This is a genomic window from Sedimenticola hydrogenitrophicus (assembly GCF_029017505.1).
Taxonomy (GTDB): domain Bacteria; phylum Pseudomonadota; class Gammaproteobacteria; order Chromatiales; family Chromatiaceae; genus Sedimenticola; species Sedimenticola hydrogenitrophicus_A.
Genome location: NZ_JAQGEI010000039.1, coordinates 1 through 52,156, shown reverse-complemented (window position 1 = coordinate 52,156; position 52,156 = coordinate 1). Strand labels below are relative to the sequence as shown.

Below are 52,156 nucleotides of genomic sequence, written 5' to 3'. Positions count from 1 at the left end.
CCATCCTTTGGTCCGTAAACGGTGCATCCCTGCACCACTCCTCCGGCCTGCGCCGGAATGACGAAAATCCTGCAATTCGCCTTAAGTTAAGTGCCATTCAACCCTGATCCCGCCTGGCGTTTGGGGTGACACGGGTACGGAGGCTTCCGCTTCCGGTTGAATCCGCTATATTTGTAGCTGATACCGCCGCGCTCTATTCCGGTTGTCTGTATCGCATTAGGGGATGGATTGTTTTGGGAGAAGGCAATGGTTGAGATAGGAGATCTTATTTCTGGCGGACCGTCGGATCAGTGGTCCGATAGCGGCGGGAACCCGGAACAGCGGCCCGCGCCTCCCCCCATTCTGCGCGATCTGGCCGCGGAGGCGGACGTGCGCTTCAACGGCAACCGGCCGTGGGATATCCAGGTGTTCCACCCCTCGGTCTACCAGCGCATCCTGCTGCAGGGATCGCTGGGATTCGGGGAGGCCTTTGTCGATGGCCTGTGGACCGCGCAGCGGCTGGACGAGACCATCAGCCGGCTGTTGTCGCGGGATGTGGAGAAACGGGTCAACCGGCGCACCCGCTTGCGCTGGATCAGCGCGCTGCTGAAGAATCTCCTGTTCAACCGCCAGTCGCGACGGCGCGCCTTCCAGGTCGGCGAGCGGCACTATGACATCGGCAACGACGTCTACACCGCCATGCTTGATCCAACCATAAGTTACAGCTGCGGCTACTGGGCGCGGGCCGAGAATCTGCAACAGGCGCAAATCGCCAAGCTGGATCTGATCTGCCATAAACTCAATTTGCGACCCGGCCTGCGTCTGCTGGACATCGGCTGCGGCTGGGGCGGCCTGGCGCGGCATGCCGCCGAGCACTACGGGGTCATGGTGGACGGCATCACGGTCTCCCGTGAGCAGCTGATGCTGGCCCGGGAGCGCTGTCGCGGCCTGCCGGTACGTCTGGAGCTGATGGATTACCGGGACCTCAAGGGGAGTTACGACCGGGTGGTGTCGGTCGGCATGTTCGAGCATGTCGGGCCGAAAAACTATGCGGTCTTTTTCGACACCGTCGACCGTGTGCTCAAGGAGCAGGGCATCTTCCTGCTGCACACCATCGGCGAACATGCGGACACGGCCGCCACCGATCCCTGGATAGACAAATACATCTTCCCGAATGGAAAACTCCCCTCCACGGGACGTCTTGCAACGGCCATTCAGCCGCACTTTATCCTCGAGGACTGGCACAGTTTCGGCCACGACTACGACCTCACCCTGATGGCCTGGTGGAAGCGCTTCGACGCTGCCTGGCCATCGTTGCAGGCGCGCTATGACGAGTCGTTTTACCGCATGTGGAAATACTATCTGCACAGCTGCGCCGGCTTCTTCCGCTCCCGTCAGGGGCAGCTGTGGCAGCTGGTGCTGACCAAGCGCCCACGCACCGCGATCTATCGCTCGTTGCGCTGAGCCCTTAGGGCTCGCGCAAAAATAAGTTTCGGTATTCGGTCGCAACTGGACCCCGCTGGTGGCGTTACGCTTTTTGCCAAGGGAACGGCCATTGCCTGCAAAGCGTGCCTTGCCAGCGTGGCCCAGTTACGCCCTCGGTACTGCGAAATTATTCTTGCGCGAGCCCTTAGCCTAGCGACACCAGCTTGTGCTCGATGGCGTAGCGGGCCAGTCCGGCGGCGGTGTGAATATCCAGCTTGCCCTTGATGTTCTGGCGGTGGGTCTCGACGGTCCTTACCGAGATATTCAGGCTGCGGGCGATATCCTTGTTGCACTGACCTTCGGCGATCAGCCTGAGCACGGTCTCCTCACGGCGGGTCAATACCGGCTCATGCCCGCCCGGTCGGCCATGGAAATTGTTGAACAGGCTCTGGGAGGCGCCGGCACTCAAGTAGGTGCTGCCCTGGTGGACCGCCTCGATCGCCTTGATCAGTTCATCGGATGAGACATCCTTGAGCACATAGCCGTTGGCCCCGTCGTGCATCAGCTTGACAATGTACTCCTGATCGTCGTGCATGCTCAGGATCAGGACCCGGACCTCCGGCAGTTCCGCCTTGAAGCGGCGGGTGGCTTCCAGCCCGTCCATTACCGGCATGGTGATGTCCATCAGCACCACGTCGGGGCACAGTTCGTGGGCCCGTGCTATCGCCTCCCGGCCGTTGCCGGCCTGGCCCACCACCTCAATGTGCGGCTCCTCCTGCAGGCGCGAGCTGATGCCGTCCCGCACCAGGGGGTGGTCGTCCACCAGCAATACGCGTATCGGTGTGTGCTCGTTCATTGGCCAGGTACCATCACGGCTCAGGGTTCATCGGGCAGCCGGGCCTTGAGGCGGGTGCCTTCGCCGGTCCGGCTCATGAGGCTGAACTCGCCACCCAGCAGTTCAATGCGTTCACGCATATTACGCAGTCCGATGCCTTCGGCAAAGGGATTCGTCTGGGGGTCGAAACCACAGCCGTCGTCGCGGATGTCCAGGGTGACATTGCCGCCGCGCTGTTGCAGCCTCAACTGCACCTTGCACAGGCCGGCGTGGCGCTCGATATTGGTCAGCGCCTCCTGCACCACCCGGTAGAGGGTGATTTCGATATCCTCCGGCAACCGCTCATCCGCCAGTTCCAGCGCGAGATCGGTCATGATGCCGGTGCGCTCGCTGAAATGGCCGGTCAGGCTCTCCAGCGCCACCCCCAGGCCCATATCGTCCAGCAACCGGGGGCGCAGGTCATGGGAGATGCGCCGCACCTCCTGGATGGCGTCATTGAGCACGCCGGCACCGCTCTTCAGGTCCTCCAGGGCCGTAGCGTGTCCTTTCTGGAGCTTGGTGATGGCCGATTCGATGCGGAATTTCACCGACACCATCAACTGATTGATGCCGTCATGCAGTTCGCGGGCAAAGCGCCGCCGTTCATTCACCTGGAAGCGAACCGAGCGGTGGGCCAGTTCGCGCAGCCGGATATCGGCCAGCCGGCTCTCGTGCAGATTGATGGCGATGCCGATCAGGGTGATGATGATGACGGTGCCGACGATCACCATCAGCATGGTGAAAAAGGTGTTGCGGATGTTGATCGTCACCTGGGCCCGGATCTTCGCCACTTCGCTGGCGATGTCGTCGATATAGAGCCCGGTGCCGAGCATCCAGTTCCAGCCGGGGACCTGGACGGCATAGCTGAGCTTCTCCTCCTCCCGGCCGGAAGAGGGCTTGTTCCACAGGTAACGGTGGAAGCCGCCGCCATCGGCGGCGATGCGCAGCAGGTTGCGGATTACGTAGTCGCCGTTGCTGTCCCGCAGGTCGTAGAGATTGCGTCCGACGAGCTCGTTCAGGATCGGGTGTACCAGATTGACCCCGTTACGGTCATAGACGAAGAAATAGCCATCCTCGCCGTAGGTCAGTTCATTCAGGATCCGTTTTACCCCGTTGCGGGCGGTCTGCTCGTCCAGGCCCTGATCGCGGATGATATGGTCTATGGAGGTGAGGGCCAGGCTGACATAGTTCTTCAGCTCGCGCTTTTTCGACGCCAGCAGATTCTCCTCGAAGGTGTGGATCTCCTCCTCCGACAGGGTGTGGGCCTGATTCACATTGATCAGGGTGATCAGGCTGGCCACCAGCAGCAGGGGGAGTATGGCCAGCAGCAGTATTTTGGTTTTCAGGGACATAAAAGACTACATGATGTGATACGGCCCTATCCTGACAAAAAAAGCCGCCCATGTAACGCCCGCGGGGGAAAAATACGCAGTAATACGGAGTTGAATCTCCGGGGTAGACCACACGGGAGTGGAACAAGGCCGGAAGCGGAATCGCAAGCAATTCCGCTTCCGCGCATCAGCTCAGCCCGTACAGCCCGGGGAACAGCAGGATGGAGATCACAATGGCGATCTGCATCAGGATGAACGGCAGTACCCCGCGGTAGATGTCGACCGTGCGTACCGCGGGCGGCGCCACCCCCTTGAGGTAGAACAGGCTGAAACCGAACGGTGGTGTCAGGAAGGATGTCTGCAGATTCATCGCGATCAGGATGGCGAACCAGAGCGGGGCGATTCCCAGGCTGTCGGCCACCGGGGCCAGCATCGGCACGATGATGAATGAGATCTCGACGAAGTCGATGAAGAATCCCAGCACCAGAATCACCAGCATGGAGAGGATCAGAAACCCCATCTGCTCGCCCGGCAGTCCGCCGAGGATCTCCTCCACGATGAGGTCGCCGCCGGAGTAGGTGAAGGTCATGGAAAAGGCCGTGGCGCCGAGCAGGATGGCGAACACCATGGCGGTCACCTTGACCGTCTCCAGGGCCGACTCGAACAGCATGCTCCAGCTGAACTGGCGGTAGAACAGGGCCAGCAGCAGGGCGCCGAAGCCGCCCAGGGCGGAGGATTCGGTCGGCGTGGCGATACCGGCGAAGATCGAGCCCAGCACCACCAGTATCAGCACCAGGGGCGGCAACACCGCCTTCAGTGCCCGCAGATATTGTTCGTGCCGGTGGTTCAGATCCTCATCCATCGGCATGGCCGGGGCCACCTCCGGGTGCAGGAATGCCTTGATCAGGATATAGACTACATAGGCGCCGATCAGCACCAGGCCGGGGCCGACGGCGGCCTTGAACAGGTCGCCGACCGGGATGCCCATCACGTCGCCGAGGATGATCAGGATGATGGAGGGCGGGATGATCTGGCCGAGGGTGCCCGCCGCGCAGATGGTGCCGCAGGCGAGACGTTTGTCGTAGTTGAACTTGAGCATCACCGGCAGGGAGATCAGGCCCATGGCCACCACCGAGGCGCCCACCACGCCGGTGGAGGCGGCCAGCAGGGCGCCCACCAGGATGGTGGAGATGGCCAGCCCGCCGCGAACGCCACCGAACAGCTTGCCCATCGACTCCAGCAGCTGGGCCGCCAACTGGGTCTTCTGCAGGATGATACCCATGAAGATGAACAGCGGGATAGCCATCAGCACCGTGTTCTCCATGATGCTGTAGATACGGAACGGCATGAAGGCGAACATCTCCGGGCCGGCGGCGAACAGGCCGAACAGCAGCGCCACGCCGCCGAAGGTGAAGGCCACCGGGAAGCCCAGCAGCAGCAGCGCCAGGGCCGCAAAAAACATAACGATACCAATCATTGCACTCTACCTGCCGGATCAGAAAAAGGATTCTTCATGGGGGGCTTGTCGATGCCGCCCCAGCAACGTGTTGACCGAGTGCAGGATCACCCCGATACCGCTGACGGTCATGGCAAAGAAGCCGAACGGGATCATCGACTTGATCAGCCAGCGGTAGGGCAGGCCGCCGGGATCACCCGACTGCTCTCCCAGTGCGAAGGATTCACGTACGAAATCGACCCCGTAGTAGCAGACCAGCAGGGTGAACGGCAGCAGGAACAGCAGGCTGCCGAGCAGGTCGATCCACGCCCTGGCGTTGACCGACTGACGTTCATAGATCAGGTCGACCCGCACGTGGCCGTCGTGGCGCAGGGCGTAGGAGATGCCGAGCAGGAACACGCTGGCGTAGAGGTGCCACTCCAGCTCCTGCATGCCGATGGAGACATCGTTGAACATGTAGCGCATCACTACGTCGTAAAACACATTCAGCAGCAGCCCGATCAACAACACCCCGGCGATCCGGCCCAGCAGATCCGAGAAGCCGTTGATGACCTTTTCCAATTGCAGAAGAAACATAACCTGACCCCGAAGGCCGGACGGCCGCCTGGCGGCCGTCCGGCGGCTGTGGAATTATTTGGCGGATTGACTGTTGAGGTAGGCGACGTCGGAGATGTCGCTCCACACCCGCACCTGCTTCAGGTAGCCGGCCTGGGAGTCAATGATCTCCTTGGCCAGGGGGTCCCCGGCGGCCTGCTCGGCCAGCAGTTCGCTGTTGGCCTTCTCCATCGCCGCGATCACCGGTTTGGGGAAGGTCTTGACCTTGATCTCGGGGTATTCGCTCTTCATCTTCGCCCAGTTCTCGCCGCTGGCGTGGTAGGACTGCACGTACATGTCGTAGGCGGCGGTGCGCATGGCCACGCGCAGGATCTCCTGCAGATCGGCCGGCAGTCTGTCCCAGGATTTCTTGTTGATCATGAACTGCAGTTCGGTGGCGGGTTCATGCCAGCCGGTGTAGTAGTAGGGGGCGATCTTGTGGAAGCCCATGCGCAGGTCCAGCGACGGGCCGACCCACTCCAGGGCGTCGATGGTGTGGCGCTCCAGGGCGGTGTAGAGTTCGCCCGCCGGGATGTTGGTCGGCTTGGCGCCCAGCTTGGCCAGCACCTCGCCGGCGAAGCCGGGGATGCGCATCTTCAGGCCCTGCAGATCCTCCACCGAGTTGATCTCCTTCTGGAACCAGCCGCCCATCTGGTTGCCGGTGTTGCCGCCCGGGAAGGAGAGCACGCCGTGCTTGTCGTACACCTTCTGCATCAGCTCCATGCCGCCGCCGAAGTAGAACCAGCCGTACTGTTCCGGCGCGGTCATGCCGAACGGCATGGTGGTGAAGAACAGGGTGTTGGGGTCCTTGCCCTTCCAGTAGTAGGAGGCGGAGTGGCCCATGTCGTACTGGCCGGCGCGCACCATGTCGAACACCCCCAGGGGCGCCTTGTGCTTGTTCTTGGAATCGATGCTGATCTTCAGGCGTCCGTTGGACATCTTCTCCACCATCGCCGCCATGTTTTTGGTGGCGTCGCCAAAGATCGGAAAATTGGAAGGCCAGGTCTCCGCCAGCTTCAGCCGGTAGCTCTTCTCGGCGGCAAAGGCGGGGTTGATCAGGGCCACGGCGCAGACCGCGGCCGCCAGCAGTTTTCGGGTTAATCTGGATTTGAACATGGTAACGGATCCTCTCTCGGCCGATGCGCTGATCGGCGGTTTATTGTCAGGACTCAAAAGCGGCCCAGGGCCACGTAGACATGCTGACAATCGAGGGGGGAGACGCCTACTCGCAATAGTGCGCAGATCGGCACCGGACATTACCGAGTGACGGGGCGGTTCCTACCGAGTGCCGGTAGGTAATAACACTCAGGAGCATTCCGCTGGCAAGAGTTCAGGATATTTTCAGGTCAGCCCCGTTCCGGGGGGCCGCCCGCAGCAGGCGCACGATCTGGTAGAGCGCCAGGGCGGCCACCAGGTGCTTCAACGTGTGTCCGCTCACCAGCCCGCCCCAGGAGAAGATGAAGCGATCAAGCTGTCCGGCACCGAGGGCGACGCCATACAGCAGCACGGCGCCGATCAGGTAGGGGGTGTCGCGGGAGGGAAACAGCAGCGGCAGCCATATCAGCGTCAGCAGGGACCAGGCCTGGAAGGCGAGATAGGGCAGAAGGTTTTCCATACCGAGCCGGGCGCTGTAACGCCACCAGAGCAGGCTGGCCAGGCCGCTCCCAACCAGCGTCAGCAACAGCCAGGGGCCGTGCAACGGCCGGCGCTCCGCGATCACGGTCGTGACCAGGGCGGCGAAGCCGAGGCTCATGGGCAGTCGGTCCCAGAACAGACGGGCGTTGTCCGGTACCAGGTGGTAGTAGGCCGAGCCCAGGCCGGTGGCGGCGAGTGCCAGGAACAGTAGCGTGTAAGGCAGGTTGCCCGGCCTGTCGTCGCCGGGGCGGGGCGGGACCCGCCAACCGAGCCAGGCGACGAGCAGAAACGGCAGGTTGGAGATCACGTTGAACAGGTTGGGCACACCGAGCCCGCGGCGTTGGTCGGCGAAGTCGTGGTACGCCGGCGGCTGGGGAAACGCGGGCAGGATTGCCACCGCCAGGCCCAGCGCGCCGGCGCTCAGCAACAACCCGCCGGCGATGCGCTGCCGTCTATTCATTTCGTGCTTATCTCCCCGCCCCGGAAACGGGACGTCCGGACCGGTGGAACGCCAGGTCAGGACCGGTCGGCGATTCAATTTGAAAAACCCTAAAGTTTAGATTGGTTTTACCGATAGGTGTATTATATTGGACGCAGCGAGGCGGGGGGCCTCCGGTAGTTGCGGTGATCATGAAAAAAATACAGCGTGGTTTTTCCTTGCCGGCGCGAGCGATCACGGCCGTGCTTGTCCTGTTGGGACTGTTCTCGATGGCGGCGATGGTCCGCGCCGGGGAGTGGCCGGGAGAGCGCACTTTCCTGGTGGGGTTTGCCCAGGATCACATGGCCAATGACTGGCGGGCCGCCCAGGTGCGGGATATCGAGCGGGAGTTTGCCCGATACCCGTTCATCCGTTTCGTCTATACCGATGCCGGCGGCAAGACCGCCCAGCAGGTGGTGGATATCGAGAACCTGCGGGCGCGCGGGGTAGATCTGCTGATCACCAGCCCGCGCGATGCCGAAGCCATGGCGCCGGTAATCTCCAGCGTCTACAACGCCGGTATCCCGGTGATCCTGCTGAGCCGCCGTACCATAGGCGACGATTACAGCCTATTTATCGGCGCCAGCAACCGTCGGATTGCTCGCCAGGCGGCCGATTTCTTCGCTGAACGGCTGCACGGCAAGGGGCGCATCCTGGTGCTGCAGCACATCCCCACCTCGACCCCGGGGATCGACCGCACCGAGGGGTTCCGGGAGCAACTGGCCAACTATCCCGGTATCCAGATCGCCGCGATCAAGCGCGCCGACTCGTTGCGCCACTTGGCCATCAGGGCGGTAGAGGAGGCCCTGGCCGAGGGGATCGAATTCGATGCCATCTATGCCCAGAGTGACAGCATGGCCACCGGCGCGCGTATTGCGCTGAAGCAGGCGGGCCGGGATCCGGCCGCGATCCCCATCACCGGTATTGACTATATCGGCGAGGCGCGGGAGGCCATCCGTGCCGGGAAACAGGCCGCCAGTTTCACCTATCCCACGTTCGGCAGGGAAGGGGCGGAATACGCCATACGTATTCTGCGCGGCGAGACGGTACCCAGGGAGGTCACGGTGGATTCAGTGATGGTGACACGCGACAACGTCGACGCCATCGAACCGATCTTCTGATGAAAGTCGTCTCCCTGCTCAATCTGAAGATCAGGCAGAAGCTGCTGCTGTTCTGGTTTGGCGCCATCCTGCTCTCCCTGTTGCTGCTGGGAATTACCCTGTCGTTGTTGATCTCCCGGCAGTACGAGGCGAACGCCAGGGGGAAGATTGCCGCCGACTTCAACACCCTCTCCAGCGAACTGCATGGACTCCGGGTCAAACTGGAACGTGATGTCTCCCTGCTGGCCGCCCGGCCGGATGTGGTCTCCATTACCAGCCTGGTGGATACCTACCAGGATATCGGTGACTACCAGCCGCTGGTGTTTGATGGCGAGAAGAGACGCCTCGCCCGCTTGCTGTCGCAACAGGCGATGGCGAGCACTCTCCACCATGTTTCGGTGTATGACAGCAAACGGCAACTGATCGCCTGCAACTGTGCCTCGCGGCCCGGGAGCGAAGCGGGTGGCTATTCAAGCGTGCAGGAGGGGGAACTCACCTACCTGGGGGTCGAGCCGGGGGCACCGCTCCAGGAAAGCGATTCGAATCTGCTCTTGTCGCTGCCGCAGCGCCTGCCCAGCGGACGGACACTCCAGTACCGGATTCTCGATGACATGCTGGTGATCGATGCCTTCATGCCGGTCACCCGCACCTTACCTGACGGCGCCCAACGGGTACTCGGCGTGGTGCGGATAGTCGAGTACCTGGATGAGGAGTTTGTTGAGCGCATTCGTCGGCACACGGCGGGCGAATTCATGTTTTCGGTCGGGGAACGGCTGCGCTATGGCGGACTGGACGGGGTCAGCGTGGGCGCCACGGCCGGCTTGCCACTGCTGGGGGAGACCGATTTCTCCCGTTCGGGAAGCGTGTGGCGGCACGACGACAGGCATTTTCTCGGCTTCGGCAAACTGCCGCTGCAGGGGGGGGCGCCGGTCGTCTTCGTATTCGGCGTCGGCACGGATGATCTGGTGAAGAACTTCGAGGTATTCAAGACCTCGATCATTGCGGTGCTGATCGTGATGGCCATGCTGGTGCTACCGGCGGGCTTTATCCTGCTCAGCCGCAATATCTCCCAGCCCCTGGAGCGACTCGCTTCCGGGGTGCGGGCGTTGGGGCGGGGCGATTACATCGAGCTGGATACCCGGGGGAGCCGGGATGAGATCGGCGAGCTGGCGCACGCTTTCAACGAGATGAGCCAGGCGCTGCGCAGCCGTGAGGCGGGCCTGCGCAAGCTCAGCCTGGCCGTCGAGCAGAGTCCGGTGTCGGTAATGATCACCGATCCCGACGGATGCATCGAGTATGTCAATGACCGCTTTGTGGAGGTCTCAGGCTACAGCCGCGAGGAGGCGCTGGGCGCGAAACCCAGCCTGCTCAAGTCCGGCAACACCCCCCTGGAAAGGTACCGACAACTCTGGGATGCGGTACTCGGCGGCAGCGTCTGGCGCGGCCAGCTGAGCAACAGGCGCAAGAACGGGGAGCTCTACTGGGAAGAGGCGGTGATCGCGCCGGTCAAGGATGGCCACGACCAGGTCACCCACCTGATAGCGGTCAAGGAGGACATCACCCTGCGCAAATCCTATGAGGAGCAGCTGTTGCGCCAGGCGAATTACGACAGCCTGACCGACCTGCCCAATCGGTTACTGGTACTCGACCGCCTCTCCCAGGCGCTCGCTTATGCCGGGCGCCATGAGCTCAGCGTGGCGGTGATCTTTATCGACCTGGACAACTTCAAGAAGGTCAACGACACCCTCGGTCACGCGGTGGGGGATGCACTGCTGGTCAAGATCGCCCATCGCTTCGGCCAGGTGCTGCGCGGCGGCGATACCCTTGCCAGACTGGGCGGTGATGAGTTTCTGGTGGTTATCCCCGATGTGGCGGGGCAGAATGAGGCCGGCAATATCGCTGAAAAGATCATCCGAACCCTGGAACAGTCGATCAGGCTGGAGGGCCGGGAGATCTATATCACGGCGAGTCTGGGAATAAGCCTCTACCCCACGGATGGACAGGATTCACCGATCCTGATGCGCAACGCCGATGCCGCGATGTATCACGCCAAGGACAGTGGCCGCAACACTTACCGCTTCTTCACGCCGGCCATGAATGAGAATGCCCTGCGTCGCCTGGAGATGGAATCGCGCCTGCGCCATGCCCTGAAGAACGGCGAGCTGTCACTCCATTATCAGCCCCAGGTGGGCGCCGATGGGGGTGAGCTGCTGGGAGCCGAGGCGCTGTTGCGCTGGCACAACCCGGTGTTGGGGCAGGTGCCGCCGGACAAGTTCATACCCCTGGCCGAGGATCTCGGGGTGATCCACGAAATAGGCGAATGGATTCTCCTTACCGCCTGTTGCCAGGCGTATGCCTGGTTCGGTGAATGTCAGTCCCAGTTCCGCATGGCGGTGAATGTCTCGCCGCTGCAGCTTCGCGACGGCAGGATTGTCCCCGTGGTCCGCCGGGTTCTGGAGCAGAGCGGCTTGCCGCCGGCGATGCTGGAGCTGGAGCTGACCGAGGGTCTGCTGATGGAGAACCCGGAGGAGAAGGAGGCCCTGCTACGGGAACTCAAGCGGCTGGGTGTGACCCTGGCGCTGGATGATTTTGGTACCGGCTACTCGTCGCTCAGCTATCTGCGACGCTTTCCCTTCGATATCCTGAAGATCGACCGCAGCTTCATTCGCGACCTGACGACCGACCCGGATGATGCCGAACTGACCCTCTCCATCATCTCCATGGCCCACAGCCTGCGGCTGCAGGTGGTGGCCGAGGGTGTCGAGACCCTGGAGCAGCTGCAGTTCCTGCAGGCCCACCGCTGTGACCTGATCCAGGGCTTCTACTTCAGTAAGCCGCTCCCCGCCGCAGGATTCAGTGCCTGGCTCGACACCGATACCCGCGGCCGTCAGGTCCACGATCGCTGAACCCTCTCCTGCTACCTGCGGACATAGGCAGCGGAACTGTGGGAATAAACGCCGTTCCCGCCGTCCCGTTTTTTCCGGGACAGACGCCTAGCTTGCCTTGCCGGCTGCTGTTGCTTCAGGAATTTCCACCAGTTTTCCACTTTTGCAATCATAGATATAGCCGTAGATGGGAATATCCGACGGCACCATGGAACTGCCGCGGATACGTAGCACGTCCTCCACCACACTCTTCGCATTGTCGCTGATGGTCAGCCAGTTGATGTACTTGCCGTCGCTGGTGCCACCACCGGCGTTGCTGTCGTGCCACCCGCTGGCATCCACGCTCGCGGTCTGCAGGCTGCCCGCCAGCAGGTCGCCCATGATCTCGTTGGTGAACGTCTCCATGCCGCAGTCGGTATGGTGGATGACAAACCACTCCCGGGTGCCGAGCAGTTTGTAGGAGATCACCAGGGAACGAATGGCGTCATCACTCGCTCGACCCCCTGCGTTGCGGATGACATGGGCATCCCCCTCGGCGAGCCCCGCGTACTTGGCCGGATCCAGCCGGGCATCCATGCAGGTCAGTATGGCGAAGCGACGCCCCGGAGGCATGGGCAGAGCGCCCTTGTCACCAAAGTCGTCCGCATAAGCAGCATTGGCTGACAGCACCTCTTCAACAATCTTACTCATCGTCATCTCCTCCGCTTTACCGCATCCTGATCTGGCTGGATTCCCCATGCGGCAGTTCAGGAACCCAGCCACCAACCGGGGTGCGTAACCTGTCGATCTCCCATGAGTGGCACCTCGGCCCTTCCCGTTGGTCTGTGCGTCGTGGTATCAGTGTATTGTTTCCAGTCCATAGAAAAGGCGTGTGGAAAGACATCACCAACAAGCTTCAGTATAGAAACTATTTACGCCTTCAGTGTTGCATGGATCGGGAGTGGGTATGCCCCGCCGTTGTGATCAGCTCATCCAGCCATTTCAGGCCCGCCTCCCACTCCCCCAGACCCGATTCGTGGTTGATGTGGCCGTAGTCGCCGAGGAGTTCGACGCGGGCGCCCAGGCGTTCGGCGAACAGCCGGCCGCGTTGCAGGGCGGAGTAGGGGTCGTTGCGGCTCAGCACGGCGATGGCGGGGAAGGGCAGCGGGGCGAGTTGCGGGTTGGAGAAGCCCTGGATGGCGTCCGGCAGGTCGGGGCGCTGCACGTCGGGGATGGCCACCAGCAGGGCACCGATGACCCGGTCCGAGGCGTGTTCAGCGGCCCATTCGGCCACGGTGATGGTGCCCAGGCTGTGGGCGATCAGGATCACCGGGCCTGCGGCGGCGGTGATTTCCCGGTCCAGGGCGGCGACCCAGTCGTCGTGTTCCGGGAAGTCCCAGCTGGTGGGGCGGGTGCGGCGGCTGTTGGGCAGCCGCTGCTGCCAGTGGCTCTGCCAGTGTGCCGCGCCGGAGTTGCCGTAGCCGGGGACGATGATGTGGTGAATAGGGTTACTGGTGTGCATGGTTTGACCGGCTCCTAGGCGGTACGAATGTGGATCGAGTATAGGCTGCAAATACGCAGCGGAAAAAGAATGGCTGGCTATGACGCCAGGCTATTCCGTTATGTCAGCGCGGCGCTTGTTCTGCGAACAAGGGTGTAACATAATGCCTTCATAAGAATAATTATTATTTACTATTTTATTTTCCATTAACGCCAGCCAGTCCCGCTGTAACCGCCGCGGTATCCGGTTGATCCCCCGGGGGATGCAGGCGACGGAGCTTCCGCTCTACGGGGCAATGGATACCACATGGGATCAGCTGCGGCATTCCCATCGTTTTGAACAGCTTTCAGGAGATAGTATGGATATGGCGACCAGGGGCCTTGCGGCCGGAGTGGATCTCGGTCAGTACGGCATCACCGATGTGGCGGAGATTGTCTATAACCCCTCCTATGAGCAGCTGTTCGAGGAGGAGACGCGCCCCGACCTGGAGGGTTACGAGCGCGGCGTGGTCACGGAGCTCGGCGCCGTCGCCGTGGATACCGGTATCTTTACCGGGCGCTCCCCGAAGGACAAGTATATCGTGCGCGACGCCACCACCGAGGAGACCCTCTGGTGGTCGCACCACGGCAAGAACGACAACAAGGCGCTCTCCCAGGAGACCTGGGTCGAGCTGAAGGGGCTGGTGACCCGCCAGCTCTCCGGCAAACGCCTGTTCGTGGTCGATGCCTTCTGTGGCGCCAATGCGGACACCCGCCTCAGCGTGCGCATCATCACCGAGGTGGCCTGGCAGGCCCATTTCGTCAAGAACATGTTTATCCGCCCCAGCGAGGAGGAGCTGCAGCACTTCAAGCCCGACTTCGTGGTGCTGAACGGCGCCAAGGCGACCAACCCCGACTGGCAGCGCCAGGGACTCAACAGCGAGAACTTTGTCGCCTTCAACATCACCGAGAAGATGCAGCTGATCGGCGGCACCTGGTACGGCGGCGAGATGAAGAAGGGCATGTTCTCGATGATGAACTACCTGCTGCCGCTGCGCGGTATCGCCTCCATGCACTGCTCCGCCAATGTGGGTGCGGAAGGTGATGTGGCGATCTTCTTCGGCCTCTCCGGCACCGGCAAGACCACCCTCTCCGCCGATCCTAAACGGGCGCTGATCGGTGACGATGAACACGGCTGGGACGATGACGGTATTTTCAACTTCGAGGGTGGCTGCTATGCCAAGACCATCAACCTGAGCGAGGAGAACGAGCCGGACATCTTCCACGCCATCCGGCGCGATGCGCTGCTGGAGAACGTCACCGTCGGGGCGGATGGCAAGATCGATTTCAGCGACGGTTCGCGGACCGAGAATACCCGGGTCAGCTATCCGATCCACCATATCGAAAATATCGTCAAGCCGGTCTCCAAGGCGGGGCATGCGCAGAAGGTGATCTTCCTCACTGCCGACGCCTTCGGCGTGTTGCCGCCGGTCTCCCGGCTGACGCCGGATCAGACCGAGTACCACTTCCTCTCCGGATTCACCGCCAAGCTGGCGGGTACCGAGCGCGGCATCACCGAGCCGACCCCCACCTTCTCGGCCTGCTTCGGGGCCGCGTTCCTGAAACTGCACCCGACCCGGTACGCCAGGGAGCTGGTGAAGCGCATGGAGGCGGCGGGCGCCACCGCTTATCTTGTGAATACCGGCTGGAACGGTTCCGGCAAGCGCATCTCCATCAAGGACACCCGCGCCATTATCGATGCCATCCTGGATGGCTCCATCGAGCACGCGGCAACCAAGAGCATCCCGGTATTCAATCTGCAGGTACCGACCGAGCTACCCGGTTGTGACAGCGGCATTCTGGATCCCCGGGACACCTATGCCGACGCGGCGGAGTGGGATGCCAAGGCAAAGGCGTTGGCCCACCTGTTCGCTGAAAACTTCGGTCGCTATACCGACGCGGCGGAGGGCAAACGGCTGGTGGCAGCGGGTCCGCAGATCGACTGACCGCGCTGTCGCTGCGGCGCGGGTCGGCGCAGGCAACAATGGAAACGCCCGTCAAAGACGGGCGTTTCCATTGGTTACGGGATTTTTTCCCGGGTTTCACTGCGGCGTGGTCCGGGGTCCGAATTGCCCGTGTGCGGGAGCGATCAGGCCTGGCCGTACTTCGCCTTGGCCTCGCGCCGCCGCGCGTGCAGTACCGGTTCGGTGTAGCCGTTGGGTCGTTCGCCGCCCTTGAACACCAGGTCGCAGGCGGCCTGGAAGGCGACGCCGTCGAAGCCCGGGGCCATGTCGCGGTAGTTGGGGTCGTCGGCGTTCTGCCGGTCCACCACGGCGGCCATGCGTTTCAGGGTCTCCATCGCCTGCGCCTCGCTGCAGATGCCGTGGCGCAGCCAGTTGGCGATGTGTTGGCTGGAGATGCGCAGGGTGGCGCGATCCTCCATCAGGCCGACGTCGTTGATGTCGGGTACCTTGGAGCAACCCACCCCCTGGTCGATCCAGCGCACCACGTAGCCGAGGATGCCCTGGGCATTGTTGTCCAGCTCCTGCTGGATCTCCTCGGCGCTGTAGGTAATGTCGCCCATCAGCGGGATCTCCAGGATGGCGTCCAGGCTGGCCAGCTCGCGGCTCGCCAGTTCGGTCTGGCGTGCCGCCACGTTGACCTTGTGGTAATGAATGGCATGCAGGGTGGCGGCGGTGGGCGAGGGCACCCAGGCAGTGTTGGCGCCGGCCAGCGGGTGGGCGATCTTGGCCTGCAGCATATTGGCCATCTGGTCGGGGATGGGCCACATGCCCTTGCCGATCTGCGCCTTGCCGCGCAGCCCGCAGCGCAGTCCGATGTCCACGTTCCAGTCCTCGTAGGCCTTGATCCAGGGGAGCTGTTTCATCGCCTCCTTGCGCGCCACCGGACCGGCCTCCATGCTGGTGTGGATCTCGTCGCCGGTGCGGTCGAGGAAGCCGGTGTTGATGAACACCACGCGCTCCCTGGCGGCCTGGATGCAGGACTTCAGGTTGACCGTGGTGCGGCGCTCCTCGTCCATGATACCCACCTTCATGGTGTTGCGCGCCAGGCCCAGGGCATCCTCGATGCGGCTGAACAGCTCGCAGGTGAAGGCGACTTCTTCCGGGCCGTGCATTTTCGGTTTCACGATATAGATGCTGCCGCGCCGGCTGTTGCGGTACTTGCCGTTGCCTTTCAAGTCGTGCAGGGCGATCAGGGCGGTCATCATGCCGTCCAGGATGCCCTCGGGTATCTCGTCGCCGTTGCGGTCCAGGATCGCCTCGTTGGTCATCAGGTGACCCACGTTGCGGATGAACAGCAGGCTGCGGCCCGGCAGGGTCAGGCTGCCGCCGTCGGGGGTGCGGTAGCTGCGGTCCGGGTTCAGGTGGCGGGTGATGGTCTTGCCGCCCTTCTCCATGTCGGCGCTCAGGTCGCCCATGAACAGGCCCAGCATGTTGCTGTAGACCAGTGCCTTGTCCTCCGCGTCCACGGCGGTGACCGAGTCCTCGCAGTCCTGGATGGTGGTGATGGCCGCCTCCAGCAGCACGTCCCTGACCCCGGCCGCATCCCCCTTGCCGATCGGCGAGTTGCGGTCGATCTGGATCTCCAGGTGCAGGCCGTTGTTCTTCAGCAGCACCGCGCTGGGGGCGTCGGCCTCGCCGTTGAAACCGGCCAGTTTCTCCGGCTGCGCCAGCCCGGTCTCGCTGCCGTTGGCCAGGCCGACCGTCAGCACGCCGTCGATGATGCGGTAGCCGGTGGCGTCCCGGTGGCTACCGTTCGCCAGCGCCACCGCCTCGTCCAGCAAGTTGCGCGCGGTCTCGATCACCTTGGCGCCGCGGGCCGGGTTGTAGCCGACGGTGATGGCCAGGTCGCCGCTCTGCGCGATGGCGTCGGTACCGTAGAGGGCGTCGTACAGGCTGCCCCAGCGGGCGTTGCTGGCGTTCAGGGCGTAGCGGGCGTTGTTGATTGGCACCACCAGCTGGGGGCCGGCCATCTCGGCGATCTCCGGGTCGACGTTCTCGGTCTCGATGCTGAAGTCCGCCACCTCCGGCAGCAGGTAACCGATCTCGACCAGGAACGCCTTGTAGGCGGCCGCATCCAGCGGTTGGCCGGCATGCTGCCGGTGCCACTGGTCGATCTGCGCCTGGAGTTGGTCACGCCTGGCCAGCAGGGCACGGTTTTTCGGGGTCAGGTCGTCGACGATCTGCTCCAGTTGGCTCCAGAAGTCGGCGGCGTTCACACCGCTTCCCGGTATGATCCTGTTCTCTACCAATTCTTTGATCACGTTGGCGATTTGCAAGCCGCCGATCTGTGTACGTGCTGTCATGTAATGCCCTTGTCGCAGTTGATAATCCAATGGAAATGCCGTCATCCCGTGTGCCTGCAGGGGTGTTGCAACGGCCCGCCCGCCCCGGGCCACGGGGTTCCGACGCGGCCCGATGACTATATCCCTATATATTAGTCGTCTCCCGGGAGGAGTGGCCAAGCGGTACTGACGGCTGTCCGCACCCTGCAGTCAATAACCTCGCCATTTTAGGTGATAACGGCAAATAATCAGTCTATCAAAATCGTGTATGGAATGTACCCTTGCAATATACGGATTTCTTTCACCGGGTCTCGGGCGCCAATCGCGCCAGGGGACGTTCATTGATCGGCAGGTGGATCAGGGCGGCCAGCAGGCCCAGCACCACCCCGGCCCACCAGACGGCGTTGTAGGTGCCGGTGGTGTCATACAGTCGCCCGCCCAGCCAGACGCCGAGAAAACTGCCGATCTGATGGCTGAAGAAGACGATACCGAACAGGGTGGCCATGTAACGCACGCCGAACACCTGGGCGACGATGCCGGAGGTGAGGGGCACGGTGGAGAGCCAGAGGATGCCCATGGCGGCGGCAAACAGGTAGATGGTCAGGGGTGTCTTCGGCCCCAGCAGCAGGGCGGTGATGACCACCGCACGGGTGAAGTAGATGAAGGCGAGGCCGCCCTTCTTGCTCCAGCGGGTGCCGGCGGCGCCGGAGAGGAACGAGCCGATGATATTGAACAGGCCGATCAGGGCCAGGGCGTAGGCCCCCACCTCCGGGGCCAGTCCCAGATCCTTCACATAGGAGGGGAAGTGGACGGTGATGAACGCCACGTGGAAACCGCAGACGAAGAAGCCGGTGGTGAGCAGCACGAAACCGCGATGCCCGGCCGCCTCCCGTAGCGCCTCGACCAGCGACTGGTCGTAGGCCGGTTCACCCAGGTGGGTGTGGCTGTTCGGCAGCACCAGGGCAAAGGGAATGATCAACAGCGCCGAGGCGGCCAGGATCATTAGCGCGGACTGCCAGCCGAAAGTGGCGATGAACTGCTGGCCCAGGGGCGAGAAGACCACCTGTCCCAGGGAACCGGCGGCGGTGCCGAGTCCCAGTACCAGGGTACGCCGCTCCGGCCCCACCACCTTGGCCATGGCCGCCAGGGCGATGGAGAAGGCGGAGAAGGCGATGCCGAGGCCGGTCAGCACACCGCCGAACAGGTGCAGCCCCAGGCTGCTGTCGGTGGTGGCCATGCCCCAGACGCCGATGGCGTAGAGCAGGGCGCCGAAGGAGAGCACCTTCATCGGCCCGAAGCGGTCGGCCATGGCCCCGGCCACCGGTACGCCGATGCCCCACAGCAGGTTCTGGATCGCCATGGCGATGGCGAAGGTCTCGCGGTTCCAGCCGTGGGTCAGGGTCATGGGTTCCAGGAACAGGCCGAACACCGAGCGGATACCGAAGCCGATCATGGCGATCAGGCAGCCGGCGATGATGACCAGCAGCGGGGTGCGCCACTGCTGCGGTTGGGGGTTGAGGTGTTGTGCGCTCACGGTGGATTCCCTTCGGTATCGGCGGATTTCGCATGGTACCCGATTCCGGCGCAATAGATAACTTGAACCACGAAGGGTTAATTTCATCTGCAACCGATCAGGCTGGCGCTGAAATTGTCATCTTGGCGACTGCCTTGGCCGCGCCGATCGGTTATGATCTGCCAGATTCGTCATTGATCCATACGGTCAAATCCCATGTCGGCAGAAAGCGCCCTGGCCTTCTTTGCGGCCATCTTCATCTTCTCCATCACCCCGGGCCCCGGGGTGTTCGCAATTCTGGCACGGGCCATGACCGAAGGCGCGACCGCCTGTTTCACCCTGGGCCTGGGGATGGCGATCAGCGATATTATTTACCTGGTCTTCGCCTGCTACGGTCTGGCGGCCATCGCCGAACACTGGGGCGGCCTGTTCACGGTGATCCGCGTTCTGGGCGCGGCCTATCTGCTCTATCTCGGCTGGCGCATGTGGCGTACACGGCCAAGCCTGGCAACGGAAGCGGACGCGGTGAAATCGAGCGACCAGGTCAGGAGTTTCATCCAGGGCTTTCTCATCTCGGCCTCCAACCCCAAGGTGATCCTGTTCTATATCGCCTTTTTGCCCACCTTCATGGATCTGAGCGTGCTGACGACCGGGGATATCATTTTGGCTTCGGTGATCACCCTGGTCGGTCTCATGCTGGGCCTGATGTTGATCGCGGTTACCGCCTCCTGGGCACGCAGGAAATTCCGTTCCGAACGGGCGATGCGCGGACTCAATCGGGTGGCCGGCTCCATCATGATGGCGGCCGGGGCCTACATCGGCCTGCGTCACTGACTGGGTTACCTGATTAACCACCTGACTCAGCTATCAGGATCGTAGGTCGGATTAGCGCACTCCAATCCGACACGCCGGCGCAGAAAAAAGGCCCCGACAGGCGGGGCCTTTCCCGATTGGGATATGATTCAGGCCGCCCCAGCCGCAGTAGCCTCCGGTACCTCGATCAGTTTTCCGGACTTGCAGTCGTAGAGATAGCCGTAGATGGGGATTTCAGGCGGTACCAGCGGATGTTTGCGCACACGCGTTACATCCTCCAGCACGCTCTTGGCATTGTCCGAGATGGTGAGCCAGTTGATGTAACCACCTTCCGGCGAGCCGGGGCCCGTTCCCGTGTCGTGCCAGCCATTGGCATCTACGGTGGCTGCCTCCAGGCTGCTGTTGAGCAGGCCGGTCATTATCTCGTTGGTGAAAGTCTCCATGCCGCAGTCGGTGTGGTGAATGATGAACCACTCCCGTGTGCCCAACAATTTGTACGAGATCACCAGCGAGCGAATGGCGTCATCGCTGGCGCGTCCCCCCGCGTTGCGGATCACGTGGGCATCGCCCTCCGCCAGTCCGGCAAATTTGGCGGGGTCCAGGCGCGCATCCATGCAGGTCAGGATGGCGAAGCGCCGACCGGGCGGCATGGGAAGGCTCCCTTTGTCACCGAAATCTCCAGCGTAACGGGCGTTGGCAGAAAGCACCTCGTCTTTTACTTGGGACATTGATATCTCCTCGTCATATTGTGGTTATGTTGTCCAACACAAGGCTGGCCCGTTTATTGTTGCAATTAAGAGGCCAGCGTGCAGCGAACCAAAATCAGTGACTTAGCCGCTGCATGCAGTTGGGTGGTGAAGTATGACTTCAGTTTTGTGAAGTGCGTCTTCAAAGAACTGCTACCCTTTCAGAATGTCCGTGAACACGAGAGTGACCATGTCCAAAACCGATGCCTTTGCCGACCTCACACCGGAAGAGTTCCTGCAGACCTTTATTAACGAGGCAAGTCGCATCGCGCCCTTCGCCAGTTGCAGCAGCCTGCAGTCCTTTATTCAGCAGATCGTCTTCAAGTCCAGCGCCTGTTGGGAAGAGAAATACCGTGCGGTGGAGGCGCTGACCGGGCCGCTGACGCCGGACTGCTACGCCGAATTGATAGTGTTGCTGAAAAACAGCATCGGCGGCAGGTTTCAGGTGGTATCCAGTAATCGTCGGCAGGTGCAGATTCATGCTGAACGCTGTCCCTTCGGCAGCCTTGTGCATTCGGCACCCGGTCTGTGTCACATGACATCGAGTATTTTCGGCGGGGTGGCCGCGCGTAATTTCGGTTACGCCAAGGTAGAGCTTCAGCGGCGTATTGCCCTGGGCAGCGATAGTTGCGATATCTGTATTCACTTGGACCCGGCCAGTGCTGTATCAGTGCTGGGGGATGAATATTTCAGTGACGGTCAACAGGTCATTGCCGAGGTGAGGGCCCCGGATGAGTTGCAGCGGATCATTGAGGAGCGCCTGCATGCGCTCTGGACTGACGACGCGGGCCGTCATGAACCAGTCTCGGTGTCCGAACGTCCACGGCTGGTGGCGGAAAGCGCATCCATGCGAGTCCTGCTGCAGGCGGTGGAGAAGATTGCCGACACCCGTGCGACGGTGCTGCTCCTCGGCGAGACGGGCGTGGGTAAGGAGGTACTCGCCAAGTCCATTCACGGCATGTCATCCCGGCTGCAAATGCCGTTTGTGGCAGTGAACTGCGGCAGTCTGCCAGCAGAGCTGGTGGAGAGCGAACTTTTTGGACACGAGCAGGGGGCATTTACGGATGCCAAGCATCAGCGCCAGGGGCGCTTTGAACTTGCCGATGGTGGGACCCTGTTTCTGGATGAGGTGGACAGCCTGTCGCCCAAGGCCCAAGTGTCGCTGCTTCGGGTGTTGCAGGAAGGACGTTTCGAGCGGGTAGGTGGGCATCGGTCCGTTGCTTGCGATGTGCGCGTGATCGCCGCAAGCAACCGTGATCTCTCTCAATTGGTGGAACAGGGCGAGTTCCGAAGGGATCTCTTCTTCCGAATCAACGTAGTGCCACTGCACATCATGCCCCTGCGCGAACGGCGCGAGGACATCGCGCCGTTAGTAAAGATGCTTCTGGTGCGGTTTTCCGAGCGGTATCAGTCACCGGTGAAGGAGGTGTCCCCCGAGGCTATGCGCATCCTGGAGGGGCACCACTGGCCTGGCAATATCCGCGAGTTGGAGAATGTACTGGAACGCACCTTTTTGTTCGCCGACGGTCATGTCATTCGCCACATCAATCTCGATCTAGTGCCTCAGACATCACGCGAAGTGGGCACGTCCATCGACCTTCGGGAGCTGAAAAAGAAAGCTGCAGACGAGGTGGAGCGTCGTATTTTGCATGAGCATCTGGACCGGAATAATGGTGATGTAGGAGCGGTGGCGGACGCGTTGGGAATGACCCCCCGGGCGGTGTACCAGAAGCTCAATTACCATGGATTCGACAACGGACGGAAAGCCAAGGTCGACGCATGATCAACTTTCAATCTTACCAAATGTCTTACGCCAAGAAATAGGGCTGACCTGATAACGTTGCCTGAAATGCTGCCTGAATGACGTTGCTGTTTGGAAGCCTACCATCTCCGCAATTCTTTCTACCGACAAGGAAGTGGTTTCCAACAGCTCAAGGCTATGCTGTAAACGCTCGTTTACAAGCCATTCAACCACCGTCATGCTGGTTGCCTTATTGAAATGGCGCGTAAAGGTGCGACGGCTCATGGCAGTGCGCGCGGCGAGTTCATCAATGGTGTGTGGTTCGGCCAGATGTTCGCGTAGATAGTCGAGCAGGCGGTTGATGTGGGCGTCTTGCGTGGAAACGGCAACGGGTCGCTCAATAAACTGTGCCTGTCCTCCCTCACGGTGGGGCGGTATCACCATGACACGGGCAATCTTGTTGGCCATCTGCGCGCCGTAATACTCACGCACAATGTACAGGCAGCAGTCCAGCCCAGCACCTGTGCCAGCGGAAGTGATCAGGCGATCTTCTTCCACATAGAGGGCATTGGTGTCCAGCTTTACCTTGGGAAAACGGGCGCTGAAATCCTTTTCGGCCATCCAATGGGTAGCCGCTTTTTTACCATCAAGCAGTCCCGCATATGCCAGCGCATAGGCACCGTAACAAAGCCCCACCACATGTGCGCCCCTTGCGTGCGCACGGACAAGCGCTTCTGCCAAGTCAGGCTCTGGAGTGTCGTCCAGTTCACGCCAGCCCGGCACTACCACGATATTCGCCATTTCCAACAACTCCAGACCGCCGTCGGGCTGTATCGTCATCGACCGCTCAGCCTGCTGCGGCCCACCTCCGGACGACACGATTCTCAGATCAAACAGCCGGTTGTCCGGTAAGGTGTTGAACACCATGTAAGGAACAGCCACATGGAACAGGCTGAACTGCGGATAGAGCACGAGACCGACAATGGGCATGGACATGATAATGCGTCTTCCAGATTCAAAGTGGACAAGAATAACATTATGGCCCAATTCTTTCGAATATTGTCATTAAGGTCAATTTCTCGGCTCGCTAGACTCGCCGACAATGCGGTTACTAAACAACGCAGGATCAGAAACTTGAACATCAAAACCATCACCCACTCATGGGCTGTGGCCCTGACCGTGTTTACCGGCAATGCCTTTGCCCAAACACATTCGGCACCGGGCGCGCAAGCTGACACTCAACAGGTACAGGTGCAACACATTCGCAATGCCACGATAAAAGTCGTTTACGTGGACACCACCTTTCTGGTCGACCCTATGCTGGCCCCAAAAGGCACCTATCCCGGTTTTGAGGGCACCTACCGCAGCGAATTGCGCAACCCGATGATTGACCTGCCGATATCGGCGCAAGCGGTGATCGAGGGTGTTGACGCCGTTATTGTGACGCACACTCACCTGGATCACTGGGATGATGCGGCACAGGAACTGCTATCGAAAGATATTCCGCTGTTTGCTCAAAACGAAGCTGATGCCAGCCTGATCCGTTCTCAGGGTTTCACCGACGTACGTATTCTGGAGAAGAGTGCCGGATTTGGCGGCGTTAAGTTGAGCAAAGCGGGTGGTCAACACGGTACGGGCTCTATGTATTCGTCACCTGAACTGGCGAATATTCTCGGTAACGTCATGGGGGTCGTATTCGAGGCGCCTGGGCAGAAAACCATCTATGTCGCCGGCGATACCACCTGGCGCAGCGAGGTTGCTCAAACACTCGACAATTACAACCCGGATGTGATCATTTTGAATACCGGCGATGCCCGTGTAATCGGTTTTCAGGATTCTATTATCATGGGTAAAGAAGATACGCTCCGCGCCTATAAGGCTGCTCAAAATGCGACCATCATCTCCGTGCACATGGATACCATCAACCACACCGCTCTGAGCCGTGAGGAACTTGGAGGCTTCGTGCAGGAAAACGACATCCAGAACCGAGTCATGGTTCCGGCTGACGGTGAAGTGATGAGGTTCTGATTCCACAAGGCTGCCTCACCGTTACAGACAGTCTTATCACCAAGCTTCACTGAAGGAGAAGCGCGATGAAAAACGCATTACTCGTTATCGATATACAGAATGATTACTTCCCCGGTGGCGCATTCACACTGGAAAATGCAGAAAACGCATGTAAGGGCGCAGTGGACGCGATTGAGCAAGCCAAACGCGATGGCTGGATGGTTGTTGGCGTACAACATCTCAATCCGCCAGAGGCTCCAGCGTTTGTTCCAGACACGGAGGGCATGAAAATACACCCGGCTATCGTCGCCGCACTGGGTGATGCTCCTGTAGTACTCAAACACCAAGCCGACAGTTTCTTTGAAACCAATCTAGAGCAAATCCTGCGCGACGCAGGCATTACTGATATTTACCTTACCGGCATGATGACCCAGCATTGCGTGACGCACACCGCCTTGTCGCCGCAGGCGCATGGCATGAATGTCCATATTATTGCCAAAGGCTGCGCAGCCCCTGCTCAGGCTCTTAGTGACCTGGCGCTGCAAGGTTTGAGTGCTCGCTGTAGCCTAGCGTAGAGGAAGCTTAGTAAGTATCTTTTCGCGCCGAGCAATGCTCGTCTCATCTTGCGGGATGGAAGTCCCCGTCGGGTAAGGGTTAAGGCAAAATCGTGACCGCCATTTGACTCCGACCCCTCAAGTTACCTATGCAACGGAAGGTGCAGGGGACGAAAGAGATTGAAATTGTCTCCTTGGCGACTGTTTTGGCCGGGCCGATCGGTTATGATCCCGTGCATACGGTTACTGGTGCGAAGGGCCCTACCCATGTCTGCAGAAAGCGCTCTGGCCTTTTTCGTGGCCATCTTCATCTTCTCCATCACCCCGGGTCCCGGGGTGTTCGCAATCCTGGCACGGGCCATGACCGAAGGCGCGGCCGCCTGTTTCACCCTGGGCCTGGGGATGGCGGTCAGCGATATTGTTTACCTGGTCTTCGCCTGCTACGGCCTGGCGGCCATCGCCGAACACTGGGGCGGCCTGTTCACGGTGATCCGCGTTCTGGGCGCTGCCTATCTGCTCTATCTCGGCTGGCGTATGTGGCGCACCCGGCCGAGCCTGGCCACCGAAGCGGCCGGGGTGAAGTCGAGCGATCAAGTGAAGAGTTTTATCCAGGGCTTCCTGATCTCGGCCTCCAACCCCAAGGTGATCCTGTTCTATATCGCCTTTCTGCCCACCTTCATGGATCTGAGCGTGCTGACAACCGGGGATATCGTCCTGGCTTCGGTGATTACCCTGGTCGGTCTCATGCTGGGCCTGATGCTGATTGCGGTCACCGCCTCCTGGGCGCGGCAGAAATTCCGTTCCGAACGGGCGATGCGCGGACTCAATCGGGTGGCCGGCTCCATCATGATGGCGGCCGGTGCCTATATCGGCCTGCGGCACTGATCGAAGCGATCCCCCAAGACCGACCGGGAGCCACCCATGTCCGACCGCAAAACCCATCTCGATCTGCTGGCCATGGCCATCCTGCTGGTGCTGTGCGCCAGTTGGGGGCTGCAACAGGTGGCGGTCAAGCTGGCCGGCGTCGCCGTTCCACCGTTCCTGCAGGCCGGCATCCGCTCCCTGGGCGCGACCGGGCTATTGCTGCTGTGGATGGGGTTGCGGCGGATACCGATTCTGGAGCGGGATGGTTCGTTTGGCTGGGGGCTGGTAGCCGGGCTGCTGTTTAGCGGGGAGTTTCTGCTGATTTTCTGGGGCCTGGAGTTCACCAACGCCTCGCGGGCGGTGATCTTTCTCTATCTCTCGCCCTTCGTGGTGGCGATCGGGGCGCACTTTTTTATCCCCGGCGAGCGGCTGCGCTGGGTCCAGGTGGTTGGTCTCAGCGGTGCCTTTGCCGGCATCCTGCTGGCGTTTGGAGAATCCATCAGCTTCCCCTCGCAGAAGATGCTGATCGGCGACAGCATGCTGGTGCTGGCGGCGATCCTCTGGGGCTCCACCACGGTGGTGATCAAGGCGTCGGTGCTGCGTACCCTGGCGCCTGCCAGGACGCTGCTCTATCAGCTCGGCGTTTCCGCCATCCTGCTGCTTGGGGCTTCGTGGGCCGTGGATGAGCCGGGCATCACCCGGCTCACGCCCCTGGTCCTCGGCAGTCTGCTGTTTCAGACCATCTGGGTTGCCTTCATCACCTACCTGGTCTGGTTCTGGCTGGTGCGTCACTACCCGGCCGGCCGCCTCTCCGCCTTCACCTTCCTGACCCCCCTGTTCGGTGTGTTGGCCGGCCATCTGGTGCTGGATGAGCCGTTGTCGCTGCTGTTGCTGGTAGCGCTGCTGTTTGTCGGCCTGGGCATCTACCTGGTGAACCGGCCAGAGCGGGCCGGTACCGTATCGACTGCCGATAGCGCGGGGAAACCTCTGGTCGCGGATGAACGAAGCTGATGAGACCGAGGTGGAGCTAGAGCTGATTCCTGAGTCCCAACTTTTCCGGATGGGGTTGCAGGTAGACCTGCCGATTGATGTAGGGGTCGGGATGCCTTCGGAAGTAGTGGCGGATCAGGGTGATGGGTACCACCAGCGGGATCTCGCCCTGCCGGTAACGCTCGATGCTCTCTGTCAGCTCTTGTTTGTCATGGGTGTCGATGCGGCGCTTCAGGTAGCCCATGATGTGTTGCAGTACATTGGTGTGCCCCTTGCGGTTCACCGGCCGTTGCAGGGCGGTCATCAGTTCGTGGATATAAGTCTCGCCGATACGCGGGAGCGCATTCTTCGGCACGTTTGCCAGTAGCCGGCCCATACGCTTGTAGGCGGCCTGGGAGTGGGCCATCACCAGGTATTTGTGCCGCGCATGGAAATCGATCAGTCGGGCCGGTGTGAGTCCTTCGCCCAGCAACTGCTGCCAGTGGTGATAAACGAACACCCGGTTGATGAAGTTCTCCCGCAGCACCGCATCGTTGAGCCGCGCCTCGTCCTCGACCGGCAGGTCGGGGTAGCGCTCCATCAGTAGCCGGGCAAAGATGCCGGAACCCTTGCGCTCGGCGCTGCCGCCCTGCGCGGGGTAGACCTTGACCCGCTTCATGTCACAGCTTGGGGAGTCCTTCTTCAGGATATAGCCGCTGATCCCGCCCAGGGTGGCGAGCGCCTTCTTCGAGTACGCCTCCAGTTGGCGCGTTACATCGATGTCCGGGTTGTCCACTTCCACGGCACGGGGCTGGTGCGGATCGCCCACCAGGCGGATCGGCGGCCGCGGTACCGGCATGCCGCTGCCCATCTCCGGGCAGACAGGGACGAAACGCAGGTATTTTGCCAACTGGTCGGTGATGAATCGGTCACGCTTGTGGTCGCCGTCGTAACGGACCGGCTCTCCCAGCAGGCAGCTGCTTATGCCGATGGTGACGGGATTGTCGTTGTTCTGGTGCATGGTTTGATAACCGGATTCTATACTGCTACAACCCCGACGTGATCTCCGCCAACGCCTTGGCCAGGGTGTCGTATTGAAAATGGAATCCGGCCTCGGGCAGACGCTCCGAGATCAGGTATTGGCCGGAGGCCAGTGCATCCGCCCCCTTGCCGAAACGCAGCTTCAGGGCGAACAGGGGCACCGGCAACAGGGCGGGTCGGTGCAGTTGCCGGCCCAATGCCCGGGCGAATTCGCGGTTGCTGGTGGGGTCGGGGGCGCTGAGGTGGTAGACCCCCTCCATCTCGGGATGGTCGAGGGCAAAGCGGTAGGCGCGCACCAGGTCGTGGATATGAATCCATGAGAAGGGTTGGCTGCCGTCGCCGACCGGACCACCCAGCCCCAGGCGAAATGGCGGCAGCAGCTGTTTCATCATGCCGCCGTCGCGCCCCAATACCAGGCTGAGCCGGAAGATCAGGGTGCGTACTCCAAGCATCTCCGCTCCGCGGGCCGCCTGCTCCCAGTCGCGGGTAAGGTGGCCGAAAAAGCCGCCGGCGTTGGGCGCATCGGCCTCGCTATAGCGGCCGCTGCTGTCGAAGGCGCCGAGGGCGGAGGTGGAGATGAACAGTCCCGGCCGTTGCTCCAGCAGCCGAATCGCCTGTACCAGGGCGCGGGTGGTCAGCACCCGGCTGTCGTACAGGGCCTGCATGTATTGCTCGGTCCAGCGGCGGGCGATGTTTTCCCCGGCCAGATTGATTACGGTTTCACAGCCTTGTAACCGTTCCGCCAGGAGCGCCGTCTCTGCCTGGACCTCACTGCGTCCCAGCTTGAGCAGCTGATGGCCTTCGTTCTCCAGCGCGTGGCAGAGGTGGCGGCCGACAAACCCGGTGGCTCCGGTAATGGCGATCTTCATGCGGGCTCCCAGGGGTGAACGGTTGCGGTGGCATTGTCACAAGCATAGCCCAGCCGGACCCTCAATGACCCGCTGAAAAGAGTGGGCGGCCAAAAGCCCTGTCGAAACCCATTTTATTTATTCAACCCAAGCGCGTATAAGACAACTTTTGCCGGACACAAGGACGCCGCCGCACCATGCTCACCCACTCCGTCAGTCTCTATTTCGCCGCCGTCTTTATCTGGGGCTCCACCTGGTATGCCATCAAGTTCCAGTTGGGCAGTGTGCCTCCCGAACTGTCGGTCGCCTACCGCTTCGCCCTGGCGGCGCTGATCCTGTTTGCCTGGTGTTGGCTGCGCGGACTGCCGTTACGCTTCGAACGGCACGAGCATCTGTGGATGGCGCTGCAGGGGCTGATGCTGTTCTGTCTTAACTACCTGATCTTCTACTGGGCCACCGCCGAGCTCACCAGCGGCCTGATCGCGGTGATCTTCTCCACCATCGTGCTGATGAACATCGTCAACAGCGCGCTGTTTTTCCGCAAGCCGATGGATGCCTCGATGGTGCTGGGCGCCCTGGTTGGGTTGCTCGGCATCACCCTGGTGTTCTGGCCCGAGGTGGCCAGTCTGCAGCAGAACGGCGGCGCCCTGAAGGGGTTGCTGCTGAGCCTGCTGGGGACCTTTATCGCCTCCCTGGGCAACATGCTCTCGGCCAGGAACCAGCAGCGGCGGCTGCCGGTGATCCAGAGCAACGCTTTCGGCATGGTCTATGGTGCGCTGATCCTGTTCCTCTACGCCCTGGTGCAGGGGGTGGAGCTGGCTTACGAGTCGTCGCTCCCCTATAACCTGTCGCTGCTCTATCTGGCCCTGTTCGGTTCGGTGCTAGCCTTCGGCAGCTACCTTACCCTGCTGGGCCGCATCGGCCCGGAGAAGGCGGCCTATGCCACCGTGTTGTTCCCCCTGGTGGCGCTGGGCATCTCGACCCTGTTCGAGAACTATCACTGGAGCCTGATGGCCGGCGCCGGAGTGGCGCTGGTGGTGCTGGGCAATGTGCTGATCATCATGCCCAGGCGGCTGCTGCGGCGCTGGATCAGGCGGCCGGGGCTGCAGGAAGAGAACCCGCAGCGCTGATGCAACGCATCGCACAGGGGGCGGCAGTTCTAGCCGCCGGAAAGTGGTGGGTGATGGCGCGGGGAACTGTCGGTTACTGATCCAGGGAGTCGAAATACTCCTGCACCTCCTCGTCGTCCAGGTCATCCAGGTTGTCCAGATCGATATAGCCATAATCGAACTCGTCCTGTTCGAAGCAGGCCTCGGAAAAGCCGTGGGCGAGGGTCTCATTCATGCGCTTGTCTCCCGCAATGTTTGCATCGGGTACAGGCTAATGAATGAATGGGTCAGCTTGATGACAGCAGGGGATACGTCAGTATGAGCCCGTAGGTTGGGGTGAGGAACGAACCCCAACATCCTGGTGCACACGCATGAAACCCCGTTGGGGTTCGCAGGCTTACCCCAACCTACGCGACTAAAGCAGCTGTTTCGGAACACGGGGGTAGTCATAGGGCGCCCTATGGCTCTCGAGCATCGCCGGCATAGCCTCGTTGGGGTTCGTTCCTCACCCCAACCTACGAGTTACATCAATGACGGCAACGGGGGATCATGATGAGAAATATTAAAACAGGTCGGCGTCGTGCCAAGTGACCACCTGGGGAACGCTGTCGGGATTGCGCCGCCGGTCGGTGTCACGGGTCGGGGCCGGTGCCACCAGTCCGGCGGCCTGGGCGTCGGCGTGGTAGGAGGAGCGCACGAAGGGGCCGCTCGCCACGTGGGAGAAGCCGAGTTCCTCGCCGTAGCGTTTCAACTGATCAAACTCGGCCGGGGTGACATAGCGGCTCACCGGCAGATGGTGGGGGCTGGGTTGCAGGTACTGGCCCAGGGTGAGCAGTTCGCAGCCGTGGCTACGCAGATCCTGCATCACCTGGCTGATCTCCATCACGGTTTCACCCAGGCCCAGCATCAGGCCCGATTTGGTCGCTACCTCGGGGTGCTCGCGCTTGAATTCTTGCAGCAGATCGAGTGACCACTGGTAATCGGCACCGGGACGCACGGACTTATACAACCGTGGCACCGTCTCCAGGTTGTGATTCAGCACATCCGGGGGCGTTTCGCCAAGGATATTCAGCGCCGGTTCCATGCGGCCGCGGAAGTCGGGTACCAGGATCTCCACCTTGATGCCCGGATTGGCCTCGCGCACCGCCTGGATGCAGGCGGCGTAGTGGCCGGCGCCGCCATCCGCCAGATCGTCCCGGTCCACCGAGGTGATCACCACGTAGCGCAGACCCATCTTTTTCACCGCTGCGGCCAGGCGCGCCGGTTCTCCCTGGTCCAGGGCCAGCGGCCGGCCGTGGGCCACGTCGCAGAACGGGCAGCGGCGGGTGCAGATGTCCCCCATGATCATGAAGGTGGCGGTGCCGTGATGAAAACACTCCGCCAGGTTGGGGCAGGCCGCCTCCTGGCAGACCGTGTGCAGCCCGGTCTCCGCCACCAGCGCCTCGACCCGGCGCCGCTGCGCCGGGTCGGGGAGCTTGATGCGCAGCCACTCCGGCTTCGGCAACGGGGTGGCGGCGGGCACCACCTTGATCGGGATACGCGACACCTTGTCGGCATCGCGCAGCTTCTCGCCCGCCACCACCTGGCGTTTTACCCTGGAGTCTGTCATTTGGCTGGCCTGTCTAGTTACTTTTTGCGTTTCGGGATGAACAAGTCGGTGATGCTGCCCTCGAACGCCTCGGCCGCCATGGCCACCGTCTCCGACAGGGTCGGATGCGGGTGCACGGTGAGACCGATATCGGAGGCATCACAACCCATCTCGATGGCCAGGCAGACCTCGGCGATCAGGTCCCCGGCGTTGGGACCGACGATGCCGGCACCGATCACCTGGCCGCTCTCCTCGTCGAAGATCATTTTGGTCAGCCCCTCGTCCCGTCCCAGTGACAGGGAACGGCCGCTGGCCGCCCAGGGGAAGGCCCCCTTGCCGAACTTGATCCCCTCGGCCTTGGCCTCCGCTTCGGTCTTGCCGACCCAGGCGATCTCCGGATCGGTGTAGGCGACCGACGGGATCACCCAGGCGTCGAAGAAGGTGCTGAGTCCGGCGCACACCTCGGCCGCCACCTTGCCCTCATGCACCGCCTTGTGCGCCAGCATCGGCTGGCCCACCACGTCGCCGATGGCGAAGATGTGCGGCACGTTGCTGCGCTGCTGCTTGTCGACGTGGATGAAGCCGTGATCATCCACCGCCACCCCGGCGTTTTGGGCGTCGATCTTGTGGCCGTTGGGCGCGCGGCCCACAGCCACCAGGATGGCGTCATAGAGCTGGGGCTCCGGTGCCTTGGCGCCCTCGAAGGTGACCCGCAGTCCCTCGTCCAGGGCTTCCACTTTGCTGACCCGGGTCTGGGTGAGGATCGCCTCGTACTGCTTCTCCAGCTTCTTGTGCAGCGGCTTGACGATATCCTTGTCGGCCCCGGTGATCAGGCCATCGAGCATTTCGACGACGCTGATCCGGCTACCCAGGGCGTGATAGACCGTGGCCATCTCCAGGCCGATAATGCCGCCACCGATCACCAGCATGCGCTTGGGGATCTGTTTCAGCATCAGGGCGCCGGTGGAGTCGATGATGCGCTCGTCATCCGGCAGGAACGGCAGTTTTACCGGGGCCGAACCGGCGGCGATGATGCACTGGCTGAAGCCGACGGTGGTGGTCTGGCCCTCGGCGTCGGTGACCTCGATATTGCTCTGGTCGATGAATTTGCCATAGCCGTTCACCACCTGCACCTTGCGCTGTTTGGCCAAGCCCATCAGGCCGCCGGTGAGGCGGCTGACGACGCCGTTCTTCCAGTCGCGCAGGGCGTCCAGGTCCACCTCCGGCTCAATGAATTTGAGGCCGTGGTTCCGGAAGTCGCGCGCCTCCTCCAGCACCTTGGCGGCGTGCAGCAGCGCCTTGGACGGGATGCAACCGACATTCAGGCAGACGCCGCCGAGGCTGGCGTGGCGCTCGATCAGGATCACCTTTTTGCCCAGGTCGGCGGCGCGGAAGGCGGCGGTATAGCCGCCGGGACCGGCGCCCAGCACCACCACGTCGGCCTGGATGTCGGCGTTACCGATATAGGCGGTCGGCTCCTGGCTGGCCGCCACCTTGGGGGCGGCCGGGGTCGGGCCGGCTCCGGCCCTGGCCGACGATGCCTTGGCGCCGGCGCCGCCGGGACTGGCCACCTCCAGGGTCAGCACCAGATCGCCCTGGGAGACCTGTTCGCCCACCTGGACATGCACCGAGTGGACGGTGCCGCTGCTGGGGGAGGGCAACTCCATGGAGGCCTTGTCGCTCTCCAGGGTGAGCATCGGGGTGTCGACGCCGATCCTGTCGCCGGGCATCACCAGCACCTCGATCACGTCCACGTCCTGGAAATCGCCGATATCGGGTACGTAGACGTCCTGCAGCACGGTCTTGCCGGCATCGCCCGGTGCCGCGCCGTGGTTGGCGTTTTTCTGCAGCAGCGGTTGCGGCTCCTGCACCGCCACCTTGGGTTCCGCCGCCTTGTCCAGGCTGAGGATCAGGCTGCCGGTCGATACCCTGTCGCCCAGCTTGACGAAGAGCTCCTGCACCGTGCCGGAGAACGGCGACGGGATCTCCATGGAGGCCTTGTCGCTCTCCAGGGTAAGCAGCGGGTCATCGATGTTGATGGCATCACCCGCCGACACCAGGATCTCGATAATCTCCACATCTTCGAACTCCCCGATGTCGGGGACATGAATCTGTTCAATGTTGCTCATGATCTTAATTCCGTTTGTTGTGGTGTTGGGGAGTTCAGAGCAGCAGCCGCCGCACGTCGTTCATCAGCATGCCGAGGTGACGCACGAAGTGCGCGGCCTGGGCGCCGTCGATGACCCGATGGTCGTAGGAGAGCGACATCGGCTGCATCAACCGGGGGATGAACTCACTGCCGTTCCACACCGGTTTCATCTGCGAGCGGGTGAGGCCGAGGATGGCCACCTCCGGCGCATTGACGATCGGGGTAAAGGCGGTACCGCCGATGCCCCCGAGGCTGGAGATGGTGAAGGTGGCGCCCTGCATGTCGCCCGGTTTCAGCTTCTTGTCCCGCGCCTTGGCGCTCATCTCCATCAGCTCGGCGGAGATCTCGAAGATGCTCTTGCGCTCCACATCACGGATCACCGGCACCACCAGGCCGTTGGGGGTGTCCACGGCGACACCGATGTTGATGTACTTCTTCAGGATCAGGTTTTCGCCGCTGCCGTCCAGGGAGGCGTTGAAGGTGGGGTAGGCCTTCAGGGTGGCGGCGCAGGCCTTCATGAAGAAACTCAGCAGGGTGACCCGCACACCCTGTTTTTCGGCTTCCGCCTTGAGCGATTTGCGGAACGCCTCCACCTCGCTGATATCGGTCTCGTCGTGGTGGGTGACATGGGGCACGTTGAGCCAGGAGCGGCTCAGGTTGATGCCGGTGAGGCGTTTGATCTTGCTCAGCGGCTGGAACTCCACCTCGCCGAACTTGGAGAAGTCCTGTTCCGGGATGGGCGGGATGCCGGCGCCGGTCCTGGTGCTGGCTGGGGCGGCCGCGACGGCCTGCGGCTCATCGAACTGGCCGCTGGCCAGGGCCTGCAATACCCGCTGTCCCGCATTGGAGAGATCCTCCCGGGTGATGCGGCCCTTGCGACCGGTGCCCTGCAGGGTGTTCAGGTCGATGCCCTTTTCGCGGGCGATACGCCGTACCGCGGGGCTGGCGTGGGTGCGCTCGAATGAGACATTACGGATGTCGACGGCCGGCTCGGTGACCGGCGCGGCACGGCTGGGGGCCGCGGCGGCAACCGGGGCGGCTACCGGTGCAGTTGCCGGCGCCGGAGCGGCAGCCGCGGCGGCTTCTGCCGCTGCTGGTTCAGCGGCCGCGGTGGCCCCTTCAACCTCCAGCAGCAGGATCAGGCTGCCCTCGGAGACCTTGTCGCCCAGCGCCACCTTGATCTCCTTCACCACGCCGGCGTCGGCCGAGGGGATCTCCATGGAGGCCTTGTCGCTCTCCAGGGTGATCAGCGGATCATCCATGGCGATGCTGTCACCGGGGGCCACCAGGACCTCGATCAGTTCCACGTCGCTAAAGTCACCGATATCCGGTACACGAATTTCTTTAATAGTCACGTCTGTTTCTCCTTGTTCTGGGCGCGGCTTAAACGCTTACCGGATTGGGCTTGTCGGCGTCGATGCCGTACTGCTCAATCGCCTGGCTGACCAGCTTGACCGGGATGGTGCCTGCATCGGCCAGCGCCTTGAGGGCGGTGATGGCGACATAGTGGCGGTCCACCTCGAAGTGGCGGCGCAACCCCTCGCGGCTGTCGGAACGACCGAAACCGTCGGTGCCCAGGGTGTGGTAGGCGGCCGGGACGAAGGGTCGGATCTGCTCGGCAAAGTTCTTCATGTAGTCGCTGGCAGCGATCACCGGACCCTCGCGATCCTTCAGGCACGCCTCCACGTGGCTGACCCGCGGGGCCTGCTCGGGATGCAGGCGGTTCCAGCGCTCCACGTCCTGGCCGTCGCGGCACAGCTCGTTGAAGCTGGGGGCGCTCCAGATATCGGCGGCGATGTTGAAGTCGTTCTTCAGCAGTTCGGCGCCGGCGATCACCTCGTTGAGGATGGTGCCGCAACCCAGCAACTGGACGCGGGGGTTCTTCTTCTTGCCCTTCTTCTCCACCTCGCTGCTCTGCAGGTGGTAAAGGCCCTTGAGAATGCCCTCCTCGGCGCCCTCCGGCATATCGGGGTGGCTGTAGTTCTCGTTCATGGTGGTCAGGTAGTAGAAGACACTCTCCTGCTCCTGGAACATGCGTCGCATGCCCTCGTGCACGATCACCGCCACCTCGTAGTGGTAGGTGGGGTCGTAGGAGATGCAGTTGGGGATGAAGCTGGCAAACAGCTGGCTGTGGCCGTCCTGGTGCTGCAGGCCCTCGCCGTTCAGGGTGGTGCGGCCGGCGGTGCCGCCGATCAGGAAGCCGCGTGCCTGCAGGTCGCCGGCGGCCCAGGCCAGGTCGCCGATACGCTGGAAGCCGAACATGGAGTAGTAGATATAGAACGGCATCATGGTGACGCCGTGGCTGCTGTAGGCGCTGGCGGCGGCGATCCAGGAGGACATGGCGCCGGCCTCGTTAATCCCCTCCTGCAGCAGTTGGCCCTGCTTGTCCTCGCGGTAGGGCATGATGTCGCCTGAATCCATGGGCGTGTAGAGCTGGCCTTCGGGGGCGTAGATGCCCATCTGGCGGAACATCCCCTCCATGCCGAAGGTGCGTGCCTCGTCTGGCACGATCGGCACCAGGCGCGGGCCGATCTCCTTGTTGCGGGAGATGGCGACCATGGCCCGCACCAGCGCCATGGTGGTGGACATAGTGCGCTGACCGGTGCCCTTCAGCAGCAGGTCGAACATGGAGAGTGGCGGGATGGTCAGGATATCGCCCTGGGTGCGGCGCGCCGGCAGGTAGCCGCCCAGTTGCTCGCGGTGGCTGTGCAGGTACTGCATCTCCGCGCTGTCGTCGGCCGGCTTCAGGAAGTTGGCCTGCAGCACATCCTCCTCGGAGATGTCTAGTTCCAGGCGGGCGCGGAATTTCTTCAGCTGGTCGTTGCCCAGCTTCTTCTGCTGGTGGGAGATGTTCTGGCCCTCGCCGGCCTCGCCCATGCCGTAGCCCTTGACCGTCTTGGCCAGGATCAGGGTCGGCTGGCCGACGGTGTTGACCGCCTCGGAGTAGGCGGCGAACACCTTCTGCGGATCATGGCCGCCACGAATCAGATCGTGATAGATCTCATCGTCGCTCATGTGCTCCACCATCTTCTTCAGTTCGGGGTACTTGCCGAAGAAGTATTCACGCACATAGGCCCCGTCCTTCGCCTTGAAGCTCTGGTACTCGCCGTCCACGCACTCTTCCATGCGCTTGCGCAGCAGGCCGTTGTGGTCCTGGGCCAGCAGCTTGTCCCAGGAGGCGCCCCAGATCACCTTGATCACGTTCCAGCCGGTGCCGCGGAAATTGCCCTCAAGCTCCTGGATGATCTTGCCGTTGCCGCGTACCGGGCCGTCCAGGCGCTGCAGGTTGCAGTTGATGACGAAGATCAGGTTGTCCAGCTTTTCGCGCACCGCCAGGGCGATGGCGCCCTGCGCCTCCGGCTCGTCGGTCTCGCCGTCACCCAGGAACACCCACACCTTGCGGTTGGATTTGGGGATCAGGCCGCGGTTTTCCAGGTACTTCATGAAACGCGCCTGGTAGATCGCCATGATCGGCCCCAGGCCCATGGAGACGGTGGGGAACTGCCAGAAGTTCTTCATCAGCCAGGGATGGGGGTAGGAGGGGAGGCCCTTGCCGCCGGTTTCCATACGGAAGTTGTCCAGCTGTTCCTCGCTGATGCGTCCCTCCAGGAAGGCGCGGGCGTAGATGCCCGGTGCCGCATGGCCCTGGAAATAGATCAGGTCACCGCCGTGTACGTCGCTGGCGGCGCGCCAGAAGTGGTTGAAGCCGGTCTCGTAGAGCACCGCCGAGGACTGGAAGCTGGCGATGTGTCCGCCGGGGGCGGCCGGCTTGCGGTTGGCCCGCACCACCATGGCCATGGCGTTCCAGCGGATGATGTCGCGCAGCCGTGCCTCGACGACCGGGTCGCCGGGCAGCTTCGGCTCACGGCTGACCGGAATCGAGTTCAGATAGGGGGTGCGGGAGCAGTCCGGCGGCTCGACCCCGGCCGCCGTGGCCTTGTCGATGGTGCGCTTGATCAGGAATTTTGCACGCTCCGTGCCCTCCCGCTCCAGCACCACATCGATCGCCTCCATCCACTCCAGGGTCTCCTGGGGATCCACATCCCGGTACTCGCTTGAACGATTGATCATGGCTTCTCTTCCTCTACTGGTTCAGTGCTTGTTGGAATTATTAGTATGCGTTGTTAGTAATATCAATGGTCGGACCATTAAAAGGTAAGTAATTTTATATGTCAAATAATTTTAAAGTAGATAGAACAAGCATTTAGGAAGTTGCTGGAGCAATGGAATTTATTATTTATAAAACAAATATTTATTATTGATTTATTATCTTCGACATTTATTGTTAAAACAATGGTCAGACAAATAATTGGTCGTATATAATGCGAATAATCCTGACTTATGTCTGTCGGGAGGTGGATAAGGCCCTCGACTCCAGGAGTCGGTCGGGTCCTTAGGGCTCGCGCAAGAATAATTTCTCAGTACCGAGGACGTCACTGGGCCACGCTGGCAAGGCACGCTTTGCAGGCAATGGCCGTTCCCTTGCCAAAAAGCGTAACGCCGCCAGCGGGGTCCAGAGGCGACCGAATACCGAAACTTATTTTTGCGCGAGCCCTTAACACTGATCTACTGGAGAAGTGCCATGCAGTTACAACCCATCAAACCCGCCCGGGTCTCGGACTCGATCGTCGAGCAGTTGAAGACCCAGATTATCAAGGGGGCGTTAAAACCCGGTGACAAGCTGCCGGCGGAACGGGAGCTGGTGGATCAGCTAAAGGTGTCGCGCCCCTCGGTACGCGAGGCGCTGCTGAAGCTGGAGGCCCAGGGGCTGATCTACAGCCGCCAGGGGGAGGGGACCTTCGTCCTGGATGCCCTCGGCACCAGCATCACCAACCCGCTGGCCAATCTGCTGAAAGACAATCCGGAGGCGCTCTCCGATGTGATGGAGTGCCGGCATGGTCTGGAAGAGCTGGCGGCCAGTTACGCGGCGGCGCGGGCGACCGAGCGGGACCGGGCGGTCATCCGCGAGCGCTTTCAGGCGCTGCAGGCGGCCCATGAACTGCGGGATCTGGAACTGGAGGCGCAGGCGGATGCGGCATTCCACATGGCCATCGCCGACGCCTCCCACAATGTGGCGCTGATCCATCTGACCCAGAGCCTGTTCGACCTGCTGGGCGACATGGTGCTGCACAACTGGGAGAAGATCTACACCATGGAGGAGAGCTATCAGGCGATCCATGCCCAACATGGAGAGATCTATCAGGCGATCCGCTCCGGCGACTCCACCCAGGCACGGCATGCCGCCCACGAGCATCTGGCCTATATCGGCAAATGTCTGCGCGGCGCGGGCTGACGCTTTATCCCGAGCGCATTATCGAACCTGGGAAAAGTCTTGTAGTCTTGTCTGATTGGCCATCAGATTCCTGGGATCGGGTACCGTTTATAACGCCGCGAGGAGTGATGCAAGGACGCACCGTTTACGGACCTAAGGATGGAATGGACGCAGATAACAGCTCGATCCTTCAGTAGGTTGGGGTGAGCGGAGCGAACCCCAACAGATGGTGGATCTGTCCAACGCCATTCGTTGGGGTTCGCAGGCTCACCCCAACCTACACACTGTGGTCGGTTGCGGCTCAACAGGGTTTTTCAGCCTCCAGTTCGGCGATCAGCTGATCCAGCAGTTTCAGCGCCGCCGGGTAGTCGAATGCCCGCAACTGCTGCACCAGCAGGCTGATCGTTTCCGGGTGATTGGCGTTGTCGATCTCCCGCTCGATCAGGTCAACCGTGCTGCTCTCGACCAGATCGGACTGACCCAGTCGCTCCCGCAGCCGCAGCATCAGCGGCAGCAGATCGATGGTGGTGTGATCGATTGTCGCCCCGTTCTGCGGGCCGCTCTCCTCCGCCAACTGTTCGGAGAGGGTGCTGATACGCTTGATCACCCGATCCAGTTCGTTCTCCAGTGCCTGGTAGGTGGTGGCGAGCTGATCGGTTTCGCCGCTCGCCAGGGCGGATTCCATGGTGACGCAGCGATGGTACAGCCCCAGGGTCGCCATGTTGCCGGCGGCACCCTTGAGTCGATGCAGGGCCTGGGCCAGGCGTTGCCAATCCTGCGACTCCAGGGAGTGCCTGATCTGCAGCAGGTCGGACTGGAAGCTCTCCTCCGCCTGTAGCAACAGACGCAGTACCCGGTTCTCGTCGCCCTCGAAGCGTTTCAGCAACAGCGCCAGATCGACGCTCTGCAGCGCCTGCGGCTGCGCTGGTCTGCCTTGCTGCGGTATCGCCACTTCCGGGGCGCCGCCGGTCAGCCGCTGGGTCTGGCGTAATACCCGGACCAGCTCATCGCGGTCGATCGGCTTGGCCAGATAGAAATCCATGCCGGCGGCCAGGCACTGTTCGCGGTCGCCGGTCATGGCGTTGGCGGTCATGGCGATCACCGGTATTGTTTTCAGCAAGGGGTGATTGCGTATGTGGCGGGTGGTTTCGAAGCCGTCCATGATCGGCATGTGGATGTCCATCATCACGGCATCGAATGCCTCCACGCCCTGATTTTCCAGCAGACTCAGGGTTTCGCGCCCATTGTCCGCCACGGTGACCGAGACATGCAGCTGATCCAGCAGTTCGATAACCACCTGCTGATTGAGCAACGTATCCTCGGCCAGCAGGATGTGCATGCCGGTCAGTACTTCGCCTTCATCCCGACCCCAGCCGGGGTGTTTTTCCCGGGCTGGGAACTGGTCCGGGTTGAGCAGTCCCAGCAGCGCACTCTCCAGCCGGCCCCGGGTCAACGGTTTTTGTACCGCGGCAACGGTTGTTTCCAAGCGCTCGTCTTCATAACTGTACAGCAACAGGGTTTTGATTCCACGGTTTGCCGCGCCCTTGTCCGGGTCGTCCGTCAGGCTGGCATGGTTTGGCCCGACAGCCGATGTATCGAGCAGGAGCGCATCGGGGGCATCGGGCAGCAGGGCGTCGCCCAGGGCGTCCGCAAACGCCTCGATACGGTCGAAGTGATGGGTCCGGCAGTGAAAGCTTTTGAGATATCTGAGCACGGTGTCGGTGACGACCGGATCGTTGCAGATCAGGACGATGGTTTTGTTCGCCAGTTCGCCGCGGCCGCTCTCTTGGCTGATGTCGGGCAGCTCCAGGCGGCCGAAGCGGGCGCTGAAGCTGAAGCGGCTGCCGCCCTCCGGTCGCGCGGCGGCGGTAATCTCTCCACCCATCTTTTCCACCAGGCGTTGACAGATACTGAGACCCAGTCCGCTGCCGCCGTAACGGCGCGTGGTGGATGCATCCGCCTGGGTAAAAGGGTGGAACAGCCGCTCGATCTGGTCCGGGGCTATCCCCGGCCCGGTATCTTCGACGGCGAACGCCAGTGTCAGGCGCTCCGGGTCCCGCTCCTGCACCCCGACACGCAACAGCACCTGTCCTTCCCGGGTAAACTTCACGGCATTGTTTATCAGGTTGGTCAGGACCTGTTTCAGGCGCAGGCTGTCACCGATGATCTGGTCGTCGATGTCGAGTGAGATGTCATACACCAGTTTCAGCCGCTTCTGCGCCACCGCCGGAATCATCAGGTCGGCAATCTCTTCGAGTACCTGATTCAGGTTGAACGGGCTGGCCTCGAATTGCAGCTCACCCGCTTCGATTTTTGAAAAGTCGAGAATGTCATTGATGATCACCAGCAGCGAATTGGCCGCCGCACTGATGGTGTTGAGATAGAGCTGTTGCTTCTGGGTGAGCGGGGTCGACTGCAACAACTGACACATACCGAGCACGCCGTTCATCGGTGTGCGTATCTCGTGCGACATATTGGCGAGGAATTCGCCCTTGGCCTGATTGGCCGCCTCCGCCAGCTCTTTTGAGTGACGCAGCGCATGGGTCTGTTGATCGACACGCTGTTCCAGATTGGAGATCAGGTCGTACAATGTTTCAGCCATACTGTTGATGCCGTTCTGGATCTCACCCAGTTCATCATGGACGGGGGCCGGGATACGGGTATCGAGGTGGCCCTGCTCGATCAGTTTGAGCGCCTCCAGCGTCCAGTCGATGCGCTTATAAAATTGTTGGTAGAAGATGATTGAAAGCAGGGTCACACCAACCAGGGGTGTCAGCGTCAATAACAGGGCAAGCACGGCAAATAGATTGCGCTGGGCGAACATCTCCGATTCGCTGATACTCAGGATGACGAACCAGCCCCATTCCGAGCGCTCGAACACCGCGAACATGGATTCGCCGTGTGCGTCGAAGCTGAGGTTCCCGGTCTGTTGATCCGGCGCGATCTTGCCGATCAGGCCGACGTCTGGCAGGGCATCTCCATTGGGACGTGATTTCAGCAGTGGACGGCCGGTCCGGTCCAGGATGATCAGGCCGCCGGTGGCACCGAAACGGTACTGCTGCAGTTCGGCGATCAGTTTGTTGCCCTCCAGCTTCAGATACTCATCCTGGGAGAAGATGCCGGCGCGCTTGAAGCTGCGGGCGCTCTCCCGGATGGCGGTATCGATATTCCGTACTTCCCGGGTGAAGCTGTTTTCATACAGATTGAAAATAATCCGGTTGATGATCCAGAAACCGCCGGTTGCCAGCGGCAGCATTAACATGACGACCATGCCAAGGATGAACAGGATAAATTTCAGTCTGATATTCATGCGGTAAACGGACTCCGGTAAAATGCATGAACGGATGCGGGTTGGCATACCCTTGCCAATGTGAGAGCGGTTACCTATCTGTATATCCGATCATTATCGCCGCGACTGTGATGGGGGTCATGTTAGGCACCCGCCGGATCCAGGTCATAGTCGGTCTCGCCATTGAATACTTTCCCCATGACACAGTTTCTGCCGGCGTTCTTTGCCGCATAGAGCATCTTGTCGGCCAGCTGTACCAGAGTTCGTGGCGTGCTGCGTGAGTTGGGCGTGGTGGTGGTTACTCCCAGGCTGACGCTGATATAGGGGTGGTTGGTGCTGCTGTAGGCGTGGGGAATCAACAGTTTCGCCACCTGGGCGCGCATCTCCTCGGCCAGATTCAGGCCGACACTGTGATCCGTTTCCGGCAGCACCGCGATGAACTCCTCGCCGCCATAGCGAAAGACGCTGTCGGCGGGCCGCTTCAGTGGTATCGGCAGTGCCCGGGCGACCCGGCTCAGGCAACGGTCTCCCGCCAGATGACCGTAATGATCATTGAACTGTTTGAAGTGATCAATATCGAGCAGGATGATCGATAGCGGTTCCTGGGAGCGACGACAGCGCGCCCACTCGCGTTTCAGTATCTGTTCAAAGCGGCGGCGATTCGGCAGGTTGGTCAAGGCGTCGATCATGGCCAGTTTTTCCAACAGATCGCTGTTGTGTTTCAGTTGGATATGGTTCCTCACCCGCGCCCTGACAATTGGTGTGCGAAAGGGCTTGGTGATGTAGTCGACCGCACCCAGTGTCAGGCCGAGGGTCTCATCTTCCATTTCGTTTTTGGTGGTGATGAAGATGATGGGGATTTTGCGCGTCGCATCGTCCGCCTTGAGGCGACGGCAGACTTCATAGCCGTCCATATCGGGCATGACGACATCCAGCAGGATCAGATCCGGTGACTGGTTGCGGGCCACTTCGATTCCGGGGCCGCCACTGTTGGCCACTTTTATGTTGTATTCCGATTTGAGTACCTGGGCGAGGTGTTCAATATTTATTGGACTGTCGTCGATAATCAGAACCGTTTTATCCCTCTGTACTTCTGTCATCATAGCGGGCTGCAACCTGTGTATGAGAGTGATTGATGCTCTCTATCCTCCATCCACATAGGATAGTAAAAATATGTGGCAGAGGGAGTGGTCAGGCGAAATAGGAAATAATTTATTCATCAATCGGCCTGTTCGTGTGGGGCAGGTCGTGAAGGGGGTGCCGCGCTGGGTGGATGGCCGCCGGATGGGGTAACCGACGGGTAATCAGAAGCAGCCTCATGCTGGGGCTGGAACCGATGCGCAAACGGGGTGTCTTTTCATGGGTAAGGGAAGGGCATAGAATGGCCGGTCGGACGCACCTGGATCTGCGGGCCGTCCCAATCCGCTGAAGTGTCACAATTATAAAAAACTATTCTGTTGAGTATGATGATGCGCAAGCTCTTGCCGTTGCTTTTGCTGGTTCTGTTTTTCGGTGCCACACAGCTGATCTCTCACTTCAAGCCGGTTGCGGCAAAACGTGACGCTCCCCCCACCCCGGTGATTGTGGTCGAGACCGCGCGGGTGGTGCCGCGCGATTATACCCCTGTGATCCACTCCTTCGGCCGGGTACAGCCCCGTACCGAGGGTGAGCTGGTGGCCCAGGTGTCGGGACAGATCATCGCCGTCAGCCCCAATTTCCGCGATGGCGGTTTTTTCGAGGCGGGAGAGACCCTGCTCACCATCGATCCCCGCGACTACAAGATCCAGGTGGATATCGCTGCCGCCGAACTGGCCAACGCCCAGGTGAATCTGCAGGAGCAGCAGGCGCTCGCGGAGCAGGCCAGAAAGGATCGGGCGATCCTCAACCAGCGCGGAGAGGTATCGGATTATGCCCTGCGTAAACCGCAGATGGCGGCCGCCCGTTCCCAGATCGATGCTGCCCGGGCCAAACTGGCCCAGGCCAGACTGGCGGTGGAACGCACCGAGATCAGGGCGCCTTACGCCGGGCGGATCCTCTCGCGCAGCGTCGACCGCGGCGTGGTGGTCTCCGCCAACCAGGCGCTGGCCCGGATCTACGCCACCGACCGGGTGGAAGTGCGGCTGCCGCTGAAAAACAGCGAGCTGGGCTATGTGGAACTGCCGGAAAACTATCGCAATAACGGCGCTGGCCAGAGTCATCTGCCCGCGGTCGGGATCATCAACAATCTGGGGAGTGCGCCGGAGCGGTGGCCGGCCACCCTGGTGCGTACCGCCGGAGCCATCGATGAACAGAGTCAGCAGCTCTATGTGACCGCCCAGATCGACAACCCCTATGCGGAGGACCGGGACGGGCGGCGGCCACTCAAGATCGGCCAGTATGTGACCGCGCAGATTCAGGGTCGCACCCTGACGGATGCCATTGTCATTCCCAACTCGGCCATCTACCAGGGCAGCTATGTCTACCTGTTCGACCAGGGTGTGTTGCAGCGCCGGGAGATAGCGGTGGCCTGGCAGAACAGCCGCGAGGCGTTGATCGGCAGCGGTCTGAAGGCAGACGAGCAGTTGGTGCTGACGCCCCTGGGCCAGGTCAGCAGCGGCACGCCGGTAAAACGCATGGGCGGCGACGTTGCGGAACGGGGGCAGGGGGCTGCTGAACGGGCCAGCCGGTCCGTGGAGCGGCAGGCCGAAGCTGCCGGCACGACCGCTCGGTCCCGCCCATGATCGCCTGGTTTGCACGTAACCATGTGGCCGCCAATCTGCTGATGGTGAGCCTGCTGGTCATGGGCCTGATGTCGCTCTATCAGCGCATCCCGCTGGAGGTGTTTCCGAGCCTGGAGGCGCAGCAAGTCGATGTGGTGATCAACCTGCGCGGCGCCACCCCGGAGGATGCGGAACAGGGCATCGCTATCCTGGTGGAGGAGGCGGTGCAGGACCTGGAGGGGATCAAGGAGATCGTCAGCCGCTCGGCCGAGGGCACCGCCAGCATCGGCCTGGAGATCGACAGCGGTTACGATCCCCGGGAGCTGCTGGCGGATATCAAGAGCCGGGTCGACGCCATCAACAACCTGCCGGTCGAGGCGGAGAAGCCGGTGGTCAGCCTGGTCACCCGCCGGCGCGAGGTGATCACCGTGGCCGTGGCCGGTGACTACCCGGAGCAGGAGATCCGCGACCTGGCCGACCGGGTGCGCAACGATCTGTTGCGGATTCCCGGCATCACCCAGGTGGAGCTGGATTCGGTGCGGGCCTATGAGATCGCCATCGAGGTAGCGGAAGACAGTCTGCGCCAGTACGGCATCAGCCTGCGCGAGGTGGCCGAGGCGATCTCCCGCAGTGCGCTGGATCTGTCGGCGGGCAACATCAAGGCCGAGGCGGGCGAGATCCTGATCCGCTCCAAGGGCCAGGCCTACCGGCGCGACCAGTTCGACGACATCATCGTGCTGACCCACCCCGACGGCAGTATCGTGCGGGTACGCGACCTGGCCCGGGTCAATGACGGCTTCGAGGAGGCCGCGCTACGCAGCCGCTTCAACGGCAAACTGGCCGCTTTTGTGGATGTATACCGGGTGGGTGGGCAGAGCGCCATCGACGTGGCCGACAAGGTGAAGGCTTACGTGGCCGAGCGCCAGGCCGCGCTGCCCCAGGGGGTTGAGATGACCACCTGGCGCGACCGCTCCCGGATTGTCAAGAAGCGCCTGCGGACCCTCACCAACAACGCCATCCAGGGCGGTGTCCTGGTACTGCTGCTGTTGACCCTGTTCCTGCGTCCCTCCATCGCCTTCTGGGTGTTCATCGGGGTGCCGGTCAGCTTCATGGGGGCCTTCGTGGCGATGCCGTTTTTCGGCGTCAGCCTGAATGTGTTCAGCCTGTTCGCCTTCCTGCTGGTGCTGGGTATCGTGGTGGATGACGCCATCGTCACCGGCGAGAATGTCTACACCCATCTGCGTCACGCCGAGAACGGGCTGGAGGCGGCGATCCGCGGCACCCGCGAGGTGGCCATTCCAGTCACCTTCGGTATCCTCACCACCATCGCGGCGTTTCTGCCGCTGGCCTTCATCGAGGGGCACCGCGGCCTGCTGTTCGCCCAGATCCCCATCGTGGTGATCCCGATCTTCCTGTTTTCGCTGATCGAATCCAAGTTCGTCCTGCCGGCCCACCTCAAGCACATCAAGCTGCGTTCCGAGCGCGGCCGGCCGGGGCTGCTGGAGCGTTTTCAGCAGGGCTTCGCCGACGGTTTCGAGCGGGCGATCCTGCGTTATTACCGGCCGCTGCTGAAGACCGCCCTGGATAATCGCTGGACCACCCTGGTGCTGTTTGCCGGCATCCTGCTGATCATGGTCACCCTGGCCACCACCGGCTGGACCCGCTTCACCTTCTGGCCGCGGGTGCAGAGCGAACTGGCGCGGGCCTCGCTCACCATGCCCACCGGCACCCCATTCGAGGTGACCGACCGCTATGTCCGCAAGATCACCGATGCCGCCTTTGAGTTAAAGGAGAAGTACCGGGATGCGGACGGGCTGGATCTGGTACTGGATATCCAATCCACCACCGGTGCCAGTGGTGCGCGCGGCTCCGGCTCCCACACCGGGCTGGTGATGTTCGAGATCGTGGCGCCGGAAGACCGTACCTCGACGGTCACCAGCATCGAACTGGTACGCGAGTGGCGCAAGATGATCGGGGTGATTCCCGGCGCCGAGAACCTCACCTTCCGGGCGGAGATTGGGCGCATCTCGGACCCGATCGAGATCCAGTTCTCCGGTCTCGATTTCGCCACCCTCTCGGATGTGGCGGACCAGACCAAGGCGCGGCTGGCGCTCTACCCGGCGGTGTTCGATATCAGCGACACCCTGTCGGACGGCAAGGAGGAGCTGCAGATCGAGCTGAAGGCCGAGGCCCACGCCCTCGGCCTGAGCCGATCCGACGTGCTCAACCAGATCCGCAACGCCTTCTTCGGCTTTCAGGTGCAGCGTATCCAGCGCGGCCGGGATGACATCCGGGTGATGGTGCGGTATCCCGAGAGCGAGCGTAAATCGGTGACCAATCTGCAGGATCTGCGCATCACCAGTGCCACCGGCCTGAGTGTGCCGCTGGGTCAGGTGGTCACCCTGAAACCGGGCAAGAGCCCCACCTCCATTATTCGCATCGACCGCTACCGCACCGTCAAGGTGGCCGCCGACATCAACAAGGCGACAGCCAACATGACCCTGCTGCAGGGCGAACTGACCGATTACCTCGACAACCTGCTGGTGCAGTACCCCGGGGTCAACTACAGCTTCGAGGGCGAGCTGCGGGAGCAGCGGGAGTCGTTCGCCTCCATGGGTATCGGCCTGGGGATCATGCTGTTCGTGATCTATGGCCTGCTGGCGATTCCGTTCAAGTCTTATGTGCAACCGCTGGTGGTGATGTCGATCATCCCGTTCGGCGCCATCGGTGCCCTGGGGGGGCACTGGATCATGGGCATGGATCTCACCATGCTCAGCCTGCTGGGGATGATGGCCCTGGTGGGCGTGGTGGTGAACGACAGCCTGGTGCTGGTGGATTTCATCAACAATCACAAGCGCTCCAGCGGCCTGCATGACGCCATCCTGAATGCCGGGGTGGCGCGCTTCCGTCCGGTGATGCTCACCTCCCTGACCACCTTCATTGGCCTGATGCCGCTGCTGTTCGAGCAGTCCACCCAGGCCCAGTTCCTGATCCCGATGGCGATCTCCCTCGGTTTCGGCATCCTCTTCGCCACCTTCATCACCCTGCTGCTGGTGCCGGTGAACTACCTGCTGATGGAACGGGGCATGGCCGGCTGGTACCGGCTGATGGGCCGATGAGGCTGCTGCATACCGCTGACTGGCACATCGGCCGCCAGTTCCACAACCTGTCGCTGCTGGAGGACCAGCGCCACGTGTTGGGGCAGATCACCGACCTGATCGAGTCGCGACAGGTGGATGTGCTGCTGGTGGCTGGTGACATCTACGACCGCTCGGTGCCGCCGGCCGCCGCCGTGGCGCTGCTGGACGAGGTATTGAACCGCATTTGCCTGGACCTGGGGGTGCCGGTGATCATGATCGCCGGCAACCACGATGGCCCGGAAAGGCTCGCCTTTGGCGCGCGGCATTTGCGCCAGGCCGGTCTGCACATCGTCGCCCATCTGGGCCCAGGGTTGGAACAGGCGCCGGAGCCGATCCTGCTGGGTAAACCGGGTCATGAAGTGGCCTTCTACGCCCTCCCTTATGCCGATCCGGCCACGGTCCGTCAGCTGTTCGGCAACGAAGTGGCGAGCCATGACGAGGCGATGGCATTTCTCACCCGGCGGATCCTGGAACACCATGCCGGGCGTGGCCCCTGCGTGCTGTTGAGCCACTGTTTCCTGGCCGGGGGCGAGGTCTCGGAGTCGGAGCGGCCGCTCTCCATCGGCGGTGCCGAGTGGGTCTCGCCGGACCATTTCAAGGCGTTCGATTATGTCGCCCTGGGCCATCTGCACGGGCGCCAGAGCCGCGGCGCGGAACATATCCGCTACGCTGGTTCGATCCTCAAATACTCCTTCTCCGAGACCCGCCATCACAAATCGGTGACCCTGGTGGATCTGGATGACGCCGGCACGAGTCACATCGAGCAGGTGGAGCTACAGCCGCTGCACGACATGCGCATCCTCGAAGGCGAGCTGGATCAGCTGCTGGAGCAGGGCCGGGATGATCCGCACCGCGACGACTATCTGCTGGTGCGCCTCAGCGACCGCCACGCCATCCTCGACATCATGGGCAAGCTGCGGGCGGTCTATCCCAACGTGCTGCACCTGGAGCGCCCGGGACTGATGGTCGGCGGAGCGCAGCGCAGTCTGCAGCGGGACCAGCTCAAACGCGGTGAACTGGCCATGTTCCGGGACTTCTACCGCCAGGTCAGGGGAGAAGAGCTGAGCACGCAGCAGCAGACCCTGATTGCCGGACTCCTGGAACAGATCCACCGGGGAGAAGAGGCCTAGTGCGCCCCCTGAGCCTCACCCTCTCCGCCTTCGGGCCGTTCCAGGCGTCCGAAACCATCCCGTTTGAACGGTTGGGCGAGAGCCCGCTGTTCCTGATCAACGGCCCCACCGGCTCGGGCAAGACCACCCTCCTCGATGCCATCTGTTTCGCCCTCTATGGCCGCACCACCGGCAATGAGCGGGAGGGGAGCCAGATGCGCTGTGATCATGCCGCCGCTGATACCCTGACCGAGGTGACCTTCAGTTTCGAGCTGGCCGGCCGTGGTTACCGGATCCGCCGGGTGCCGGAACAGCAGCGGCCCAAGGCCCGGGGCGAGGGCACCACCACCCAGGCGGCCGAGGCGCAGCTCTGGGCCATCGATCCGGCGGGGGAAGAGCAACTGTTGGTCCCCGCCAAGGTGACCGAGGCGACCCGCGAGATCGAACAGCTTACCGGACTCAGCGTGGAGCAGTTCCGCCAGGTGATGGTGCTGCCCCAGGGCAAGTTCCGCGAGCTGTTGCTGGCGGAATCGAAGGCGCGGGAGGAGATCTTCAGCCAGCTGTTCCAGACCCGCATCTACCGCCAGCTGGAGGAGCGGCTGAAGGCGCAGTCGGCCGGGATCCGGCGCGAGGTGGAGCAGGGCAGGCATGTCCAGCAGGGCATCCTGCGGGGTATCGGTCTGGAATCCCGGGATGAACTGGATGAGGCGCTGCGCGACCTTCAGCCCGCGCTGGCAGAAGCCGCTGAAGCGCGTCAGGCGGCGGAGCGGCGGCATGGCCAGGCGCAGCAGGCGCTGCAGCAGGCCAGACACCTCCAGGAGGGATTCGGGCGGTTGGATAAGCTGCTTCAGGCACAGGCCGAACTGGCGCGGCGCCTGCCGGAGATCGAGCGCCTGCGGCAGCGGCTGCTGCGGGCGGAGCAGGGTGAAAGAATCAAGCCCCGGTGCGACGGCTGGTTGGCCGCGCGTGAGGCGCTGCAGGCGGCGACAAGCAAGCGGCAACGGGCGCAACAGGTGCTGGATGATGCCGTCAAGGCGCTGGCCGGGTCGACGGCGGCACTGCAAGACAGCGAGCGGCTGGATGGCTTGCTGGATAACGCCAAGCAACAATTGACCAACCTGCAGGGATATCAGCAGCGTGCCGTCCAGCTGGTGGAGGCGACCCGTCGCTTGCAGGAGGCCCAGGCCGTCGAACAGACGGCCCTGGAGGCACAACACCGGCAGCAGGCGGAACTGCAACGGACCGGCCGGCAGCGCGAGCAACTGCACAGCGAGCGGAGTCAACAGCAACACTCCCTGAACCAGTTGACGGATGCCCCGCTGCAGCTCAAGCAGATCAGCGATCAGGTGCGGGACCGGCGTGTGCTGGATGAGCTGAACCGGCAACGCGACCGGCAACGGCAGACCCTGGAAGCGGCCGAACAGGAGGGCAAGCGGCTGGCCGCCGACCATCTGCAGCGGACCAACCAGTGCAAGCGGGTCGAGCTGGCCTGGCATCAGGGCCAAGCGGCCCTGCTGGCCCGGGAGCTGGAGCCTGAGCAGCCCTGTCCGGTCTGCGGCAGCCGGGAACACCCGGCGCCCGCCGAATCGCCCGTCGATCTGCCGAGCGATCTGTCGAGCCAGGCCGCCCTGGAGCAGGCGCGCCAAGCGGTGCAGGCGGCCCAGGATCGGCTGAACGAGGCCCGCGATGCCTACACCCGAAAAAAGGGCGAGGCGACGGGGCTGGAGGCCCGCATAAGCGAACTGGAGAAGCGGCTCGGCGCGGCGGTGGCCGAATCCCTGCCGGTGTTGCAGGACCGGCAGGCGCAGCTGGAGCAGTCGCTGGAGACGCTGCAGTCGGTTCGGCAACGGTTGCAGGCACTCGACGCCGACGAGGGCCGGCTGAAGCAGAGCGAGGCGTCACGGCGTGCCGATCTGGAAACCGCCAACGCCCGGCTGGCGGCGGCGCATGCCGCCGTGGCGGCCGCCGCCAGTGAGCTGACGAGTGCCGGGCAGGAGCTGCCCACCGCCTACCGCGAGCCAGGCGCGCTCGAGCGGGCGATCGCCGAGAGCGGGATTGAGGTGGAGCGGCTGAACGGCACCATTGCCGCCGCGCGCACGCAATACCAGCAGGCCACCGAAGCGCACGCATCGGCGCGGGCCACCTGTCAGTCAGCCGACGAGTCACAGCTGGCGGCGCAGGCGGCGCTGCAGCAGGCGGAAACACAATGGACCGAGGCGCTGGGCGCCAGTCCCTTTGCCGATCAGCGGGCGTTTGAGCAGGCCCTGCTCGAGCCGCGGGAACGAACGGCACTGCAGCAGACGGTGCAGGAGTATGAGGCGTCCTGCCAGCAGACCGCCGGGGCGCTGCAGCAGCAACAGGTCGCCCTGGAGGGGCACACCGCACCGGACATTCCGGCCCGGGAGCAGCAACTTGCAACGGCCACCGAACTGAAGGAGCAGGCGGATCAGGCGTGGCGGCAACTGGACAGTCGCCAGGGGCAGTTGCAGGGTGCGGTGCAGAAGCTGGCGGAGAGCGAGCGCCAGTGCGCCGCGCTGGAGCAGCAGTACGCACTGATCGGCACCCTGAGCGAGGTAGCCAATGGCCAGACCGGCGACAAGATCAGCCTGCAGCGCTTCGTGCTCAGCGTGCTGCTGGATGATGTTCTGGTGGAGGCGAGCCGGCGCCTGCAACTGATGAGCAAGGGGCGCTACCAGCTGTTGCGCAAGAGCGAACGTGCCAAGGGCAACCTTGCCTCGGGCCTGGAGCTGGAGGTGGAGGACGCCTATTCCGGCAAGTGCCGCCCTGTGGCCACCCTGTCCGGCGGGGAGAGCTTCCTGGCCGCCCTCTCCCTGGCGTTGGGACTCTCCGACGTGGTGCAGGCCTACTCCGGGGGGATCCGTCTCGACACCCTGTTCATCGACGAGGGCTTCGGTTCGCTCGATCCCGAATCCCTCGACCTGGCGATCCGTGCCCTGATCGATCTGCAATCCTCCGGCCGCATGGTCGGCGTCATCTCCCACGTGGCCGAGCTGAAGGAGCAGATGCCGCTACGCCTGGATGTCAGCAGTAACCGCGAGGGGAGCCGGGTGACACTGGTGGTCCCCTGAACGTCCCCCTTGATCGGCCCCCTCGATCGGCAGAGGGCCGGACACCGACCGGTGCGGAGAACTGATCTACAATGGTTCCGTAAGGGGTTGGAGTC

General features: G+C 62.2%; 35 protein-coding genes and 2 pseudogenes. 16 read left to right on the top strand and 21 right to left on the bottom strand.

The genetic code is table 11. From position 1 onward, the window contains the following. Positions 1-246: 246 nt before the first annotated feature. Complete coding sequence (cfa, locus tag O9K64_RS19880) at positions 247-1,443, top strand: cyclopropane fatty acyl phospholipid synthase (protein WP_275099851.1); 1,197 nt, start codon at positions 247-249, stop codon at positions 1,441-1,443. 166 nt (positions 1,444-1,609) lie between these two features. Here the strand turns inward: cfa and O9K64_RS19875 are convergent, their stop codons facing one another. The 6 genes from O9K64_RS19875 to O9K64_RS19850 form a co-directional block, all read right to left on the bottom strand. After that, on the bottom strand, positions 1,610-2,260 hold the full coding sequence (locus O9K64_RS19875; RefSeq protein ID WP_275099850.1) for a response regulator: 651 nt from the start codon (positions 2,258-2,260) through the stop codon (positions 1,610-1,612). Between the two features lie 20 nt (positions 2,261-2,280). Further along, positions 2,281-3,630 (bottom strand): cache domain-containing protein, encoded by a 1,350-nt coding sequence (locus O9K64_RS19870; protein WP_275099849.1) that lies wholly within the window; start codon positions 3,628-3,630, stop codon positions 2,281-2,283. A gap of 166 nt (positions 3,631-3,796) precedes the next feature. Further along, complete coding sequence (locus tag O9K64_RS19865; RefSeq protein WP_275099848.1) at positions 3,797-5,086, bottom strand: TRAP transporter large permease; 1,290 nt, start codon at positions 5,084-5,086, stop codon at positions 3,797-3,799. Positions 5,087-5,104: 18 nt separating this feature from the next. Further along, positions 5,105-5,641: a TRAP transporter small permease subunit gene (locus O9K64_RS19860; protein WP_275099847.1), complete on the bottom strand. Its 537-nt coding sequence runs from the start codon at positions 5,639-5,641 to the stop codon at positions 5,105-5,107. A 54-nt stretch (positions 5,642-5,695) separates the two neighbouring features. Next, complete coding sequence (locus tag O9K64_RS19855) at positions 5,696-6,775, bottom strand: TRAP transporter substrate-binding protein (RefSeq protein ID WP_275099846.1); 1,080 nt, start codon at positions 6,773-6,775, stop codon at positions 5,696-5,698. Positions 6,776-6,989: 214 nt separating this feature from the next. Continuing rightward, positions 6,990-7,754, bottom strand: a complete 765-nt coding sequence (locus tag O9K64_RS19850; RefSeq protein WP_275099845.1) for an alkaline phytoceramidase — start codon at positions 7,752-7,754, stop codon at positions 6,990-6,992. A gap of 170 nt (positions 7,755-7,924) precedes the next feature. Between O9K64_RS19850 and O9K64_RS19845 the strand changes: the two genes are divergently transcribed. Continuing rightward, positions 7,925-8,893, top strand: a complete 969-nt coding sequence (locus O9K64_RS19845; protein WP_275099844.1) for a substrate-binding domain-containing protein — start codon at positions 7,925-7,927, stop codon at positions 8,891-8,893. Next, positions 8,893-11,778: a putative bifunctional diguanylate cyclase/phosphodiesterase gene (locus O9K64_RS19840; RefSeq protein ID WP_275099843.1), complete on the top strand. Its 2,886-nt coding sequence runs from the start codon at positions 8,893-8,895 to the stop codon at positions 11,776-11,778. Before O9K64_RS19845 ends, O9K64_RS19840 begins: the two co-directional genes overlap by 1 nt. 87 nt (positions 11,779-11,865) lie before the next feature. Here the strand turns inward: O9K64_RS19840 and O9K64_RS19835 are convergent, their stop codons facing one another. Together O9K64_RS19835 and O9K64_RS19830 are read right to left on the bottom strand one after the other, a co-directional pair. Next, positions 11,866-12,447 (bottom strand): beta-class carbonic anhydrase, encoded by a 582-nt coding sequence (locus tag O9K64_RS19835; RefSeq protein WP_275099842.1) that lies wholly within the window; start codon positions 12,445-12,447, stop codon positions 11,866-11,868. Positions 12,448-12,676: 229 nt separating this feature from the next. Beyond that, positions 12,677-13,258, bottom strand: a complete 582-nt coding sequence (locus tag O9K64_RS19830; protein WP_275099841.1) for an RBBP9/YdeN family alpha/beta hydrolase — start codon at positions 13,256-13,258, stop codon at positions 12,677-12,679. Between the two features lie 337 nt (positions 13,259-13,595). Between O9K64_RS19830 and pckA the strand changes: the two genes are divergently transcribed. After that, the gene (pckA, locus tag O9K64_RS19825) at positions 13,596-15,221 is read left to right on the top strand and encodes a phosphoenolpyruvate carboxykinase (ATP) (RefSeq protein ID WP_275099840.1); all 1,626 of its coding nucleotides are present in this window, start codon (positions 13,596-13,598) and stop codon (positions 15,219-15,221) included. 143 nt (positions 15,222-15,364) lie between these two features. Here the strand turns inward: pckA and O9K64_RS19820 are convergent, their stop codons facing one another. Further along, a complete protein-coding gene (locus O9K64_RS19820) occupies positions 15,365-17,542 on the bottom strand; it encodes a malate synthase G (RefSeq protein WP_275099839.1) in 2,178 nt (725 codons plus the stop codon). A gap of 280 nt (positions 17,543-17,822) precedes the next feature. Then, complete coding sequence (locus O9K64_RS19815) at positions 17,823-19,055, bottom strand: MFS transporter (protein ID WP_275099838.1); 1,233 nt, start codon at positions 19,053-19,055, stop codon at positions 17,823-17,825. Between the two features lie 195 nt (positions 19,056-19,250). On the opposite strand from O9K64_RS19815, the gene O9K64_RS19810 reads away from it, so the two are divergent. Then, positions 19,251-19,868, top strand: coding sequence for a LysE family translocator (locus O9K64_RS19810; RefSeq protein WP_275099837.1), 618 nt, complete (start codon positions 19,251-19,253; stop codon positions 19,866-19,868). A 128-nt stretch (positions 19,869-19,996) separates the two neighbouring features. Here the strand turns inward: O9K64_RS19810 and O9K64_RS19805 are convergent, their stop codons facing one another. Beyond that, positions 19,997-20,575 carry a beta-class carbonic anhydrase gene (locus tag O9K64_RS19805; protein ID WP_275099836.1) on the bottom strand — a complete coding sequence of 193 codons (579 nt, stop codon included), beginning with the start codon at positions 20,573-20,575 and terminating at the stop codon, positions 19,997-19,999. A gap of 208 nt (positions 20,576-20,783) precedes the next feature. On the opposite strand from O9K64_RS19805, the gene O9K64_RS19800 reads away from it, so the two are divergent. After that, positions 20,784-22,376, top strand: coding sequence for a sigma 54-interacting transcriptional regulator (locus O9K64_RS19800; RefSeq protein ID WP_275099835.1), 1,593 nt, complete (start codon positions 20,784-20,786; stop codon positions 22,374-22,376). Here the strand turns inward: O9K64_RS19800 and O9K64_RS19795 are convergent, their stop codons facing one another. Then, complete coding sequence (locus tag O9K64_RS19795; RefSeq protein WP_275099834.1) at positions 22,377-23,330, bottom strand: GlxA family transcriptional regulator; 954 nt, start codon at positions 23,328-23,330, stop codon at positions 22,377-22,379. 138 nt (positions 23,331-23,468) lie between these two features. On the opposite strand from O9K64_RS19795, the gene O9K64_RS19790 reads away from it, so the two are divergent. The 4 genes from O9K64_RS19790 (at position 23,469) to O9K64_RS19775 (ending at position 26,770) form a co-directional block, all read left to right on the top strand. Continuing rightward, the gene (locus O9K64_RS19790; protein WP_275099833.1) at positions 23,469-24,362 is read left to right on the top strand and encodes an MBL fold metallo-hydrolase; all 894 of its coding nucleotides are present in this window, start codon (positions 23,469-23,471) and stop codon (positions 24,360-24,362) included. A 65-nt stretch (positions 24,363-24,427) separates the two neighbouring features. Further along, complete coding sequence (locus O9K64_RS19785) at positions 24,428-24,916, top strand: isochorismatase family protein (protein WP_275099832.1); 489 nt, start codon at positions 24,428-24,430, stop codon at positions 24,914-24,916. A gap of 246 nt (positions 24,917-25,162) precedes the next feature. After that, a complete protein-coding gene (locus O9K64_RS19780) occupies positions 25,163-25,780 on the top strand; it encodes a LysE family translocator (protein WP_275099831.1) in 618 nt (205 codons plus the stop codon). Positions 25,781-25,816: 36 nt separating this feature from the next. Then, positions 25,817-26,770, top strand: coding sequence for a DMT family transporter (locus O9K64_RS19775; RefSeq protein ID WP_275099830.1), 954 nt, complete (start codon positions 25,817-25,819; stop codon positions 26,768-26,770). Between the two features lie 16 nt (positions 26,771-26,786). On the opposite strand, the gene O9K64_RS19770 is transcribed toward O9K64_RS19775, so the two are convergent. Together O9K64_RS19770 and O9K64_RS19765 are read right to left on the bottom strand one after the other, a co-directional pair. Continuing rightward, a complete protein-coding gene (locus tag O9K64_RS19770; protein ID WP_275099829.1) occupies positions 26,787-27,749 on the bottom strand; it encodes a YbgA family protein in 963 nt (320 codons plus the stop codon). A gap of 25 nt (positions 27,750-27,774) precedes the next feature. Beyond that, a complete protein-coding gene (locus O9K64_RS19765) occupies positions 27,775-28,638 on the bottom strand; it encodes a TIGR01777 family oxidoreductase (protein ID WP_275099828.1) in 864 nt (287 codons plus the stop codon). A gap of 176 nt (positions 28,639-28,814) precedes the next feature. On the opposite strand from O9K64_RS19765, the gene O9K64_RS19760 reads away from it, so the two are divergent. Beyond that, complete coding sequence (locus tag O9K64_RS19760) at positions 28,815-29,747, top strand: DMT family transporter (protein WP_275099827.1); 933 nt, start codon at positions 28,815-28,817, stop codon at positions 29,745-29,747. 73 nt (positions 29,748-29,820) lie between these two features. On the opposite strand, the gene O9K64_RS19755 is transcribed toward O9K64_RS19760, so the two are convergent. The 5 genes and pseudogenes from O9K64_RS19755 to aceE all read right to left on the bottom strand — a co-directional run bounded on the left by O9K64_RS19755 (position 29,821) and on the right by aceE (position 37,534). Then, positions 29,821-29,961, bottom strand: a complete 141-nt coding sequence (locus tag O9K64_RS19755; RefSeq protein WP_260293165.1) for a hypothetical protein — start codon at positions 29,959-29,961, stop codon at positions 29,821-29,823. Between the two features lie 420 nt (positions 29,962-30,381). Beyond that, a pseudogene (gene lipA / locus O9K64_RS19750) lies at positions 30,382-31,335 on the bottom strand (lipoyl synthase); the annotation flags it as partial. 17 nt (positions 31,336-31,352) lie between these two features. Then, the gene (gene lpdA / locus O9K64_RS19745; RefSeq protein ID WP_275099825.1) at positions 31,353-33,443 is read right to left on the bottom strand and encodes a dihydrolipoyl dehydrogenase; all 2,091 of its coding nucleotides are present in this window, start codon (positions 33,441-33,443) and stop codon (positions 31,353-31,355) included. Between the two features lie 34 nt (positions 33,444-33,477). After that, positions 33,478-34,827: pseudogene (gene aceF / locus O9K64_RS19740) on the bottom strand (dihydrolipoyllysine-residue acetyltransferase); the annotation flags it as partial. Between the two features lie 19 nt (positions 34,828-34,846). Then, on the bottom strand, positions 34,847-37,534 hold the full coding sequence (gene aceE, locus O9K64_RS19735) for a pyruvate dehydrogenase (acetyl-transferring), homodimeric type (RefSeq protein ID WP_275099824.1): 2,688 nt from the start codon (positions 37,532-37,534) through the stop codon (positions 34,847-34,849). Between the two features lie 511 nt (positions 37,535-38,045). Between aceE and O9K64_RS19730 the strand changes: the two genes are divergently transcribed. After that, positions 38,046-38,756 carry a GntR family transcriptional regulator gene (locus tag O9K64_RS19730; RefSeq protein ID WP_275099823.1) on the top strand — a complete coding sequence of 237 codons (711 nt, stop codon included), beginning with the start codon at positions 38,046-38,048 and terminating at the stop codon, positions 38,754-38,756. A gap of 280 nt (positions 38,757-39,036) precedes the next feature. Here the strand turns inward: O9K64_RS19730 and O9K64_RS19725 are convergent, their stop codons facing one another. Both O9K64_RS19725 and O9K64_RS19720 read right to left on the bottom strand, forming a co-directional pair. Beyond that, positions 39,037-42,045, bottom strand: a complete 3,009-nt coding sequence (locus tag O9K64_RS19725; protein WP_275099822.1) for an ATP-binding protein — start codon at positions 42,043-42,045, stop codon at positions 39,037-39,039. A gap of 122 nt (positions 42,046-42,167) precedes the next feature. After that, the gene (locus tag O9K64_RS19720) at positions 42,168-43,127 is read right to left on the bottom strand and encodes a diguanylate cyclase (protein ID WP_335342324.1); all 960 of its coding nucleotides are present in this window, start codon (positions 43,125-43,127) and stop codon (positions 42,168-42,170) included. Between the two features lie 366 nt (positions 43,128-43,493). Between O9K64_RS19720 and O9K64_RS19715 the strand changes: the two genes are divergently transcribed. The 4 genes from O9K64_RS19715 to O9K64_RS19700 are packed head-to-tail and all read left to right on the top strand — an operon-like array spanning position 43,494 to position 52,061. Beyond that, positions 43,494-44,744 carry an efflux RND transporter periplasmic adaptor subunit gene (locus O9K64_RS19715; protein WP_275099821.1) on the top strand — a complete coding sequence of 417 codons (1,251 nt, stop codon included), beginning with the start codon at positions 43,494-43,496 and terminating at the stop codon, positions 44,742-44,744. Beyond that, a complete protein-coding gene (locus O9K64_RS19710; RefSeq protein ID WP_275099820.1) occupies positions 44,741-47,842 on the top strand; it encodes an efflux RND transporter permease subunit in 3,102 nt (1,033 codons plus the stop codon). The genes O9K64_RS19715 and O9K64_RS19710 overlap by 4 nt, the downstream gene beginning before the upstream one ends. Beyond that, complete coding sequence (locus O9K64_RS19705) at positions 47,839-48,993, top strand: exonuclease SbcCD subunit D (protein WP_275099819.1); 1,155 nt, start codon at positions 47,839-47,841, stop codon at positions 48,991-48,993. Before O9K64_RS19710 ends, O9K64_RS19705 begins: the two co-directional genes overlap by 4 nt. Then, positions 48,993-52,061: an SMC family ATPase gene (locus O9K64_RS19700; RefSeq protein ID WP_275099818.1), complete on the top strand. Its 3,069-nt coding sequence runs from the start codon at positions 48,993-48,995 to the stop codon at positions 52,059-52,061. The genes O9K64_RS19705 and O9K64_RS19700 overlap by 1 nt, the downstream gene beginning before the upstream one ends. Positions 52,062-52,156: the final 95 nt, after the last annotated feature.

Excerpts from the sequence above, each read along its gene's own strand:
- cfa (WP_275099851.1), top strand. The coding sequence starts at position 247 with ATGGTTGAGATAGGAGATCTTATTTCTGGCGGACCGTCGGATCAGTGG.
- O9K64_RS19875 (WP_275099850.1), bottom strand. The coding sequence starts at position 2,260 with ATGAACGAGCACACACCGATACGCGTATTGCTGGTGGACGACCACCCC.
- O9K64_RS19870 (WP_275099849.1), bottom strand. The coding sequence starts at position 3,630 with ATGTCCCTGAAAACCAAAATACTGCTGCTGGCCATACTCCCCCTGCTG.
- O9K64_RS19865 (WP_275099848.1), bottom strand. The coding sequence starts at position 5,086 with ATGATTGGTATCGTTATGTTTTTTGCGGCCCTGGCGCTGCTGCTGCTG.
- O9K64_RS19860 (WP_275099847.1), bottom strand. The coding sequence starts at position 5,641 with ATGTTTCTTCTGCAATTGGAAAAGGTCATCAACGGCTTCTCGGATCTG.
- O9K64_RS19855 (WP_275099846.1), bottom strand. The coding sequence starts at position 6,775 with ATGTTCAAATCCAGATTAACCCGAAAACTGCTGGCGGCCGCGGTCTGC.
- O9K64_RS19850 (WP_275099845.1), bottom strand. The coding sequence starts at position 7,754 with ATGAATAGACGGCAGCGCATCGCCGGCGGGTTGTTGCTGAGCGCCGGC.
- O9K64_RS19845 (WP_275099844.1), top strand. The coding sequence starts at position 7,925 with ATGAAAAAAATACAGCGTGGTTTTTCCTTGCCGGCGCGAGCGATCACG.
- O9K64_RS19840 (WP_275099843.1), top strand. The coding sequence starts at position 8,893 with ATGAAAGTCGTCTCCCTGCTCAATCTGAAGATCAGGCAGAAGCTGCTG.
- O9K64_RS19835 (WP_275099842.1), bottom strand. The coding sequence starts at position 12,447 with ATGAGTAAGATTGTTGAAGAGGTGCTGTCAGCCAATGCTGCTTATGCG.
- O9K64_RS19830 (WP_275099841.1), bottom strand. The coding sequence starts at position 13,258 with ATGCACACCAGTAACCCTATTCACCACATCATCGTCCCCGGCTACGGC.
- pckA (WP_275099840.1), top strand. The coding sequence starts at position 13,596 with ATGGATATGGCGACCAGGGGCCTTGCGGCCGGAGTGGATCTCGGTCAG.
- O9K64_RS19820 (WP_275099839.1), bottom strand. The coding sequence starts at position 17,542 with ATGACAGCACGTACACAGATCGGCGGCTTGCAAATCGCCAACGTGATC.
- O9K64_RS19810 (WP_275099837.1), top strand. The coding sequence starts at position 19,251 with ATGTCGGCAGAAAGCGCCCTGGCCTTCTTTGCGGCCATCTTCATCTTC.
- O9K64_RS19805 (WP_275099836.1), bottom strand. The coding sequence starts at position 20,575 with ATGTCCCAAGTAAAAGACGAGGTGCTTTCTGCCAACGCCCGTTACGCT.
- O9K64_RS19800 (WP_275099835.1), top strand. The coding sequence starts at position 20,784 with ATGTCCAAAACCGATGCCTTTGCCGACCTCACACCGGAAGAGTTCCTG.
- O9K64_RS19795 (WP_275099834.1), bottom strand. The coding sequence starts at position 23,330 with ATGTCCATGCCCATTGTCGGTCTCGTGCTCTATCCGCAGTTCAGCCTG.
- O9K64_RS19785 (WP_275099832.1), top strand. The coding sequence starts at position 24,428 with ATGAAAAACGCATTACTCGTTATCGATATACAGAATGATTACTTCCCC.
- O9K64_RS19780 (WP_275099831.1), top strand. The coding sequence starts at position 25,163 with ATGTCTGCAGAAAGCGCTCTGGCCTTTTTCGTGGCCATCTTCATCTTC.
- O9K64_RS19775 (WP_275099830.1), top strand. The coding sequence starts at position 25,817 with ATGTCCGACCGCAAAACCCATCTCGATCTGCTGGCCATGGCCATCCTG.
- O9K64_RS19770 (WP_275099829.1), bottom strand. The coding sequence starts at position 27,749 with ATGCACCAGAACAACGACAATCCCGTCACCATCGGCATAAGCAGCTGC.
- O9K64_RS19765 (WP_275099828.1), bottom strand. The coding sequence starts at position 28,638 with ATGAAGATCGCCATTACCGGAGCCACCGGGTTTGTCGGCCGCCACCTC.
- O9K64_RS19760 (WP_275099827.1), top strand. The coding sequence starts at position 28,815 with ATGCTCACCCACTCCGTCAGTCTCTATTTCGCCGCCGTCTTTATCTGG.
- O9K64_RS19755 (WP_260293165.1), bottom strand. The coding sequence starts at position 29,961 with ATGAATGAGACCCTCGCCCACGGCTTTTCCGAGGCCTGCTTCGAACAG.
- lpdA (WP_275099825.1), bottom strand. The coding sequence starts at position 33,443 with ATGAGCAACATTGAACAGATTCATGTCCCCGACATCGGGGAGTTCGAA.
- aceE (WP_275099824.1), bottom strand. The coding sequence starts at position 37,534 with ATGATCAATCGTTCAAGCGAGTACCGGGATGTGGATCCCCAGGAGACC.
- O9K64_RS19730 (WP_275099823.1), top strand. The coding sequence starts at position 38,046 with ATGCAGTTACAACCCATCAAACCCGCCCGGGTCTCGGACTCGATCGTC.
- O9K64_RS19725 (WP_275099822.1), bottom strand. The coding sequence starts at position 42,045 with ATGAATATCAGACTGAAATTTATCCTGTTCATCCTTGGCATGGTCGTC.
- O9K64_RS19720 (WP_335342324.1), bottom strand. The coding sequence starts at position 43,127 with ATGATGACAGAAGTACAGAGGGATAAAACGGTTCTGATTATCGACGAC.
- O9K64_RS19715 (WP_275099821.1), top strand. The coding sequence starts at position 43,494 with ATGCGCAAGCTCTTGCCGTTGCTTTTGCTGGTTCTGTTTTTCGGTGCC.
- O9K64_RS19710 (WP_275099820.1), top strand. The coding sequence starts at position 44,741 with ATGATCGCCTGGTTTGCACGTAACCATGTGGCCGCCAATCTGCTGATG.
- O9K64_RS19705 (WP_275099819.1), top strand. The coding sequence starts at position 47,839 with ATGAGGCTGCTGCATACCGCTGACTGGCACATCGGCCGCCAGTTCCAC.